The organism is Nocardiopsis oceani (assembly GCF_054777395.1).
On the sequence record NZ_BAAHAR010000017.1, the window covers coordinates 57,041 to 114,711 of the forward strand.

A 57,671-nucleotide genomic window follows, 5' to 3' on the forward strand; every position below is an offset into this window, starting at 1 on the left:
TGTCCGCCTGCTCCGTTCTGGACGGCGAGGACGAGGTCCAGCCCCCGGACCCGTCGGCGATCAGCCCCGACACCGTGATCAGCTGCGAGGACGCCGGCGACTGCGGTGAGGAAGGCACGGTGCGCTGGTCAATGCCGATGGAGGGGGACTACTACGTCGAGCGGTTCGAGGGGGATCCGCCGCTGATGCGTCCCGTCGGGCAGTGGCTGGACTACAGTCACCCGTCTCCAGGGGTCGTTGAGGCCGACGGGGTCCTGTACGTCCACATGGGTGATGTGATCACCGCTCTGGACACCGCCGACGGCCAACCGCTGTGGACTGAGTCCCTCGATACCGACGTCGTCGATCTGCGGGTGGTGGGTTCCACCCTGCTGGTGAACGGGCTGGAGCTGCGGGAGGAAGCGATGGAACAGCGCCTCCTGCACGTGGACCGCGAGGGGGTGCGGACGACGGAACCGGACCAGCCCGACGAAGTGGAGCAGTGGGCCGTAGTGGCCTCCGACGACACCCATCTCGTGTTCCGGGAGACGTTGGACTTCAACGAGGAAGACGATCCTCGCTACTACTTGGTGGACGCGGCCACCGGCGAGGTGGAGTGGTCGACCCGGATGGAGTCCGCGAGGTCCCACTCCCTCACCGAGGGCACCCTGTACCTGCAGTACTCCGGCGACGACGAACCAGGTCACGTCGTCGCGGTCAGCGACGGGGAGGAAACCGCGGAGTTCGAGGTCCCCGAGGAGGCCGGGGACCGCAGCAGTGTGGAGGCCGAAGCAGACAGCCCGCTCCTGTTCGACACCCACGGATGCGCCCCGGGAGGGGACAGATGCGGGGACCCGCGGATCACCGCCGTCGAACCCGATGACGGCGAGGTCCTGTGGACCCACTCAGCTCCCGGGGCGGTAGTTGCCCAGGACGCGGGTTTCGACGGAGGCGGACCCCGCGTGCACGTCCATGACGAGGACGGCTACCGGACACTGGACGCCCGCACCGGTGAGGTCCTCGCCGAGGACGACGAGGTCGCCCCCGCCGCCCTGCTGACGGAGTTCGGCATCGAGGAGTGGGACCTGGAAGATGAGTTCGAGGAGGGGGAGTTGACCGAGGAGGAGTACGACCTTCTCCCCGTCCGCCCCACCGGCCCAGGCGTGGACGTCGAACCGCTCGACGGCCTAGCCGCGGGGGCGGCACACCTGACCACCTATGAGGGGCCAGCGGGGGAGCTCGTCGGTGTTTACTCCGGCTGCGCCCCGGACGGCCTGCAAGAGCCCGCCATGGACGAGCCCACCGGGGAGAGCCCGTGCGTCGAACCCCGCCTGTTCGCCGTGGACTACTGACCCCGGCGGCCAGAGTGCTGGTGGACCAGCTCTCGGCGTAGATCCCCAGCATGCTGCCCTCGGGACCGATGTTGCCCCGGGGTGGCCCGGTAGCGAGGTTGCCCCGGGGCGAGGAAAAACGCCGTCCGCTGCCGCCAGCCGGGCGAGTCCGCCGACCCGCTGAGGGTGGTTGGCCCCGCGGCGAGGACTTCGTCGTGGCACATATCTACCGCGAGGAGGACCGTGGTGGGCGAGAGGAAGCCAGACCGGTGCGGGTTTCCCCGTTTCCTGCCGCCCGATGGTGGCCGTCTCCGCTGCGCGCCTCAAGGTCGTCGCCATCGAGCGCTTCGCGCGTCAACGGCGCTCCACCTTGACCCGCTTCGCTGCGACGGCGGGTTGGCGGCTGTCAGGAACGGGGGACGTGTGGTCGGGGAGGCGACGGGCCCTTCGGGCCCGAAGGACCCAACGGCACAAGCACGGCCTGGCGGCCGTCAACGGCCACTCCGCCGGAGCGTTGACGGGTCCGGTGTCGCGGCCGGTCAATGTGTGCGGCGAACCCCTCGGCCTCCGGCCGGGTGCGCCACCCCGCCGGCGCTGAACGGTTACGGGTGTCGCGGCCGGTCAATGCGCGCGGCGAACACCTCTCGGGCGGCCTTTTTCCCCGATGATCTTGCCCCCAGCTCCACCCTCGGCCGTCGAGAGTGGAGACAGGGGCAAGATCATCCCCTATGAGCGACCTGGAATTCCAGGTGGACATAAATACCACACCAGGCGGCCTGAATAAGGAGACCTGAAGAAAGTCAGGGGGAACCCCTGACGAAAGTCATGCATTCAGCACGAACCAGCGATAATACTTCCTTTGTTCGACCCTTTCGATTACAATAGAAGAATGACGATCTCTCCCGAAGCACCCACCCCCACCGGGCCCACCCCGGTGGATACCGCGGTGGTCGCTGCTCGGGACGAGACCACAGCGTTCTTCGACCGCGACGTGCCCCCGGGAGCGGCGGGCGAGGTGCTGGACCAGGCCACCCGCGTGTGGGAACACCTCGACCAGATCAAAGTCTCCATGGCCGCACGGCTGGCCCAACTCGAAGCCACCGGGCAGCTGTTGGAACAGGGCGGACAGAGGAACCTGGAGGCGTGGCTGCGCCACGCCTTCGGGATCGCGGCCGCCCAGGCCAACGACCTGGCCCTGATCGGGCGGGCCCAGTTCCGCCAAGACATGACCCCCACCCGGGAAGCACTGGCCGAAGGGGCCCTGTCGGTGGGTGAAGCCGCAGCGGTGATCAAGGGCGCCGATGCCGGTGTGGAGAAAAGGCAGAAGGGCGACCACCCCGACCCGGAACTGTTCCGCGCGAAAATGGAATGCGGAATCCTGGACTTCAAGGAATCACGCCCGAACATGTCGGTGGGCCAGATCACCCACTTCGCCCACCAGCTGTGCCTGCGCATGAACCCCAATCGGGTGGAAAAGGACCACGCCGCCGCCCACGCCGCCCGGGGCGCCCAACTGGTCACCACCTTCGACAAAACCTTCCTCCTCCAGATGTGGGGCTCACCCGCTGACGCCCTGCGGATCCAGGTGGCCTTGGACAACTACCAGGTGCCCTTCCACCCCGAGGACGGGCTGTCCAAGTACGAGCGCACCTACGACGCCCTGATGGCCGCCCTGGGCTTCGCCCAGTCCCACCAGGGGTGCGAGACCCCCACCACGGCCACGGCGTTGATCAACATCACCGTGCCCGCCACGTCCCTGGCCGGGGACGAGGAAGCCGAGGACGCTGGTCCGGCCACCACGGAGACCGGGCAGGTCGTGCCCATCTCGGTGGTGCGCGAGTTGATCGGCCAGAGCTGGATCCGCCGCCTGGTGGTGGAGCAGAAGAACGGTCAGGTCCTGGATGTGGGCCGGTCCTGCCGACTGGCGCCGCCCAAGATCCGGGCGGCCGCCTTCCACGGCCACACCAGCTGCGCCTGGCAGTACGGGTGCGACGTACCGTTGCCCTGGACCCAGGCTGATCACATCGTGGAGTTCTGGCAGGGCGGCACCACCAGCGCCGCCAACATCCAGCCGCTGTGCGCGACCCACAACCAGATCAAGCACCGGTGGTCGGTACGCCAGGACCGCCGGATGTGGTCCGGGCGCACCCGAGGCCGCACCGGAAACCAGGGTGGGGACCCGGGTGCGGATGGGGATCCAGCCCCAGCACCGCACCCGTAACCGGCCACCCCCATCAAGAGCTCCCACCCGCCTGCGCCGGGTCTCTACCCCCGCATGGCCAGACCCCACCCCGCCCTCGGGGAGCCGGTCCCGGCCCCGAGCCCTCGCCACCCCGGGGGCCGGGGGGTGAGACCTGGCCCTAGAAGCACGCTCACCCCTGTTCTTGCCTCCAACAGGGGGGTTCACCCACGCCCAGGTGCCGACCGGCCCTCAGACACCGGCCCCCACCCGCCGACCGAGGTTCGCCGCACACCATGACCAGCCGCGACACCCCCAACCGTCAACGCTCCGGCGCAGGGGCAGGCATCGGCCCCCAGGCCGAGGGGTTCGCAGCAGAGATTGACCGGCCGCGACACCGTCAAGCGTCAACGCTCCGGCGAAGTGGCCATTGACGGCCGCCAGGCCGTGCTTGTGCCGTTGGGGTTCGGCCGAAGGCCGGGGTGTTCGCCTCCCCGACCACACGTCCCCCGTTCCTGACAGCCGCCAACCCGCCGTCGTAGCGAAGCGGGTCAAGGTGGAGCGCCGTTGACGCGCGAAGCGCTCGATGGCGACGACCTTGAGGCGCGCAGCGGAGACGGCCACCATCGGGCGGCAGGAAACGGGGAAACCCGCACCTAACAGGAAACTCTCACCCAACTCCGAGCCGACTTACACAGCCGACCTGCACAGCCGACCTGCACAGCCGACCGACACACAGACAAGCGAGGCGGATAGGCGAGGCAGACAAGCGAGGGAACCTGAGATCTCAGCAGACAAGCGCGACAGACGAGAACCCCAACCCGCTAAGGACTCCCAACCCGCTAAGGACCCCCAGCCCGCTAAGTGACCGGAGCGCCGCAGAGGGGTTCGTCGCAGCGCAGGTACTCCGCCTCTGACTCGAAGTCGGTGCCGCCCATGAAGCGTGTACGTGCCTCCCCATGACCCCAGACCATGTGCGGGCGGTCCTGGTCGTCCAGGACCAGGGCGGTCTGAGACGGCTCCGAGCCGGTGAGTTCGACCAGCGCGGTACTTTCCGTCTCCGAACACTCGCGGTCCAGGCAGGTGAGCAGAGCCAGCCGTTCCTCGGTGAAGTCCGGGGTGAGCAGGTGGGCGCGGTCCTGGGAGTCGATCGCCAGTCCCGGCGCTGGTCGGGCCCAGCCGGGGCCGGTGACAGCGGTATCGGTGAACTCCGTGCACAGCGCGTCGTGGCAGTCCACCAGGTGGGCCCGCCCGCCCTGCGGGTTCCGGTAGGCGATGGCCGGGGTGCCGTCTTCCCGGTATTCGATGCGTGCCCCGAAGCGGCCCCGCAATCGGCTTTCGTGCTCGGAGCGGAACTGGGACGCACGGATCTCGGCGACCTCGGGGTCGGTGCACGCTTCCTCTTCGCAGGCCACTACGGACAGGGTCCCTCGGACCGTGTCCGTCACGGCGACAGCGTACCCACCACCGGGGGAGGCGGCGGGGGTCAGGAAGTCGCCGTCGGTGAGGAACCCGCCTGCGGTCATCTCCGGTGGGAACAGGACCACCTCCTGCTCGGAGCAGGACGCGTCCTCGCACACGTGCAGCCGCAGCCCGCCGCGATCCTCCTCCAGGGTGCTCTCGAGTTCGGGCGGATCGTAGCGGCGCACGTAGGTGGCGATCAGCAGTCGGCCGTCGGCGAGAGGTGTGACCGCCGACGAGGAATCGTGCTGGCTGTCCATGTACTGGCGGACCTGAACCTCCTCATCGGGTTCCGCGCAGTCCTTGGCGTCCGCACAGGAGCGCAGGTAGAGACCGGATTCCGGATGGGGGTCGTACCGCTCCTCCTCGGGGCCGTCCACGTGCTCGAGTTCCCGCCACACGGTCCACATCACGCCGCCGTCTCCGGTCCACACGCCGCTGCCCTTCCAGGTGTGATCGCCTTCGTGGACGTTACGGCACTCGGGATCGCACAACTCCACGTCCACGCTGGTCGACGCGATACCGACCACCGCCTCGTCCGCGGGGTCGATGTCCACCGAGAGCTCGTCCCCGCTGAGGCTGCGCACCGGGTGAGCGGCCATCTCGGGCAGGCCGAACGGGTTGGCGGCCAGCAGGCCCGGACCCAGCAGCGGGGGGCCGAACACGGCCAGGACCAGGGCGGGGACCACCAGCACTCGGGGACCGCCGAACACCGAGTCGGAGTCGCGGCCGGACGGGGAGGTCGGCGGCTCGGGCAGCTGCGCACCGACCCGCACCAGGTCCAGGTCGCGCGCGGGGCCGCGATCCGGGAAACCGGCCTCCTCCTGCGATACCGGGACCAGCTTGCCCCGCTCGTCGTAGCGCGAGGCCACGGGTTCGACGAACGGGTTGCCCACACCCGAGTAGACCACGGGCGCGCACGCCAGCAGCAGTGACAACGGAGCCACCAGCACTCCGGCCGCCAAGGTGATGGCTGAGAGCGCGGGTGCGCCCTCGGCCAGGTCGGTCCAGCTGATCAGGGCCCGCTCGAGGCCCGTCCCGGCCAGCGCCGACACACCGTAGGAGAGGCCGACCAGGAGCAGGTGGGTTCCGAACCGCTGACGCGCCAGCCGCCAGGCCTCCACGAAGGCGCGGAACGGGCCGTGCCCCTCCAACAGGGCCAGCGGGAGGGACACCGTCAACGGCACCAGCGGCACCGCCAGGATCAGGAGCAGGACGATGCCGGTAAACACCGGTGGCCACTCCGAGAACAGCGCCCACAGGAACAGTGCCAGGTAGCCCACCAGCAGCGTGATCAGAAGCAGGAGCCAGGTCAGCACCGTGAAGTACCGGCGTAGCGCCTCTCGCCAGGCCTGGCGAGGTGAGATCCGGCGGCCCAGCAGCGCGGCGGCGCCCAGCAGGGTGGCTCCGCCGAGAGTGATCGGCGCGACGCCCAAGCCGAGTACCAAGAGGATCCCGGCGGTGATCAGCGTCGGCGCGGTCAGCGGCTCGGTGGCCGACTCCAGGATCCCGTTGAGGTAGACCCCGTCGCGGGCGGGCGCCACCAGCAGCACCTGGCTCAGCAGCACCACCGGGGCCGCGGGCAGCGCTGCCACCACCAGAAGGGCCCACAGCCGCCGGGCGTAGGTCGCCAACACTCGGACGAGCAGGGGACGCCGCTCGAACCGCAGGACCAGGTCGCCCGGGGCCTGCTCCGAAGGGGTCTCCGTTTCTGAGCCCTCCGGGGTTTCCGCCGGCAGCGACTCGGACCGGCTCTCGTCCCGTCCGTTCTCCTGTGGCCCGTTCCCGTCCCGCTCGGTGCCGTCCGCATCCGTGCCGTCACCATTCGCCGCCGTACCGTCGCAGTCCGGCCTGTCCATCGAGTGCCCCGTTTCCGTCAATTGTGCGACGGAAGACTACTGGGCGTCACATTCCCGCCCACGCCCGGGGTGGGGACTCAGGAGGTGACGATCCCGGCGACGAGGTTGATGGTGGCGGCGAGGATGACCGTCCCGAAGACGAAGGACAGCAGCGAGTGGCGTAGCACGACCGCTCGGATCCGCGCGTGGGAGACATTGGTGTCGGACACCGCGTACGTCATGCCGATGTTGAAGCTGAAGAAGTCCTGGTAGGACGGCGGCAGCTGGGTGTTGAAGTCGATCCCGCCCGCGGGTTCGCCGAAGTACAGGTGGGCGTAGCGGGCCGTGTACATCATGTGCAGCACCGCCCAGTTTATGAAGACCCCGGCCAGTCCGAACACCGCCGCGGGGTGCTGGTGGTCCCCGGAGTGGCTCAGCATGAGCAGAAGCACGATGCCGACCAGGCTGCCCAGGGTCGCCGCCACCACGGACAGCTCCTCGACCACCGGCCGGTAGTCCTCACGGCGGGCGTTGCGCCGCGTGTCCTCGGGGCTCATCGGCCAGAGCGCGATCACTCCGATGAGGACGAAGCACAGGGCGGCCGCGGTGATCCCCGCCAGCACGCCCAGGGCGGCGTTCCACAACCAGCCGAGGCCCAGCCCAACCAGTACGCCGAGGGCGATCGCCAGCCAGAGCCGGACGGTCGCGTTGGCCGGAACCCCGCGGACCATCCCCCTCACCTGCCGGTCCCGCCGTTCCCACCGGCCCCGCCGTTCCCGTTCGTGGTGCGGGCAGCGGACGGGTCTTCGAGGAAGTCCGCGGTGGGTACGTGGAACAGGCCGCCGGTGACCGCCGTCGAGAAATCCAGGATCCGGTCGTGGTTGCCGGGCGGGTCGCCGAGGAACATGTTCCGCAGCATCCGCTCGATCACCTCGGGGTCCGCGGCGTAACCGATGAAGTACGTGCCGAACTCCTTGGCGCCCACCGAGCCGAACGGCATGTTCTCCCGCACGATCTTGAGCTCGTTGCCGTCGGCGTCGGTGACCGTGTTCGCCGTGACGTGGGAGTTCGAGGGCTTGTCCTCGTCCGGCAGCTCGATGTCGCTGAGTTTGTGGCGGCCGATCACCTTCTCCTGCTCCTCGACCGGCAGCGCGTCCCAGGCCTTCAGGTCGTGCAGGTACTTCTGCACGATGACGTAACTGCCGCCCGCGAAGGCCGGATCCTCCTCGGCGACGCGTGTGGCCGCCACCGCTTTCGCGCCCTCGGGGTTTTCAGTGCCGTCGACGAACCCCAGCAGGTCCCGTTCGTCGAAGTACCGGAACCCGTGGACCTCGTCGACGACGTCGGCGCGCCCTTCCAACCGGTGAGTGATCTGGCGGGCCAGCTCGAAGCACAGGTCCGTCCGCTCTGCTCTCACGTGGAACAGCAGGTCGCCCGGGGTGGCCACCGCTGTGTGCTCGCCGCCTACCAGCTCCCGGAACGGGTGGAGCCCGGCCGGGCGCGGCCCGTCGTAGAGCCGGTCCCACAGCTGGGAGCCGATGCCGACGGCGCAGTTCAGCAGGGCATCCGGGAGGCGGAACCCCACGGCGCGCTTGAGTCCGGCGATGTCGGCCAGGAGGTCCAGGATCGCGGCCTCCGCTCCAGGGCGCACCGTCACGACCAGGAAGAGCGCCGCCTTTGCGGGCCGTACCGGAATCTCCTGTGGTGTGGCTTCGCGGGCCATGCGCGTTCCTCCGCCCGTTTTCGGATCTCCTGTTCGGCACCGACCGCAGCAACCGACGGATCGGCGGGCTCAGATTAACAGTTTCCCCGCCATTGTCCTCTGACCACCAACGCTGCTTCTTTCGGTCGGACACGACCATTATTCGCTGCGCCGGTGTGTCGATGATCGATCGCATGTTCGCTGGTAAACAGCGGTGCTGATCCTATGCTGGCGGGGTCAGTGCCAGCCAACCCTGAGTCGGTCTGGTGCTATCGGGGAAATTCAGGGAAACGATGGGGTCAAGCGCGGGCATAGTGATCCCGGTTTTCAGTCCGGGTGAATTTGTATCGCGGCGAATGCGTCGAATCGGGCGAGTGGCGCCGTCATGTCGGACGGGAGGAAGTGGTCTCAGCGCGTCGACCGGGACGTCTTCGCCGAGCACACGGTCACCGAGCTGCGCGACCGGAGCGAGCCTCGGGTGCGGTGTACCTCTTGCGGAGCTGGTGTTTGAGAAGCTTGCCGCTGGGGGTGCGGGGAAGTTCGTCGACGAAGTCGAAGGAGCGGGGCACTTTGTAGCCGGCGATGCGTTCGCGCAGGTGGGAGCTGAGCTCGGCGGCGAGTTCTGGGTCGCCCGCCACACCGGGCGGCGTCTGGACGACCGCCTTGACCGACTCGCCCATCTCCGGGTCGGGCACGCCGATCACCGCCACGTCCAGTACCCGGGGGTGCAGCGCCAGAGATCCTTCAATCTCCTGGGGGTAGATGTTCACCCCGCCGGAGATGATCATGAAGTCCGTGCGGTCGGTGAGGAACAGGTAGCCGTCCCCGTCCAGGTAGCCCATGTCGCCGGTGGTGGTCCAGTCCGGATGGTCGGGGTGCTGGGCCCGCGCGGTCTTCTCGGGCGCGTTGTGGTAACTGAACGCGGGTTCGTCCCGGGCGAAGTAGACGACGCCGACCTCGCCGACGGGCAGCTCGGCACCCAGCTCGTCGCACACGTGCACGTCGCCGAGCAGGCTCCGCCCCACCGAACCCGGCCGCTCCAGCCACTCCTCGGAGGCGATGAAGGTCAGCCCGTTGCCCTCGGTCGAGGAGTAGTACTCGTTGACGATCGGCCCCCACCAGTCGATCATCGCCCGCTTGACGTCGACTGGGCAGGGCGCGGCGGCGTGGATGGCGACCCGCTGGCTGGACAGGTCGTAGGACTCGCGTACGCGTCGGTCGAGCTTGAGCATCCGCACGAACATGGTGGGCACCCACTGGCTGTGGGTGACACGGTGGCCCTCGATCGCGGCCAACGCCCCCTCGGCGTCGAAGCGCTCCATCAGCACGACGGTGCCGCCCAAGGAATGGACCGCCTCGCTGAAGCGCAGCGGCGCCGCGTGGTAGATCGGCGCGGGGGACAGGTAGACGGTGTCGTGGTCGAAACCCATGAGGGCGGTGATGCTCTCCGCGGTCACGGGGAGTTCGTCGACCGGTCCGCCGGGGAGCGGTTTGCGGATCCCCTTGGGGAGGCCGGTGGTCCCGGAGGAGTACAGCATGTCGGTGCCGCGGGGCAGGTCGGGCAGGGGTTCGGTGGAGGCCTCGGACAGGGCCTTGTCGTAGGGGGTGTACCCCTCGGGTACGGCGTCCTCGGGTGCGGCTCCGTAGACGAGGCGGATGCCGACCGCGGGGACGTCGAGCCGCCGGACCAGGTCGTCCAGCCGAGCAGAGACGATGAGGGCCTTGGCGCCGCAGTCGTTGACGATGTAGCTGACCTCGGCCGGGGTCAGGTGCCGGTTGACGGCGGTGATGTGCAGGCCCGAGCTGAGGGCGGCCCAGTGGACCTCGAAGGCGCGCAGGGTGTTGTCCGTCAGCAGGGCGATGTGGTCGTCGGGGCGCAGGCCCCGGTCGTACAGGTAGCGCGCCAGGCGCAGGGAGTTCTCGGCCAGAGCGCCGTAGGTGAGGACCTCTCCGGTCTCAGCCTGGACGGCTGCGGGCTTGTCGGGGGAGTGTTCGGCATGGGCGCTTGGGTGCACGTGGGCTCCTCGCGGGTGCCTTCGGGTCCGCAGCCGACCCGATGCTGATACGGACAGGAGTCTGTGTATCTATCGATCGCTAGGCACGGACTGTATGACGCGCGCCACAGGGCGTCAAGAGGCGCTGACATGGGCCGGGCGTGGTCGTGGCGTGGCTGGAAGGAACGACGGGATCGCGCTGCGGGCCGACCGGGGGCGGGCACAACGAGCGATCGATAGGCGGCCAGGTGCGGGAGGTGCTCAGTCCGCGGGGCCGCTCTCGACCAGCTGCCGGGCCTTCCTGCGGCCGCGGCCCGTGGGGCGGTGGCCCACCATGCCCAGGGCCAGCGCCACGTACCGTCGGGCCACCTCTGACGAGTCCAGCTCGCCCTCCGGGTCGAACCAGCGCGGCAGTGCTTGGCACATGGCCAGTACGGCCCGGCCCGCCTCACGCGTGTAGGGCGTGGTGAACACCCCTCGGGCCACCCCCTCGTCGATGACCCGGTTGAGCTCCTCCTCCAGCTGGTCGCGCAGGGCGACGTACTTGGCGCGGTTCTCTGGCTCCAGGCCCCGCATCTCCGCGTCGAGCGTGCCCGGGCGCCCCGGTTCGGCCAGGGACAGGACCAGGCACCGGACCAGCGCCGCGAACCGGTCGACCGGGTCCCGGCCCGCCTCGGCCAACGCGACCCTGCAGCGCGCCAGGATGACCTCCATCAGCGAGGTGAGCAGCTCGACCAGGATCGCCTGCTTGTTCTCGAAGTGGTAGTAGAGCGTCGGCACTGTCACACCCACCCGCCGGGCGATGTCGCGCACGGAGGTGCCGTGGTAGCCGTTCTCCTCGAAAGCCGCTCGGGAGCTGTTCAGAATGGCCTGGGGGAGGGAGCTCGGGCGGTCCTGCCCCTCCGTCGAGGGGTGGTCCGAGGGCTCGCGCCGCCTCGTCACCATGTCGCCAGCCTTTCCGCAGGGTGAGCGGGGGTGTGCATCCTGCCAGGTTAGCACCGAAGGGGTCGGAGCCGTATAGCGATCGTTTAAGGGGGAGCGCGCAATGGCCGTGTTCGCGGCAGGGAAAGTGGGCGAAGGAGCCTTGATAACCTATCGATCGTTAGATAGCTTCTGGCCCAGGCGTCGACTCCGGTTGACGACGGTACGAACCCGCGACGACGACAGGGCGGACGCGATGGGCGGCGGACCAGCGGCAGCGCAGACACCGGAGGCCTTCCAGGCCCGGGCCCGGGAGTGGCTCGCCGAGAACCTCCCGGAGGACGCGGCCCCCGCCGTTCCCCGGACCCCCGAGGAGGAGCTCGCGCTCTCCCGCGACTTCCAAGCGGCCCTTCACGACGCCGGTTTCGCGGGGATCACCTGGCCCACCGAGTACGGCGGGCAGGGGCTGGGCCAGGCCTACCAACAGGTCTTCAACGACGCACTCCGAGATTTCTCCCCGCCGGTCGTCCCGTTCATCGTGGGCCTGGGCATGTGCGGACCGACCCTCGCGGACCTGGGTACCGAAGAGCAGAAACACCGCTACCTGCGCCCTCTGCTCCGCGGCGAGGAGATCTGGTGCCAGCTCTTCTCCGAACCCGGAGCGGGCTCGGACGTGGCCAGCCTCCAGAGCCGGGCGGTCCGGAACTCGGACGGCTGGATCCTGGACGGCCAGAAGGTGTGGACCACCGGAGCCCAGATCGCCGACTTCGGCGCGGTCCTGGTCCGCACCGACCCCGACGTGCCCAAACACCGGGGGCTCACCATGTTCGTCGTGGACATGCGCGCCCCGGGGGTGACCGTGCGCCCGCTGCGCGACATGACCGGGCGGTCCGTGTTCAACGAGGTCTTCTTCGACTCGGTGCGCCTGCCGAGCGACAGCGTCATCGGTGAGGTGGACCAGGGGTGGACCGCCGCCGTGACGATGCTCGGCCACGAACGGGTCTTCATCGGCGGCATGGCCACCCGCCGCGCCGACGCGCTCGCCTTTCCTGCGCTCGCCGAACTCGCCCGCGAACGCGGCGTCGACCGGAACCCGGCGGTGCGCGAACGCCTGGCCCGCCTGTACGCGCAGCAGCGCGGGCTGAACCTGTTCACCCAGCGGCTGCGCCAGGAGGCCGACGCGGGACGGCCGCCCGGCGCACGCGGTTCGGTGGCCAAACTGGTCGGGGCGCTCAACGACGCCCTGGCGGTCGAGACCGCCGGTGACGTGGCGGGCCCCGCCGCGCTCGCGTGGAACGGTGACGACGAGGGCGCGGCCGAACGTGCACTCGCGGTCAACGCCGCCCCCTCCGGCTCGATCGCCGGGGGCACCAACGAAATCCAGCGCAACATCATCGGTGAGCGCGTCCTCGGGCTGCCCAAGGAGCCCTCCGTCGACCGGGACGTGCCCTTCCGCGCACTTCGGGTCGGCACCCAGACCGAAACCGAGTAATCCGGACGGCCTTCCGCCCCGACCAGCCCAGACACCGGGAGCCCCCATGCAGTTGGTCCTCGAACAGGAACAGGAAGACCTCCGCGCCGCTGTGCGAGCCTTCCTCCGGGAGGCGGCGCCCGCCGACGCGCTCCACGCGGTGGCGGACGGAGACCACGGACCCGTGGCCGAGCTGTGGCGCCGCACGGCCGAAGGGCTCGACCTGGTGGGGCTGACCGTGCCCGAGGACTACGGGGGATCAGGTGCCGGACACGTGGAACGCGCCGTGGTCCTGGAGGAGCTCGGCCGGTCCCTGGCCCCCGTCCCCTACCTGTCCTCCGCGGTGCTGGCGGTCGACACCCTCACTGGCCTGGCGGACGAGCGGGCCCGAGCCGACCTCCTGCCCGGCATCGCCTCCGGAACGCTGCGCGCCGCCGTCGCCGTCACCGAGGACGGCCGGTGGGACACCGAAGGGCTCCGCACCCGCGCCGTACCCACCGCCGACTCCGCCGCGGACGGGTCGGGGTGGACGCTCACCGGACGCAAGGAGACCGTCCTGGACGGTGCCGGGGCCGACGTCCTCCTGGTCTTCGCCCACACCCCCGACGGCCCGGGTGTCTTCCTGGTGGACTCGGGAGCCGAGGGGCTGACCCGCACCGGACTCGAACCCCTGGATCCCACCCGCGCCTTCGCCCGGATCGGGTTCGACGCCGCACCGGCACGGCGCCTGACCACCCCCGACGCCCGCGCCGTCCTGTCCCGGGTCCGGGACCTGGCCTCTGTGGCGGTAGCCGCCGAAGCCCTGGGTGTGCTGGCCCGCGCGTTGGAGACCGCGGTCGAGTACGCCAAGGTCCGGGTGCAGTTCGGCCGCTACATCGGCTCCTACCAAGCGGTCAAGCACCTGTGCGTCGACTCCCGCGTGGATATGGAACTGTCCGAGTCCACGGTCCGGTACGCCGCGTGGGCCGCCGACCACGCACCCGACGAACTCCCCGTGGCCGCCGCCCACGCCCGGTTCTCGGTGCCCAGCGCCGCGTTCCGCACCGCCGCCCGCACCATCGAGGTGCTGGGCGGCGTCGGTTTCACCTGGGAGCACGACGCCCACCTCTACTACAAGAGGGCCAAGACCCTGGAACTACTCCTCGGGGACCCCGCCGACGCCGCCCGCGTCCTCGCGGACCGGCTCCTGCCCCCGCCCACCGATCCCCAGAGCACCGAGGCCGCGGGGGCGGCCGGATGAGCTATCGAGAGATCCGCTACGAGGTGGCCGACGGCATCGCCACCGTCACCCTGAACCGGCCCGAGAAACTGAACGCGCTCACCGCCACGATGGCGGCCGAACTCATCGCGGCCTTCGACGCCACCGACACCGACGACGCCGTCCGGGTGGTCGTGCTGACCGGTTCCGGGCGCGGGTTCTGCGCCGGCGCCGACCTCGGCCGGGGCGCCAGCACCTTCGACACGGCCGACGAGGAGCACCCGGGTTCGGCGGTGGACGCCGAGACCGTGGACGGGGTGCCCCGCGACGGCGGCGGGGTGCTCGCGCTACGCGTGGCGGCCTCGCTCAAACCGGTGATCGTGGCGGTCAACGGCGCCGCCGCTGGGGTGGGCGCCACGATGATCCTGCCCGCCGACATCCGGATCGCGGCGGACGGAGCCCGGTTCGGGTTCGTGTTCACCCGCCGGGGCCTGGCCCCCGAGGCCGCCTCCAGCTGGTTCCTGCCCCGGGTCGTCGGGATCTCGCAGGCGATGGAGTGGGTGGCCACCGGGCGGGTCTTCGACGCGGAGGAGGCCCTGGCCGGAGGGCTGGTCTCCCGGATCGAACCCGCCGACGGGCTTCTCGCCGCGGCCCGCGGGATCGCTCGCGAGATCGTCGAGAACACCTCGGCGGTGTCGGTGGCGCTCTCCCGCCGGATGCTGTGGTCGATGCTGGGCGCGGACGGCCCTTGGGACGCGCACCGGATGGACTCCCGGGTGATCCACCGCCTCGGCGGCGGCGCCGAGGCCGCCGAGGGAGTGGTGTCCTTCTTGGAGAAGCGTCCGCCCCGGTTCCCCGGCCGGATCGACGAGTACCAAGACGTCCTCCCCGACTGGCCCGAACGCCCCGAGGACTGCTGACCGCCTTCAGCGCACACAGCCTGCTCCGGACTGGTGTCACTCCTTCTTGTCCAGGAGTTCGATCAGACTGGAGAAACCCTGGTCGCCGTGGCCGTCGGCGACGCGCTGGTCCATGAGCTCCCGTACCTCGCGCATCCGCGCCGTGTCCACGCCGAGGGCGTTTCGGTGGTCGATGAGGTCGCCCATCAGCGCGGCCTGTACCGACAGGGGTCCCAGGTCCGGCGGGTACTCCCCGTCCCGGACGGCCTCGCCGATCGCCTTCAGCACGGGCGGGTACATGGCGACGGTTTCGGCGGCGCGGGCGGCGAACTCCGCCGGGTCCACCCCTTCCTTCCGCACCAGGCGGAGAGTGTGCAGGAAGCCGATGAGGAGTTCGTACGCGATGGACACCTGCGCCATGAACTCCACGGACGCCAGCCCGGCGTCGGAGCCGTAGTACGTGGGGGCGCCGAGTCCGCGCAGAGTCTCCTCGTGGGCCTCGAAGGCCGCACGGGAGCCGCTGAAGGGGAACAGCGCTTCGCCCGTGCCGATATCCGGCGGGTCTCCCATCACGCCGCCGTCCAGGTACTCGGCGCCGTGCTCTTCCGCCCAGCGCTGGACCGCGCGTGCCTGCTCGGGAGAGCCGCTGGTGACGTTCACCAGGGCCCGTCCAGAGGCGGCGCCGCCGACCGCGGCCAGCACTTCCTCCACCGCTTGGTAGTCGAGGACGCACAGCACCACCAGCGGACTGGCCCGCACCGCGTCCGCGGCCGAGTCCGCCTCCGAGGCCCCGGCCTCCACCAAGGGCGCGCTCCGGCTTGCGGTGCGGTTCCACACCGTCGTGGGATGGCCCCGGTCCACCAGGGCACGGGCGATCGCGGATCCCATGTCACCCAGACCGAGCACGGTGACCGGGGTGGGGCCGGGCTTTGTGTTGGTCATGCTTCTCTCCCGTCGGTACGCACACATCTCGATGCTTCTTGAAGTCCACGCTGCGGGAGGTGCCCACAGCCCGAACCTCATGCCGACGAACGCTAATACCTCAACTTAAGTCAAGGTCAAGGTGCTGGGGTTGTCCGGAGAGAAGTTGCGGGAGTATTGACGGCCAATTTCATATCACATATTCTCCCCGTGAGCTGAATCACAGGTTGTGTTGGACACACTTGAGGCAGGCGTGGTCTCCCCAGGGGAGCTCTGAAGTCCAGCGCTGCCAGAGATCCGAACCCCCGGAGGTCAAGTCATGAGACCGCGAATCCCCATCGCTCCGATAGCAGCCGTCGTCCTCCTTCTCTCCGCTTGCGGAGGCCAGGACGGTGGTGACACGAACGTAGGTCCCGAAACAGTGGACGACGACCAGGATCTCCAGGAGTTGGTGGAAGCCGCCGAGTCGGAAGGCGAGGTCACCTGGTACACATCGGTGCCGAGTGAGCGCGCCGAGCAGATCGGGTCGATGTTCGAGGAGGAGTACGGCATCCCGGTCATGGTCCAGAGGTCGGGTGGCGAGGACATGCTGCAGCGGTACCTCCTGGAAGCCGATGCCGGACAGATACAGAACGACGTCCTCACGGTCTCCGACCCCGCCGCGTTCACGACCCTCCGCGATGAGGGCGACCTCCTGCGGTTCGAGCCGCGTCACTTCGACGACCTACCCGAGTCAGCACGCGACCCGGAAGGGCACTGGACGGCCACCCGCGTCAACGCGATGGTGATGGCCTACCGCACCGACCGTGTGGACGATCCACCCGAGGGCTGGGACGACCTGCTCGACGACCGCTTCAGCGGTATCACCGGCCACGTCAACCCCAACTTCAGTTCCGGGGTCATGACCGTGGCCGCGGGGATCTCCCAGGACATGGGCTGGGAGTGGTACGAGGACTTCGCCGACCTCAGCCCGTTCATCGCCCGGGGCAACAACCAGCTCATGGAGTCGCTCACCGTGGGCGAGGTCGATGTCGCGGCTTTCCTGAACAGCACCTATGTCAGTGACGCCAAGGACGCAGGCGAACCGGTCGAGTGGGTCTTCCCCGAGGACGGCGTCTACATGGTCGCGGCGCCGAGTGCCGTGGTGGCCGAGGCGCCCAACCCCAACGCGGGCAAGCTGCTGGCCGACTACCTGCTCACCGACGACGTGCAGGAACTGATGATCGACGAAGGCAACTACGCGGCGAGGGAGGACATGCCGGCCCCGGAGGGCCAGCCCGACCGCGACGACATCAACGAACTGGAGATCGACTACGACTGGCTGTCCGCCGAGGTGGAGGACGTCCGCGACCAGTGGAACCAGATCATCGACGCGGAGACCGAAGACGACTCCGAGGACGCGGAAAGCTAGTAAGCGCCCCCGACGGACCATCGGTACGTAGAGGAGGCGTATGTCTGTCGACACACGACTAACCACTGGACCGCCCGACGACCCCGCCGACGTTACTCCCCCAAAACCGCCCAAGCGCGGCCCGAGCTTCTCCAGCGTCCTCATGTTGTTTGCCAGCGGGGTCCTGGTGATCCTGGTGGTGCTGCCGCTCGGATGGTTGTTGCTGGGCAGTTTCCTCTCCGACGACGACCAGCTCACGCTCGCCAACTATCTGCGGGTCCTCCAGGAACCCGGGCTGTACCAGGCGCTCATCAACACCCTGCTGATCGGGTTCGGCGCCTGCGTGCTCAGCCTCGTCATGGGTGTACCGCTGGCGTGGTTCATCAGCCGCACCAACCTGCCCGGCCGGGCCCTGCTGCTGGTGATGGTGGCGGTCGCCTACATGACCCCCGCCTACATCGGGGCCATCGCCTACACGATGCTGGCCGGACCCCGCGCGGGGTGGCTCAACCAGCTGGTAGTGGCCGTGACGGGGATGGAGTCGGGCCCGTTCAACATCTTCAGCCTGGGCGGCATCACCCTGGTGACGACGTTCAACGTGTTCCCCTACGTGGTCTATCTGACGGCCACGGCGCTCGATTCCGTCGACAGCAGCCTCGAGCAGTCGGCGCGCATACTCGGCGCCAAACGGTGGCGCATCCTGGCCACCGTCACCTGGCCCCTGGTGACGCCGGCGCTGCTCGGGTCGACGCTGCTGGTCTTCATCCACAGCATCTCGCTGTTCGGCTCGCACGCCTTGTTGGGCCTACCGGTGCAGGTCTACACCCTGCCCACCCGTATCTACTCGATGTTCAGTTTCCCGCCGGACTACGGGGGCGCTTCAGCGCTGGCCATGGCCCTTGTGCTGCTCACGGTCCTCGCGTTGGCGCTCCAGCGGTGGCTGGTCAACCGCAAGTCCTACGTCACGGTCGGCGGAAAGGGCTCCCGGCCTGAGCTGGTGGATCTGGGCAAGTGGAAATGGCCCTCGTTCCTTGCCTGCCACAGCCTCCTCTTCTTCGCCGTGTACCTGCCCATGGGCGTGCTCGCGTGGGTTTCAGTGAGTCGAGCTTGGGCGCACGGGTTCGGGTTGGACAACCTGACGCTCTCGAACTACAGCTATGTGCTCTTCGACCTCGGGCTGACCCAACGCGCCTTCACGAACAGCATCGTCCTGGGACTGGTCGCGGCCACCATCTGCTGTTTCCTCGGGGCGGTGATCGCCTACATCACCCGGCGCGCGCGTCCCCCAGGCGCCGCGTCCTTGGACTACCTCGGGATGATCCCCCTCGGGCTGCCCGGGATCGTGCTCGCCGTCGGCCTCGTTATGGCGTGGATCACCCTCCCGTTCCCCGTGTACGGGACGATGCTCATCCTGTTGATCGCCTACCTCACCCGCTTTATCCCCCTCGCGGTGCGTTCGGCCGACAGCGCCATCCAGCAGCAGGACCCAGCACTGGAAGAGGCGGCCTGGATCAGCGGGGCTTCAAAGGCCCGAAGTCTGGCCGACATCACCGTTCCGCTGATGAAGGGAGGCCTCCTGGCCGGGTGGTCACTGGTGTTCATCCAGTCCGTCCAAGAACTCAGCGCCACGATTCTGCTGTTCAGCGCGGGAACGGAGACCGTGGCGGTGGCTATCTACCAACGGGCCGAAGAAGGCCATTTCGAACACGTCGCCGCGCTTTCGATGCTGATGGTCGTGGTCTCACTTGGCCTGCTCGCGATCGCACGCCGACTCGCCGGCGGAAAGGTGGGGAAGATCGTGTGAACCGTCACCTGAATCCCAATCGGCGACTCCGACCGGAAGTCCGTGGAAAGGTGAGCCACTAATGGCAGGAATCGAGCTCGACCGCGTGACAAAGCGTTTCGCGGACCACACCGCGGTACGTGAGGTCTCACTGTCCGTGCGCGACGGAGAATTCGTCACGCTGCTGGGACCGAGCGGCTGCGGAAAGACCACGACACTCAGAATGATCGCCGGGTTCCAGGAGCCCGACGAGGGGACGATCTCGGTAGACGGTCAGACACTCTCCGGGCCGGGGTGGGCCGTGGGCCCTCAGGACCGCGGCATGGGAATGGTGTTCCAGAACTACGCCCTCTGGCCGCACAAGAGCGTCTTCAACAACGTCAGCTACGGGTTGAAGATGAAAGGCGTCCCCAAGAAGGAGCGGAACGAACGGGTGTCCCATGTACTGGAGACGGTCGGTCTCACCGGGATGGAGGAACGCTTTCCCAACGAGTTGAGCGGTGGCCAGCAACAGCGCGTGGCTCTGGCGCGGTCATTGGTCACCTCTCCCAACATCCTCCTGCTCGACGAGCCGCTCTCCAACCTCGACGCCAAACTCCGCGACCACATGCGCACCGAGCTCCAGGAGATCCAGCGCAAGACCGGGGTGACCTTCGTCTACGTCACCCACGACCAGAGCGAGGCCTTGAGCATGTCGGACCGGATCGCCGTGCTCGAGCTGGGAAACGTGGAGCAGTTCGCTCCTCCGTGGCAGATCTACTACCGGCCGGCCAGTGTGACAGTCGCCAACTTCATGGGCCTGGCCAACTTCGTGGATGCTCAAGTGACCGGCGTCGGCGAAGGTTTCGTGACGGTCGAGGCCGAGGCCCTGGGCGAGTTCCGGGTGCCCGACGAGGGCGCGGTCCCGGACATCGACGCGGGAGAGCTGGTCACCGTGGCGATCCGGCCGGAGTCCTTCCACGTCGTCACCGGCGCGCACGCGCCGGCACCGGAGGGCGCCACCCCGTTCCACGCCGCGGTGACCCACGCCAGCCTGTTGGGAAGCATCACCCTGGCGACCGTCGACGTAGCCGGGCAGGAGCTGCAGATCCAGGTCTCTGGCTACACCGACCTGACGGTCGGGGACGAGGTGTGGGTGGTGCTGAGCCCCGAACAGACCAACCTCTACCGCTCACTCAAGTCGGGCGCCGCCGTACCCTCGCAGCGCGCGGCCAGACAGAGTTCGAGCGTGACCTCATGAAGGACGCAGCGATGCCCCAGGTGAAGAATGTGCCCGCGGTTGACGGGCGAGCACGCGACATCGTCGCGGAATCGGTGGTCGTCGAAGGGCACCGTGACTGCTACGAACAGATCCACCACCTCAACTTGGGCGAGGTCAACCCCGTGAAGGAGCGGTTGTACAACCGGCTCCGCGGAGCCGCAGTCGACCTGACCTTCTACGCCATCGGTGGCGACACCATCGCCCATTCCAACGGCACCGACCGCCCTTTGTTCGCGACGTTGCAGAACATCGATGCGCTGACCCGGGCGCTGGAGGACGCCGATGTCGAGGCGGAGATCCTGCGCACGGCCTCGGAACTGCCGGAACAGCCGGACGGGACCGTGCGGTTCGTCCTCCACCTCGAAGGGGGCGCCCCGCTGGAAGGCGACCTCGCGTCGTTGCGGACCCTGCACCGTCTGGGCGTGCGCTCCGCCCAACTGACCTGGAACGTCCGCAACGACCTGGCCGACGGGGTCCTGGAACGGCGGACGGGGGGCGGACTCACCCGCTTCGGCGCCGACGTGGTGCGTGAGATGAACCGGCTGCGGATGCTCGTGGACCTGGCCCACATCGCGGAGCCGGGCTTCTGGCACGCGGTGGAGCTGTCCGAGGCGCCGGTCGCGGTGACGCACGCCAATGCCAGAGCCGTGTACGACCACCCCCGGAACCTGAGCGATGCCCAGTTGCGCGCCGTCGCCGGCTGCGGGGGCGTGGTGGGGGTCCACTGCCTGCCGGCCTATGTCGACCCGGAACATCCGACCATCGACCGGCTGGTTGACCATATCTCGCACATGGTGGACGTCATGGGTGTCGAGCACGTCGGCCTCGGGGCCGACTTCCCCACCAATGACGGCCCTCGACCAGCGAGGGAACAGCGGTTTCCGCGCAAACGCGAACAACTCGACGGGTTCAACGAGATCGACGAACTACCCGCACTGGCAAGTCGGATGCTGGAGCGAGGGTACGGGATACCCGAAGTGGCCGCGATTCTCGGGGGTAACTTCGCGCGACTGCTCCGCGAGGTACTCGACTAGAACCAGCGGAACCACCATTGGCGAACGAGATGGGAAAGCACGGATGTCAGGACTGAAGTCACAGAGTATCTACCGGTCTCTGAGGGAGCGGATTCTCAGCAACGATATCGCCCCGGGGGCACGGCTGGTCCTGCGTGAGATCTCGAACCACTACGAGACCAGTGACATCCCCGTACGTGAAGCCCTGCGCATGCTCGAACGCGACGGGCTGGTCGAGATCGCGGCCTTCCGCGGTGCGCGTGTGACGACACTGACCGACAGGGAGATCCGGGAGACCTACTTCGTCCGCGGGCATTTGGAGAGTATCGCCACCGGCCTGGCGGCCGAGAACATCACCGATGAACGCCTGGAGGACCTGGAGGAGCTCATGGTCCAGATGCGCGCGGCAGTCGTGAACCAGGACGGCGCGAAGTTCTCAGAGATCAACCATCGATTCCACGAGACCATCGTCGAGGCCAGTGGGAACGAACTCCTCTACCAATTGACCATGGATATATGGCAGCGCCACTCAGGGTTCCAGCGGGTTTTCCGGATGGTCCCTGAGAGGCTCGCGCAGTCCCAGGACGAACACGAGGAGATCATGGACGCCCTGAAGGCCAGGGACGCCTCGCGAGCAGCTGATCTTGCTATGGCACACAAGCGTTCAGTCGGCCAATCGGTCGAGAAACTCCTGGACGATTCCTACGATGGATAGGGGGCCCTGAACCCGATCGGGAACGTCAGACATCAACCTTATTGCGTCAAGTCCGATCGCCGGAAGTATGCGGACGGGTGCGTGTGGCGCGCCCAAAAAGAAGTTGAGGAGAAGAAGTTGAAGATCATCAGATACCGATCGGGAAATGCGGCTGAGTGGGGCATTCTGGATGGCGACAACGTCGTGGCGGCCTCGGGCGAGCCGTTCGTGGACCTGACCCCGACACACACGGTCGGAAGTGTCGGTGACGTGAGCTTGCTACCGCCGGTCAAACCCTCGTCTATCGTCTGCATCGGGCGAAACTACAAAGCGCACGCCGAGGAGTTCGGCAACGATGTGCCGGAGGCGCCGCTGCTGTTCCTCAAACCGCCCTCGTCCGTGATCGGCCCCAACGCCGAGATCGCCTACCCGGCGGAGTCCAACCGGGTCGATCCCGAAGCGGAACTGGTCCTCGTGATCGGCCGGTCCGCCTTCCAGGTACCGGCCGCCGAGGCCTACTCCGTCATCGGCGGTTACACCTGCGGCAGCGACGTGACCGCACGCGACATCCAGAAGTCGGACCCCGGGGGCCAGTGGACGCGCGGCAAGGGGTTCGACACGTTCTGCCCGATCGGTCCCTGGGTCGAAACGGACTACGATCCCCGCGACGTGGAGGTGAGCTGCCGGGTCGACGGCGAGGTGCGGCAGCTCGGCCGTACCAAGAATTTCATCTTCGACATCCCTTACCTCATCGAGTACATCACCCGCTTCACCCGTCTGGAACCAGGTGACCTGGTCATGACCGGTACCCCCGAGGGCGTGGCTCCGGTCGAGCCCGGGGCCAAGATCACCGTGGCCGTGGAAGGGCTCGGTGAACTGACCAATACGGTCGTGCGGGCGGATGAGCGGTCCAGGGCCTGAGACGGTCGGCCCCGCGGTCGCCGTCGAACGACTCCACCTGAAAGGGCGGGTCGGCCGCCTCCACTCCCAACGGCCGACCCGCCCAGGTGAATTCCCCAACGTCTCCCCAGGGCCCCGGGGCGGACTACGGGGGATCCGCGGTGCTGGTGTGTGCCGTGCCCTCAGGCGGTGAACAGTGCCGAGGCGTCGATCGCTGTCTGGACGACGCCGTAGAGCAGGGCCGCGGCGACGAGCACCCAGAGCAGGATCGAGGCGATGACGTTGAGGTTCGTGGTCACGCTGTTGGCCATGGTGGTCTCCCTGGGTTCTCCTGTCGCGGGGCCGCAGCGCGGCTCCGCCCCGGTCGGCGGGTCCGGCCTCTCACTGCTTGGCCTCCTCTGGGGCAGGATCCTCCTGGAAGTCTTCGGCTGGCAACGGGCGCACCATCATGTTGGCGAGGAATCCGACGGCCATCACCGCGACCATGACGTAGAGCGAGAGCTCGTAGAGTGCGGGGCCTTCGCGTCCGGCCGCGATCTGGAAATCGGCGATGCCGTTGATGAGCAGCGGACCGGCGACCCCGGCCAGCGACCACGCAGTGAGGAGCCTGCCGTGGATGGCCCCGACGTTGTAGGTGCCGAACAGGTCCTTCAGGTAGGCCGGTACTGTGGCGAACCCGCCGCCGTAGAAGCTCAGGATGATGCCGGTCACGGCGACGAACATGACGATCGAACTCGTACCGGCGACGGCGATCAGCAGGTAGAGCAGGCCGCCCAGCCCGAGGTAGCCCATGTAGGTGCGCCTGCGGCCGATCGAGTCGGATGCGGAGGACCACACGATCCGCCCCAGCATGTTGCACAGGGAGAGGAACCCGACGAATCCGGCCGCCTCCGCGGGGCCCACATCGTCGAAGAACTCCTGGACCATGGGCGAGGCCTGCTCCAGGATCCCGATCCCGGCGGTGACATTGCAGAAGAGCACGACCCACAGAAGCCAGAACTGCCACCTGCGGACCGCGGTCTCCACCGGCACGCTCTTTGCACCGGCCGTGTCCTGGCTGTCCTCTTCGGGTGTGTAGTTCTTGGGCCTCCAGCCCTCAGGGGGCACCCGCACCGTGAACGCCCCCAGCATCATCAAGACGAAGTAGAACGCGCCCAACACCAGGAAGGTCTGCGCGATCGCGTCCTCGGGGGCCTCGGCGAAGCGGTCGAGTAGTTCAGAGGTCAGGGGTGAGGCGATCAGCGCACCGCCGCCGAAGCCCATGATGGCGATTCCCGTAGCCATTCCGGGGCGGTCGGGGAACCACTTGATGAGGGTGGAGACAGGGGAGATGTAGCCGATTCCCAGGCCGAGCCCGCCCAAGAACCCGTACCCGAAGTAGACCACCCACAGCTGCCCCGTGGCGACGCCGAGCGCGCCGACCGCGAACCCGCTGCACCAGAACACCCCGGAGACGAACATCGCTTTCCGGGGGCCGTTGCGCTCCACCCATTTGCCGCCGAACGCGGCTGAGAGCCCAAGCATCACGATGGAGATACTGAAGATGACACCGACCGCTGTCAGTGACGTATCGAACCTGTCGACCAAGGGGTTGCGAAAGACACTGAAGGCGTACACCTGCCCGATCGACAAGTGCACCGCCAGGGCCGACGGGGGTATGAGCCACCGGTTGTAATCCGCGGGTGCAACGGTTTTCTCGCGGTTGAGAATGGTCATCATGCAGTGCTCCCGATTTCTCGGAGGGCTGCTCGGTATCGGCTGTGCCAACACTTTTCCGAGGAGGCGGCAAGTGCGGGATATTACCTGGTGTGAACTGTTATTCCCGTACCGCTACCCCTTGGTGGTGGATGCGAAACAGCGGGCTTGAGCAGGGCAGAGATCAGGATCCTTGGGTGCTCGGTGCGGATGGAAATGTCCTATTATGTACTGCTGGCATCCCGGGTTGGTAAAATCTATTCGATTCACCGTTTAGGTTCTTTCGTTCCCGTGCAGGGGGCAACCAGGATCAAACACCGGCCGGCTCTCTTTGGCAGCGAGTCACTCATCTCTGCTGAGCCCTGCCGGAGAAGTCGGCCTGCTCGGAACGGAGACGCCATGGCGAAGATTGTGTGTGTCCTGTACGACGACCCCGTCGACGGATTTCCGCCCGCCTACGCACGCGACGACATCCCGACGATCGACCGCTACCCGGACGGCCAGTCCGCCCCGAGCCCGCGCGACATCGACTTCACCCCGGGTGAGCTGCTCGGCAGTGTCTCCGGTGAGCTCGGACTACGGCGTTACCTGGAGTCCAAGGGGCACACCCTCGTGGTGACCACCTCGAAGGAATCACCCGACTCCGTGCTCGACCGCGAGCTGCCCGACACCGACGTCGTCATCTCCCAGCCCTTCTGGCCCGCCTACATGACCAGGGAGCGCTTCGAGGCGGCTCCCAACCTCAAACTGGTCGTCACCGCCGGGATCGGGTCGGACCACACCGACCTGTCGGCCGCCATCGACCACGGTGCCACGGTCGCGGAGGTCACTTACTCCAACAGCATCAGCGTCGCCGAGCACGTGGTGATGATGATCCTGTCCCTGGTGCGCAACTACCTGCCCTCCCACCAGTGGGTCCTGGACGGGGGCTGGAACATCGCCGACTGCGTGTCGCGCTCCTACGACCTCGAAGGTATGCACGTGGGCACAGTCGGCGCGGGCCGGATCGGAATCGGAGTACTGCGCAGGCTCGCACCCTTCGACGTGCACCTGCACTACACCGACAAGCACCGGCTACCGAAGGAAGTGGAGCAGGAACTGGGGCTGACCTTCCACGACAGCCCTCAGGAGATGGTTCCCGACCTCGACGTGGTGACCGTCAACGCGCCGCTGCACCCGGAGACGGAGCACCTGTTCGACGACGCGCTCCTGAGCACGATGAAGCGCGGGGCCTACCTGATCAACACCGCACGCGGCAGGATCTGTGACCGGGACGCGATCGTGCGCGCACTCGAGAGCGGCGACCTGGCCGGTTACGCGGGCGACGTCTGGTATCCGCAGCCCGCACCCTCCGACCACCCGTGGCGCACCATGCCCCACCACGGCATGACTCCGCACATCTCCGGATCCTCCCTGTCGGCCCAGGCCCGCTACGCCGCCGGTACCAGGGAGATTCTGGAGTGCTGGCTGGAGGGGCGCCCGATCAGGGACGAGTACCTGATCGTGGAGGGCGGTGCGCTCGCCGGTGCGGGTGCCCATTCCTACACGGCCGACAAGAAGTAGCGCGCCAAAGAGACCGCCGACCACCCGCCCGCCCCGCCCGTCCGTCCCGGGCTTCCCGCTGGGGCGGGCGGCGTGTGCCTCCAGGGAAGGCAACCGTGACAGTGCGGCCCCGTGAACCCGGGGCAGGCGGCCGGGTCGCGGGTGCCGTGTGCCGGGTAGGCCGCCCGCGGGGCGTCGGGATCGAGATCCCTACATGAAGAGCCCTACTCGGAGGGCTCCGGCACGGACGGGCACTCGATGGCCGGGTTGACGCCGATGTAGTTCAGGGGGCCGACGAAAATGGTCGTCGCGGTGCTGCCCAAATCGGAGCAGGAAGCCTCGGAGGTACTGAAGTAACCGCGCTGCACGGCCGCGGCGGCTCCGATCAGCAGCCAGATGACGACAAGAACCGAGAGCGTGATGCTGGTACGCACTTCTGCCTCCTGGGGGTGGGGCGGTATGCGGTTGTCGGGGGTCCACGGGGCCTGCCAGCTCTACGGAGACCTACCCGGGAACCCCCTCGCTCACCCGGCTCCGGGAGCGAACCGCCACCGCGTGGCGCCGTGGCCGACGTCGTCGGCGGGGAAGGCGAAGACCGTGTCGGGGACGATCCCGTACACCGCATAGGGCGGGGGACCGGCGGTCGGGGCGCCGTCCGGGCCCGTTAGCACGCCGCCTTCGGCGATGGGAGGCCAGCCGTAGACGAGGGGGTAGACGCCGGCGACGGCCCTCACCCGCTCCTCGTCGCGCACCCGTTCGACGCGCCCCTCCACCACCACGTCCAGTCGGCCGGTGGTCACCGCCAGGCTCACCGCGGGGGAGCCGACGAGCAGCCGTGCCTTCCGGCTGCCGTCCCCGCAGGCGAAGTACGGCCGTCCGGCAGTCCACACCGCCAGCAGAGGCCGCGTGTGCGGGACCCCGCCCCCGTCGGAAACGGTCAGCCAGTACGTCCGGTCCACCGTCGCCAGATGGGCGCTCACCTCCTTCCAAGAGCCGGGGGCCTCGTCGGTCAGGGCTTCGGCCCTGGGGCTGTGCGGCACCATGGCGCACCTTTCCGTGGGTTTGTGGTGCCGCTCACCCTAAGCGGGGCCCACGACAGTTTCCGGGGCCGCTCCAGGTCGGCGCGTCCTGGAGCACGAACCCGGCGTAGCTCCGGAGCCCGCGCAACGGTGCCGGGCGTCAACCGAAACATGCTTTTCATGGCTGGATGTCTTGTTGATGGCCCTTGGGGGCGGTAAGAACGTCGAAGACCCCCAGGAGGTGCCCCCGTGCCCTGTCCCCCGCCACACTCCGCACGTCCCCCCGCCCTGCGGCCGAGCTACCCCCGCCCGGCCACCCTCGCCGGAACCGCCGCCGCCTTCTTCGCCGCAGGACTCGTCGCTTTCCCCGCACCCGCCCTCGCCGAACCGCGCGATGGCGCCAACGGGACCGAACGCCAGGAGACCGCCGCCGGTTCTGAGGCCCTGGCCGCCGAACCCCGCTCCGCATCCCTTGACGCGGCCGGGATCGAACCCGGCGCCGCCTACCCCCGGCAGACCGAACTCCCCGAGCCGCCCGAGGACCCCGACGATGCTTCCATCAAACTCGGGCTGGTCCCGTTCCACGACATCGCGCCCGCGCTCAACGGCCTCCAAGAGGACTCCGACCGGGTCAGCGTGGAGGTCGTCGGCGACTCCGTCGAAGGTCGCGACCTCTACCTTGTCACCCTCACCGAACCCGAGACCCGCGGCGAGGCCCGCCACCAGCAGCGCATGCGCGAACTCATCGCCGAGGACCCCGAGCGCGCGGCCCGCGACCACACCCTGACCGACCGCTACAAGACACCGGTCCACGTCAACGCCAACATCCACGGCGACGAATGGGAGGGCACCGACGCCTCCCTGCGGATCATCGAGGAGCTGGCCACAACGGAAGACGAGGAGGCCCTCGAACTCCTGGAGTCCTCACGCCTGTACTTCACTGTCTCCGCCAACCCCGACGGGCGGGTCGAGGGCACCCGGGCCAACAGCGCCGGGTTCGACCTCAACCGGGACTTCGTCACCGTCTCCCAGCCAGAGACGGCCGCGATCCGCCAGGTCATGGTCGACACCCAGCCGCTGGTCATGATCGACCAGCACGGCTACGTCAACGGCACCCTGATCGAGCCGGCCACCCCGCCGCACGGGCAGAACTACGAGTACGACCTCTTCATCAAGAACTCCTACGCCAACGGCCTGGCGATGGAGGAGGCCGTCCTCGACCTGGGCTACACACCGGAGGAGGACGGGGTGGAACCCCCGCAGATCCCCTTCCGGGACTGGGAGGACGGCTGGGACGACTGGCCGCCCATCTTTACCCCCATGTACGCCCCCTACCAGGGCGCGGTCGCCTCGGCCACCATCGAGTTCCCGCTCCGCGTCAACCGGGACGACTACGACCTGCCCGAGGAGGAGCTGCACCGGCGCACCGCCATCAACACCGACATCTCCGCGGCGACCATCGAGGCCACACTCGACTACGCGCACGAGAACCGCGAGGAGCTGGTCGGGGACCAGATCGAGGTGTTCCGACGCGGAGCCGCAGGCGAGGAACAGGTCGTCCCGCCCGAGGACTGGGTGCCCGGCTTCGGCGAGGAGGACGTGTGGACCACCGACTTCCCCCGCGCCTACGTCATCCCGGCGGGTGAGGGCCAGCGGTCCGCACCGGCCGCCGCCCGCCTGGTGGACTTCCTCATCGCCAACGACGTGCGCGTGGACCAGGCCACCAGCGCGTTCGAACTCGACGGCACCGCCTACCCCGCCGGGTCCTACGTGGTGGACATGCACCAGCCCAAACGGGGGATGGCCAACGTCCTGCTGGAGGACGGCCGCGACATCACCGACGACATCGAGGCGATGTACGACATCTCCGGATGGAGCCACGGGCGCTTGTGGGGCGCCACGGTCGAGTCCACCGAGTCAGAACTGCCCGAAGACACCGGTCCCGTGACCGGCGCCGCACCCACCGGCGCGGTCGAGGGCGAGGGTGACTGGACGCTGCGCCTCGACGACGCCGCGGACATCGCCGCGCTCGGAGACCTGGTCGCCGCCGGGTACGGGGTCACCTGGGCCGGGGACGGTTCGGTGCGCGTGCCCGCCGAGGCGGCCGACGCCGTGGCGGAAGCGGCTGACGCGCACGGCGCGGTCTTCCACGGTGCGTCCGCGGAGGACAACGCCGCCCCCGCTGACTCAGCGGGTCCGGTCCTGGACACGGTGAAGCTCGCCGTGGCCGGTGCCGCCGATGAGGTCCACACCTTCGGCGAACTGGGTTTCGACGTGGAGACGGTGTCCACGAGCGTCCTCGATGACGGGTTCGACTGGTCCGGAATCGACGTGCTGTACGTGTCCAGCGGCCTGGTCTACTCCGACCTCACCGAGGACGCCCGCACCGACCTGGACGCCTTCCTGGAGACCGGCGGCGTGGTCGCCCGGGGTGAGACCGGGGCACGCTTCAACGACGAGGCCGGGCTGTTGGAAGCCGAGCGGAAGGACGGGCGATCGGACGCCAACGGCCTGGTGGCCGTGGACGACGGCGACGGCGCCCTCGCGGGTACCGGCGGCTACGGTTTCGTGTACGGGCCCGGCTGGTTCACCGGTCTGGGGACGGAGGTCACCGTCGAGCAGTCCTACGGGGCCGAAGGGCCGCTGGTGGCCGGGCACTGGCGCGCCGATGACGACGGTACGGGCGGCCAGGACTCGGCGGTTGGGCAGGCGTCCGTGGTCAGCGGGGTCGCCGACACGGGCACGGCGGTGGTGCTCTTCGGTACCGAGCCCCTGTTCCGCAACCATCCCAAGGGTTCCTTCGGCCAAGTGGCCCAGGCCCTGTACTGGACCTCGGCGTCGTCCAGGATGGGTTAACCCCAGAAACAGAAAACACAGAAGAATGCAGGGATAACGCGAATCCGTCTCGGTTCCTTTCCGGGGCGGTTTCCGCTGTCGTCTCCGTTTCTCCGTTCTGTTCCACGTGCACCTGTGGTCGGCCCGGTGGCGGTGCTCTCCTGCGGATCATGTGATCAGCCCATCAACCCTTTTTTCGCCCACGTATTCCCCGCGGGTCAGGGATTCCGGCGCTGTCCGAGAGTGGATTGCAGCGGTATCCGGAAACAGCGGGAAACGCGTCGCTGACAGGCCAATGGCGCGGACGGGTCGGGGCTTGGGTGGGGAGGAGCGCGGTGGTAGTGGTTCGACGTTCGCGGCGGATAGGCCGCGCCGGGGCGGGTGCGGTCCTGAGAACGCTGGCACTCGTGGCCGCCCTGCCACTCGTGTTGGCGGACCCGCTCACCGCGGCACACCCCCACGGGCTGCCCGGGCAGGCGGCCCCCGACAACGGCCCCGCCATGGAGGACGAGGTGCCGCTGGACGTGGTGATCCTGGCCGACGAGTCCGGGAGCCTGACGGAAGCCGACGTCGCGGCCGAAGCTGAGGCCGCCGCCATGATCGGCCAGGGCATCCTCAACCCCGGCTCCAGGCTCGCGGTGGTGGGTTTCGGCAGTGACAACGGCGAGGAGGGCCAGATCGCGGCCCGGGAGGCCTGCCCGCCCACCTTCCTGGAAGAGGGCCGGGGGCGGGACGCCGTCATCGACTGCGTGGACGACCTCCGCGCGCGCACGGAGGAGGAGGGTTTCGACACCGACCACGTCGCCGCGCTGCAGAAGGCGCAGGAGTACTTCGCAGATGACGAGGCGCCTGAGGGCGCCGCCAAGGTCGTCTTCCTGCTCACCGACGGCGTCCTCGATGTCGGCAACAGTCCCCAGTACGGCGAGACCCCTCAGGTGCGCCAGCGCACCGCCCTGGCTGCTCTGGAAGGGGAGTTGGAGCGGGCCGAGAACGAGGAGGTCCAGATCTGGCCGCTGGGTTTCGGCGACGAGATCGACGAAAACCAGCTCGACGATTTCGCTGAGGACGGCTACCAGGGCGGCTGCAACGCCATGCCGGGCGCAGTGCCGCAGGCACGGACCGTCGAGGATTCCACCGAGATCCTGCTCTCGCTGGTGGACGCCCTGGCCAGCGCCTCTTGCCTGGGGCACGAGCAGGTCCCTGACATCGAGATCGGTTCGGGGGAGACCGTCGAGATCCCCGTCGACATCCCCCCGGTCGCCACGGAAGGCGCGATCCTGGTCGCGAAGAACAACCCGGACATCGCGGTCGAGTACGAGGACCCCGAGGGGGAGGTGGTGCCCCTGGAGGGGGAGCAGGACGGTTCCGAGTTCAGTCACAGCGGGACCAACGCGACCGTAGAGGTGCTGCGGATCGGTAACCCCAGGGCCGGGGATTGGACGGTCCGGCTCACCGCCCCGGAGGGCGCGGAGGACGAGCTGGTCGCGATCAGCACCCTGTGGCAGGGGAGCATCCGCAGCCACCTCACCGTGGAGGGCGACCAGGCCCCCGGTGCGCAGGAACTGGTGGTCCGCCTCCAACTGCACACCCGCCAAGGCAACCTGGACGACGTCGACGTGGACGAGGTTCTCGACATCCTGGTCGAGCTGGTCGACGAGGAAGCGGACGGCGATCCACTGCGGATCGACCTCGCTGATGACGGTGCGGACCCGGACCGGGAGGCCGGGGACGGCGAGCTGGCCGGGACGGTCGAGGTGGCCGGGGAGGACGGCGACTGCGTGGAAGTGCGCAGCCGTGTCGAGGGCGAAGGGATCTCCTCGGAGGAGTCCGCCTTCAACTGGTGTATCGGGGAGCAGGAGGACGCGGTGTGGGCCGCCGCCCGCTTCGACGACCCGCCGGAAGTGGTCGAGCCGGGGGAGGCGATCGAGGGGGTTCTCGACGTCGAGAACAGCACCGCGCAGGACGCGGAGGTCCAGCTGGTGGTGGAGGCGTCCGAGGGCCTGCAGTACGACGTGGAGCAGGACAGAACGGCCTTCGAACCGGGCAGTACTTCGGTGCCGGTATGGCTCCGCGTCGATACGGACACGGATCCTGGTGACGTCTCCTTCCACGGCATCCACGCCGCGGACGAGCACGACGAGGCCTTGGGCGGGATCGCCTCGCCGATCAACTTCGAGGTCCGTCCGCCGCCGGGCCCCTTCGAACGCTTCTGGTGGGCCTGGGCGCTGGTGCTGCTGTTGGTCACGGCCGTGCTCCTCTACGCCGCCCACCGCCGTTCCGTCGCCCAGCGCCTGGCCGACGTGCGCGGACTGGTCGTCCAGCTCCGCCGCGACGGCCGCCCGGTCGGCCCGGAGCTGAAGGCGCTCAGCCGCCGCTCGGACACCTTCGCCTTCACGGTCCTGGACGGCCCTGAGCCGCGCCTGGACTATGCCGCCGACCCGCGCCAGCCGCACCACACGGTGCGTCGGCACCCGCCTTACGAGGTGCTGCTGCGCGATCCCGAGGGGCGCGAACAGCGGGTACGCCTCAATACCACGAGCGAGCCCCCGGTCCGGGCGCTCTGAGCCTGTACGTGCGAGACGAACGCCGCTCGGCCCGGACCGAACCGTTTTCGGCCGACCCGGTGGCCGGCGGACGGCCGGGCCCACACCCCCGTCCCCCTTGGGGCGGCCATGACCACGGGTCCGGTGGGCGGCACCCATGGGAGTGACCGTCCCGGCCGTCCCGCGCACCTTCCCCCCGATCCTTGAAGGGCCGATGCCATGACGATGAAGCTCTACCAGCCGATGCTCCACGTCGGACTCGGCGGCACGGGGTGCCTCATCGGCGCCGAACTCGAGCGCCGCCTGCGCGAGGAGCTGTGCGGGCCCGACGGGACCGAGTTCCAGCAGCTGCGCCCTGGCGGGAACCTGCTGCCGTACCAACTGCCGTCCTGTGTCCAGTTCGTCTACGCGGACGTCAACCGGTCCGAGCTGGACCGCCTGCCAGAACGCGTGGTGCCCGGCCGCCAACACCTGTCCGCAGTGGAACAGACCGCCCACTACGTCCGCGACCTCGTCCCCAGCGTCCCCACCTACCCCGAGGTCGCCCGCAGTCTGCGGCTGAGCGCCGAGGCGACCGTCGCCCCCTGGCTGCCGCCGGTCAGCGGCGAACCCCGGGTGGCCCCGCTGGACCGCGGCGCGGGCCAGTTCCCCACCGTGGGCCGGGCCGCCCTCTTCGAGACCTTCCGGGGCGGTGTCGCCCCGGCGGTCGGCCCGCTCAGCGAGGCCATCAACCGGCTGGCCACCTCGGCCGGCGACCTGAGCATCCTGGGCGGCGGCCTACCCAAGTCCTGCGACGTGTTCGTGTCGTTCTCGGTGGCGGGCGGTACCGGGGCCGGCATCTTCTACGACTACCTGCACCTGATCGCCAACACGTTCCGCCGCTCGGACCTGAACGTCAAGATCTACCCCTTGGTGCTGATGCCGTCCGCCTTCGACGAGGGACTGGGTGGCGGGCGCAACGCCAAACTCAATGCGGGCCGGGCCCTGCTCGACATGTTCCGCCTGGTCGACGACCAGAACGGCGGGGACCTTGGCCCGCTCCTGACCGACCACAGCGTCAGGCCCAACCAGGCGCGCCCGGACGAGGTGGCCGTCCACTACCCGGTCGAGGGCCGGATCAGGATCCAACCCTCCACCGTGCAGACGGCCTTCCTGTTCAGCCGACCCATCGGCGCCGACCGCGAGGACCTGCACCGCTCGGTGGTCTCCCTGGTGCTCTCCCTCGCAGGAACCGACGTCCAGCAGCGCACCGAGGGCGGCGACCTGGTCGGCGCGGACAACTTCCAGTCCTTCGCCGACAGCTTCATCAACACCCAGGCCGAACGCGAGATCCCCGCCGAGTCCGGCATCGGCAACCGCGGGGTGTCCACCGCCCTGGTCGCCTCCATGACCGTCCCCGTGGACGAACTCGCCGACCTCATCGGGGCCCGCATGCTGCGCGCCGCGGTGGAGGACATGGACGGTTCCCTGACCGACAGCTCCGACCAGAACCACCGTTTCATCGAGGAGTTCTTCACCCACGCGGACCTGTACCCGGTGCTGGCCCGGCCCGGCGACGACTTCGCCGACCCCCTTCCGGTGGAGGGGGCCCGCAACATCGCCACCGCACTCCACGACCGCGGCGACGCCATGAAGCGGAGCCTGACCGCCCTGCGCGGCCGCCTGTCCCACGAGGTCCCCGAGATCGCCCAGGCCTTCGACTACCGGACCGGGACCCGCCGTCTGCTCTCCCTGACCGACCCCTTCCACGCGCAGCGGGTGATGATCGGCAACGCGGCCGCGGGCAGCGAGATCGAGAAGATGGGGGTCCTGGGGATCCTCCAGTCCCGCCGCACCAGCCCGCCGCCACCGGAGGGGTGCACGCAGCTGCCCCCGCCCATCCCCAAACTGAACGACCGGATCGGCGGCCTGGTCAAGGCCAAGTACACCGATGCCAAGCCCACCCGGGCCCGCGCGGACCAGGACGTCTGGTACGAGTGGCAGACCAAGCTGGCGTGGAACGAGGCCTGGGCCCAGAGCACCCCGCGCTGGCAGCGGGCGACCACCCTGATGCGGGCCGATCTGGGCGCGCTCACCGACGCGCTCAGCCAGCACGCCCGCTACGACGGCGAACGCTTCGAACGCCTCTCCCAACAGCTCTACCGGCCGCGCACCGGCGTGTCCTACCTGCTGCCTCCGGTCGGCGGCGACCTCGAACCCTTCTACCACCGGGTCAAGGACCACCTGTCCACCTTCCACCAGGAGAGCGGCCGGCTGCGCCCCAACGCGGGCGAGGCCGCGCTGGTCCAGGTCATCATCGGCCCCGACGGGTGGCGGCACGCCTACGACATCTCCGTCGACCGGACGCCCGCGGACGCTGTCACCTATCTGCGCGAGATCCTCAAGACCGAGATCAAACGCTTCCTCCGGTCACCGGGCCCGGCCCAGCGGCCGCTCCTGCCGCGCCTGAGCGACCTGCTGGCCCACGCCACCGACCAGGGCGACGGGGCCATCGCCCCCGAGAACGTCTCCCAGTTCCGCGCCCAGCTGGCCGGACTGCTGCCGGTCGGCTACACGCCCCAGGGCAGCGGTCCGCTCAAGATCCTGATCACCTACCACTCTCCCGGCCCCAACCTCCGAGTCGAGCAGTATCTGCGCGAATCGGTCAACCTTCCCGCGGCCGCCGGAGCCACCTACGAGTTCCGGCCGGTCAGCACCGAGACCGTCAGCGTGGTGCTGTTCCGCAGCTCGATGAGTGTCACAGAGGTGCGCGAGGTCCGCGACGTCATGCGGCTGTGGGCCGACGCCTCACAGCACCACCAGCCCCAGGACTACCTGCGGTGGCGCCAGCGCCTGGGCTACGACTTCGGCTACCTGGCCACCACCACCGAGCACCGCGTCTACATCCTGCACCGGCTGCTCAACGCCCTCTGGAACGGCCGGGCCCGGGTGGTCGGCGACCCGCGCTCACCCCAAGAGGTGCGGTTCACCATGGGCGGCGGGGTGACCATGGCGCTGGAGCTCGTACCCCTGGAGGAGTCCTCGTCCTGGGGCAGCCTGATTCGCGCCTACGAACACTGGGCCTTCAACGGGGAGGACGCCATCACCCGCCAGTTCTGCGCCCAACTCATGAGCGAACTGCCCAGCGGGCTCGAGGGGAGACCGGCCCCTCCGGCCAAGCTCTACCAGACCCTGCGGAGTATCGCCGACGCCGAGGTCACCCGGCTGGACGAGCTGCTGCGCGAACCGGAGACCGGCAACCTCAGCCGCGTCCACCAGTACCGGGACTTCTGGGCCGCGATCCTGCCGGAGGCCGTCGGCATGGAGTTCCAGGGCGCCTCCGCGCCGGTCCGGGCCAACCTCCAAGCGCTGGAGAGAGCGATCGAGCGCTCTCGGGGCACGGTGGAGGAGGGCGGGGGCGGGCACCCGTGAGCGTTCACCTCGTCGACCTGCGCGGCGCTTCCGCCGCCGAAGCGCAGGCGTGTATCCAGTACGAGTTCGGCCGCGGGCGGCCGATGACCGACTCCGCGCGCCTGCTGGTCCTGGACGACACGTGGCGGCTGGTCGAACACGCCGACAGCTACGGGGACGTCTTCATCAGCCAGCGGGTGCGGGCCATGGTGTGCGTGGCCGTGGGGCCGCCCAACCCCGGTGGGGGCGGCGGCCCCACACTCGACCGCCCCGGCCAGATCGGCCCCGAACGCGACGTCACCACGCTCTGGGTGGACGACACCACCGGGTTCTCCTGGAGCCTCAACCCCTCCGGCCCGGACGATCACCGCCCCGGGGCCGCTGTGGGACCGGGTGTGGGCCTGGCGCGCTTGGTGGAACTGCTGGGCGACCCCGAGATCTTCGACCGGGTCGTCGCCATGGGCCGGAGTCTGCCCGAGGCCACGGCCTCCCCGGGGCTGTCTTGGCTCGGGGACGAGGAGGGCGGGGACACGGTCACTGCCGCCCTGTCCCGGGCCGCCGAAGCACTGGTCGCCGAGGGCCGCAATGCCGGGGGGCGGGGTGTCGGGAGACGCGGTGCCGAGGGCTGGAGTTTCGAGGGTCGTGGTGCCGACTCCGGGAGGGGCCCGCGGCCACCCGCGGGGGAGGGGCCGTCCCTGGTGGACCTGGTGCGGGGGGACCGGCTCAGCCCTCAGGGGGAGGAACGGGTCGGCTGGGGTGGGACCGCGGCCCGCGAACGCGACCTGCGCGCCTGGCTCGCCCACGTCGAGGCGGATCTGGAGAGCCAGTCCGCCTGGACCGGGCCCCTCCACGACGTCACCCCGCATGAGCTGCGCACAGAGCACCTGCCGGCCGTGGGGGAGGCTTTGGGTGCCCTCCGGGACCACATCGGGTCGCTGTTCGAACGGCTCAGCTCCCTGCCCCCCGACCGGTTGCGGGCCCAACTCCGGGCCGAAGGCCTGATCGGCGCTTCACACGACCCGGAGGAACTGGCCGAGGCCGCGGCGGCCCTGGCCGGGGAGACCCGCCGGGCCCTGGCGCGAGGGGACACCATCCCGAAGGTCGCCGGGGACCTGGAGGACCTCGCCACCCGCCTCTCGCCCCAGGGCAGCGCGGCCGCGGCCCCGCGCCTGCGCAGCCTCCTGCCCGACCGGGTCGTCGCCCGGTTCCGCGCTGACGAGGGGCCGCCGCTGCCCGGTCCGGTGTCGTGGCTGCTGGTCCCGGCCTTCGCCGCGCCCCTGTTTCCGGCCCTGGCCGGCGGGGCCCTCGGCGTGCTGGGCGGTCTGGTGCTCGCGGCCGCGTGGGTCGGGGCGGTCGCCGCGGGGCTGTGGCGGGCCGGCCAGGGGAGGGGGAACACGGGGAGGTCTGGCGGGGAGAATCCGAGCTGGGAGAACCGGGTCCGGGCGAGCGAGGGCCGGGCGACACGGCACACCCTGGCGTTGCACGCGGGTGCGGCCGTGGCCGGTGCGCTCACCGGTCTGGCGGCCTCCACCTCCGTGCTCCCCGAGCAGCTCCTCGGCCACCCGGGACCGGTAGTGGCCGGTGTGTTCCTCGGGGTCGGAGCGGGGGCCGCGGCACTGGTCGCGGCGTGGGTCCGTGCGATGGCCCGGTGGCGGGAGACGCTCGGCCTCGAACAGGTCGGGGCGTCGGCGTCGGCACTGACCCGCCTGCTCGGAGAGGTGGCCCGTGCGGAGTGGGTTCTGGGCGGCGCCCGCCGTCAGCTGGCCGATACCGCCCGAGCGGCGGCCAGCGCCACCCGCGCCACCGCCGACGTCGTGGCCGAGCTGGTCGACCACGAGCCCGACGCCAACCCGCGCAGCCGCTCCTTCGAGCTGGAGGACGTGCTGCGCCAGGACCTGATCGCGCTGGCCACTGGCGTACTCGACGCCGTATGGGAGGCCCCGGGCGAAGGCCGGGTCTCCGACCTGTACGACCCGGCCCAGCGCCACGCCGAACGGTTGCTCGAGGACTACCGGGCCCACTTGGGCCTCGTGGGCCCCTACGTGGCGCCGTCTTTCGCCGATCCCGCACTGCCGCGGCGCCCGCGCACCGGGGTCAGCCCCGACCGCGCGTTCCGCGCACTGGGGGAGGACCCGGCCGGACGGATGCTCCAGCTCTGCGACCCCAGCCACCTGCGACTGCTCTCCCAGAGTTCCGGTGTTCCCCGAACGATCCGCTTCGCCCCTGCCGCGCTCCGCCCCCACCGCTCCCAGCACCCTGCACAGGCTCCCGCAGACGTGCAGTGGATCGGTGGCCACCTCGTCGGCCAGCTGAGACTGGTGCCGCTGCGCTCCGGTGTGGTGCGCACCGAGTGGCGGCACGAACCGGACGGGGGACAGGCCGAAGCGCACGGGAACCACTCCGAGCTGGAAGGGGACCGGCCCGAACACCAAGAGCCCATACCGGACGGGATCGAACCGGACGGGCCCGAACCTCCCCGAGAGACCTTCACCTGGAAGGACGGCAGCCCTTGAACGGCGACGACGTGTACGAGACCGCAGTGCGCGACGCCGTCTACCGTGCCCCGGAAACGGCGGCGAACAGCCGGGCGGACCTGGAGGTGGAGTGTCGCCTGACCCCCCTGCGCGACCTGTCCTCTAGCACGGTCCCCTTCCTCGGCCGCCGCCTGGTACGCGTCGAGGCCCGAGGGCGCGAGTCGACCCTGCTCCAACTCTGGGTCGGGGGCACCGAGGACGACGGTTACGAGCGCGCGGAGGCCTTCGACCGGCTCGACAACGCGATCCTCGCCGGGGTCAGGCTGGCCCGTGCCTCGGCGGGCGATACCTACCCGCCCGAACTCACCCGCCTGGTCGGATACCACGACGACCCCGTCGCGCCCTTCGCCCTCCTCACCCCCTACCAAGGGCAACCGGTCCGCACCCTGTTGGGGCGCAGGCAGCTCTTCGACGAGGAACGCGAGGCCTTCCGGCACGGACTGCTCCTGGCCCTGGAACGGCTCCAGGCCGCCGAGGTCGTACACCGGGGGCTGAGCCCGTCGACCGTGTGCTGGAACCCCGACCGAGGGACCGTCCACGTGTACGACTTCACCCTGGCCACGGTGCGTGGAGCCCTCCGTGCCCGGACGGGTACCGAACCGTGGAGCTCCCCCGAGCAGCGCGACGGGGTAGGGCGCTGCGACCCGCGCGACGACGTGTGGTCGGCGGGCCTGATCCTCTTCCAGACCCTCACCGGGCACCGGGTGGCACGGGGCGAACAGCTGCCCGTCGACCGGTTCCCCGGTGTGAGCGCTGACCTGCGAGGTGTGTTCGAGACCGAGGCGGACCGCCGCCCGGACGCCGCCGAGCTCTTGGAGCGGCTGACCGGGGCCGCCACGAGCCCGCGCGGCATCGACGACCACCTCAGCCCGGAGTTTCGCCTCTTCTACCGGCGCCTGGCCCAGAAACGCGGGGAGGACGCCGACTCGGGAGGGGAGGCCCCGACGACACCCGACCCCGGGCCGGCCCCGGTCCCCGGCCACCCGCTGTGGGAGTGGGCGCGCCGGAACTGGCCGCTGCTGACGGTGGCCGCCCTGCTGGCCCTGGTCACCGCGGTGGCCCTGAGCAACATCCTTGGAGGGTGAACGGTGATCACTGTGGACACACCCCAGGTACCCTGCCCCGTCTGTCTGAGCCGTGTCGTCCTGAACCTGGGCGAACTGTGGGTGCGGGAGGACGGAACACACCGGCCCCTGCGGATCCCGTCGGGACTCAACGCTGTGCAGCAGAGCCGGATCATGCGCGACGCCCAGGTCCGCTGCCCCAACCGCACGGACGAGGTGCCCGAGCACTACCTGCCCTACGGGTACGTGACGCGCGAACCCCTGGTGATCGCCCTGGTGGGCGCACCGCGCTCGGGCAAGACACACTTCCTCACCTCCCTGATCAGGACCGTCGACAACGAGCCGCTGCACGACTTCGGGCTGTACACCACCCCCTTGGACAACAGCCGTTACGACCAGTTCATCGCCACGAAGATCCGACGCGTCTTCGAGGACGGCGAGCTCCTGGACCGCACGGGGGAGAACGTGTGGGACTTCGAGGTCGGCCTCCTGGTCGACCAAGCCCGCGGCGGCCGGTCCCGCGGACGGGCGGTCGCCTTCTTCGACGTGGCGGGTGACGACCTGTCCGGGATGAACAGGGCACAGAAGCGGGTCTTCTTGGAGGGTGCCGACGGCTACGTCTTCGTCATCGACGGGGACCAGCTGGCCAGGGGTGTGCCAGACTCCTCGTTCACCACGGTCCTCGGCCTGCTCGACGGCGACCGCAAGCGTGCTTCGGCCGCCACCCTGGTCCTCAGCAAGGCGGACCGGTTCCGCTTCGACCACCCGGTGGACCGCTGGCTGCGCGCAGGGCCTCCCACGGCGTCCCCGGAGGAGATCGAACGGGAGAGCCGCGATCTCTTCGCCCACATCCGCAGGTACCGGCACGCCGACCTCTGGCTGCGCCCCTGGTTCGAGTTCGACCGCAGCAGCATCCACGCGGTCTCGGCCACCGGCGCCCCGGAACGCCCGCCCGACCCCTCCGGTGCCGAACAGTCCCCTGCGCGCTACGCCCGACCGGTCCGGCCCCAGCGGGTCCTCCAACCCTTCGTGTCGCTCCTGGCGATGACCGGGGTGATCGATACCGACGGTGCCGGGAGGGTGGGACGGTGACCGGACGCGAGCGGCTTGAGCCGATGCACCAGATCCACTACAGCTTCCGGGAACGCAACCTCCTCGGCCAGGGCGTCGGGCCCAGCGCCACCTCCCTACCGAGGTCGGGTGAGGCCTACCAGCAGTTGACCAGGTGGGACGGACACCTAGCCGGTGTGGTCGTCCCGGAGTTCGCCTCGGGGCAGGAGGGGCCGGGCCACTGGTACCGGTGGTTCGACGGCCAGGGCGTCCTGGTCTACCGGGCCCCCGAAGCGGTGCGCCGGGACCGCCGCGGCGGTACCGCCCGCGCCCTCGTCGGCCCCGCCCTGACCCCCGAACTGGCACTCGTGGCCGCCCACCGAGGGGCGGTGGCCAAACGGAGGGAGGCCGCACCGGGCTGGGCCACCCTGGAACCGATCCCGGCCCCCAGCCGGGAAGAGTTCGACCACGGGGTCCGTGCCCTGGAGGAAGGGCTCATGGGTGACGCGCGCCTGGTCGACCTGGTCCGGGAGGTCCTTGCCGCACGACGGGAACCGGTCGACGTCCTGGTCCCGGACACCGTAGGCCAGCTGACCGAGGAACACCGGATCCTGTTGCTGTGGGGGGTGCGCCGTGCCCTGACGGAGGTGTTCGACCAGGTCCACGGCGTCCGTCCAGCCCGGGAACGTTGGTCGTTCGCCACCTACGACCCCTGGCCCGCCGACACCCGGTTCACCAGCGAACGCCCGATGGTCGCCTTCCGGCCCCGCCCCCGCGGCGCCGACCTGCCCCGGGGCCGCCGCCCCCTGGACCTGTTCTCCCCCTCGGCCGTCCAGGACCGCTACCGCGACGTGGCACAGTGGCTGGTCAACCGCGATCGCGACCGTCCGCTGGGCGACCTCGCCGCCTCGGACTACGAGGAACTGATGGACCGGCTCCACGAACGCGCCGACCAGGACGGGTGGGCGTTCAGCGGTATCCGGAAGCCGAAGAAGCCAGATACCGCCCCGGTTCGCGACCCGGAACCCGAGCCGGGCCCCACGTCCCGGGGACGGATCGAAACTCCACCCGGACCCGAGCCCGAACCCGAGCCCGAACCCGAGCCCGCGCCGCCGCGAAGACGCGAGGACCCGGTGGAGGGCCTTCTCCACGACCTCGCAGCGGCCGCCACCCCGGACGAGGTCGAGACGGCCGCCAACGGCCTGGTCGCCCACCTCAGCCCGGCCTTCCACCGGCTCCGTGCGGAACGGACCGCCGCAGCGGCAGGGGATACGGGGGAGAGCGGGGCGACCGGAAAGGTCGGCACCGCCGAAGAGGGGCGCACCCGCCGATCGCGCTGGGTCGAGCTGAACAACACCACCGTCGCCTTCCTCGCCGGGGCCGGGACCGCCGCGTGCCTGCTGCTGTTCTCCCTGGTCCTGAGCATGGCCGTGGCCCTGGTGGTGGTCACCTGACACCGGCGGCCCCAGCGGCCCCGGCAAGCCCGCCCGAGGGCTCGCCGGGGCGCGGTGACCGCGTCAGGTGAGGCTTTGCAGCGCCGGAGCGATTCCGCCGTCCACGGGCAGCTCGGCGCCGGTGGTGAAGGTCGCCTCGAAGCCCAGGAACAGCACCGCCCGCGCCACCTCGGCCACCGTCCCGTGGCGGCCCATGGGCGTGCTCTGGTCACCGGCCTCCGCGATCGCCGCCCGTTCGGCCTCCGAGGCGTCGGCGAACCCGCCGGAGCGCGTGTGCACGAACCCGGGAGCCACACAGTTGACCCGGATCCGGCGCGGCAGCAGCTCGGCCGCGAAGGTCCGGGAGAAGCCGGCCACCGCCGCCTTGGTCCCGGTGTACACGCTCAGCCCGGCCGACCCGGTCGCGTTGGTCACCGACGTGGTGAACACGATCGACCCGCCCTCGGCGATCAGCGGTGCCAGCCGCTGCACGGTGAAGAACGCGCCCCGGGCGTTGATCCCGAACATCCGCTCGTAGGTCTCCCGGGTCACCTCCGTGAACGGTGCCGCCGCGGCTACCCCCACGTTGACGTGCAGGAAGTCGACCCCGCCCAAGGTCTCGCGCACCGTCTCCGCCAGCACGTCGGCGTCGGCGACCCGTCCCGCGTCCGCGCGCACCGCGTGCACCCGGGGACCGAACCTGCCGCGCACCTCCTCCAGGTTCTTCTCGTTGTTCCCAGTCAACAGCACGTCCGCCCCGCCGGCCAGCAGCTCTTCGACCACACCCAGGCCCATGCCGTGCGTACCGCCGACCACCACGGCCCGCTTGCCCTCGTAGACACCCATGAGAAACCTCCTCGCGTTTCGCGGGGGCGGCCCGGTGGCCGCCCCGACACGTCACACGGTGTCCGGCACCGCCACGGGTCGCCCACGGATCCGCTACGGGACCGCCACGGGCGGGGGAGACCCACCACGGGCGGGGGAGACCCACCGCGGGCGGGGCAGGCCCGCCGCGGAGCGCTACCGTGAGGGCATGCGTTTCGGGGTGCTGGGGCCACTGTCGGTGCGGACCGACCACGGGGAGCCCGTCCGGGTCGGTGACACCAAGGTCCGCGCCCTGCTGGCCGCCCTGCTCCTGGCGCGGGGGCGCCCCGTCCCCGCCGACCGGCTCGTCGACCACCTCTGGGGCGACACCCCGCCGGCCCGGCCCACCGCCGTCCTCCAAGCCCGGGTCTCCCAGCTGCGCGGGGTCCTGGACGCCGCCGAACCGGGAGCCCGATCCCTGGTCCGCCACCGCCACTCGGCCTACCTACTGGAGACCGACCACCTCGACGCCACCCGCTTCGAAGACCTCCTCGACCGTGCCTCCCGAACCGCCGATCCCCGCTCCCGCGCCGACTTGCTCACCCAAGCCCTGGACCTGTGGCGGGGACCCGCGCTGGCCGAGTTCGCGGACACCGGGCCCCACGCGGACCCGGGCCGGTGGGCGGAGCTGACCCGCTGGACCGAACGGCGGCTGTCCGCCGTGGAGGACCTCGCGGAATGCCGCCTGGAACTGGGCGAACACACCGCCTTGGCGGCCGAACTCGCCGAACCAGCCGCCCAGCACCCCTACCGGGAACGCCTGCACGCGGCTCACCTGCGCGCACTCTACGGCGCCGGTCGCCAGGCCGAAGCCCTGGCCGGATACGCGCGCCTGCGGTCCCGCCTCGCCGACGAGCTCGGGGTCGACCCCGGGCCGGCCCTGCTCGAACTGCACCGGGCCATGCTCGCCCGCGACCCCGCCCTGGACCCCGCGCCCGACTCCGCACCGCCGCCGAGCAGCCTGCCCGCACCCGTCGGAGCACTGGTGGGCCGCGACCGCCAACTCCGCGACCTGCATGCCCTGCTCACCGAACACCGGCTCGTCACCCTCACCGGTCCGGGCGGGGTCGGCAAGACCCGCCTCGCGCTGGCGGCCGGAACACATCAGTCGGCCCCGGACGGCGCCTGGCTGGTCGAACTGGCCGGACTCGCGCCCGACGGCGACCCCGTGCCCCTCCTGGCCGCGGCCCTCGGCGCCCGCGACGACCGGACGGCCGGATCCCCCGAAGGGACGGCCGGAGCCCGCGGGGAGATGGCCCGGATCGTCGCGCTGCTCCGCGGGCGCCACACCCTGCTCGTGCTGGACAACCACGAACACGTCGTCGCGCCGGTCGCCGCCCTCGTCTCCCGCCTCCTGGCCGCCCTGCCGCACCTGCGCGTCCTCGCCACCGGCCGGGTCCCCCTCGACGTGGGAGGGGAACACCTCTACGCGGTACCCCCGCTCGACCTGCCCGCACCCGGAGTGACCGACCCCGACCAACTCGCCGCCTCGGGTGCCGTCCAGCTCTTCACCGAACGCGCCCGCGCCGTCCGCGGCACCTTCACGCTCACCCCCGAAACCGCCCCCGCCGTCACCTCGGTCTGCCGCCGCCTGGACGGCATACCCCTGGCCCTGGAACTGGCCGCCACCCGCCTGCGCCATCTCGGAATCGGTGATATCGCCGCCCGCCTGGACGACCGGTTCGCCCTGCTCGGCACCGGCCGCCGCGACGTCCCGGCCCGGCAGCGCACCCTGCGCGCCGTCATCGACTGGAGCTGGGAACCGCTCGACGCCGCCGAACGCGCCGTTCTGGCCCGCCTCGCCGTGACCGCGGACGGCTGCGAACCCGACACCGCAGAGGTGGTCTGCTCGGGACCTGACCGGGCGGACCCCGACACGGAAGGGGCGGAGCCCGGGGAAGGGCCGGTGCACGTACCGCCTACGGAGGTCCTGGACCTGATCAGCAGCCTGGCCGACCGCTCCCTCGTCGCGGTCGAGGACCACCCCACCCGGACCCGCTACCGGCTCCTGGAATCCGTGTCCGCCTACGCTCTGGAACACCTGGCCGCCTCCGGCGACCGCCACCGCGTCCGCACCCGGCACGCCCGCCACTTCGCCGACCTCGCCGCCACGGCCGATACCCGTCTGCGCGGACCCGGACAGCACCGCTGGCTGGAACGCCTGGACCGGGAGGCCGCCAACCTCCACGCCGCCCTCGACCACGCGGGCCAGAAAGGCGACACCGACCTCGCCCTGCGCCTGGCCATCGCTCCCAGCTGGCACCGGTACCTCAGGGGCCGTGCCGGGCAGGCCCGGCTGGCCCTGGACCGCGCGCTCGCCCTGCCCGGCGGGGACCCCGCCGCCCGTGCCGAGGCCGAGCTGTGGCGGACCGCCCTCGCACTGCCCGCCACCGACGGCGAGCTTGCCCGACGATCACGTGCTCCCGAACACCTGGCGGCGGTCACCGACCCGGTCAACCGCGCACGCCTGGCCTGGCTGGTCGAACACACCCGGTGGGGCCTGGGCGAACGTGACCAGGCCATCGGCCGCGTCGAGGCCGCCCACGAGGCCGCGGTCGCGGCCGGTGACCCCTGGGCTACCGAGGTCTCCCGGGTGACCCTGGCCGACGCCGCCCTCGGCCGCGGCGACATCTCCGGGGCGGTGGAAGCGGCTGACCGGGCCGCGGGGGCGCTTCGGGAACTGGGCGACGGCTGGGGTGTCCTCCACGCCACCGACGTCCTCGCCCAGGCCATGGAAGCACTCGGCGATCTCGACGGCGTCGCCGACCACCACGAACGCGGCCTGCGCCTGGCCGAGGACCTGCGGCTGTGGGGCAACGTCACCCGCGCCCTGTCCGGACTGGGCAGGGTGGCGCTGCTCCGCGGCGACCTGGACCGGGCCGACGTCCTGCACGGCCGGGCCGCCGCCCTGGCAGCCGAGCACTCCGATGCCGGGGCCGAGCAGTTCGCCGACGCCGGAACCGCGCTGGCCGCCAGACGGCGCGGCGACCCCGAACGGGCCGAACGCGTCCTGGGCCGCTGGCTGGACTGGAACGTGCGGGCGGCCAGCCATGTCGGAACGGCGTTCATCCGCACCCAGCTCGGCTACGCCGCCGAGCAGCGAGGCGACGCCCCGACCGCCCTGGACCTGCACACCCTGGCCCGAGCCGACGCCGAGGCCAGCGGCGACCCGCGCGCGGTCGCCTCCGCCCTCGAAGGGCTGGCCGGCGCCCATACGCTCACCGGGGACCGGACCCGCGCCGCCGACCTCCTGGCCGAGGCCACCCGCCTCCGCGAGCGGTCCGGTGCACCCCTCACCCGGGCCGAGCGCTTCGACGTCGACCGCGTCCTCGCCCGGCTCCGGGCCTGACCGCGCCGAAAACCGATGGTGTGGCCCGGCACGCTGACGTAATGTGCCGCCCATGACTGACACCCCGGACCTGCGCTTAGTCGAGATCACCCAGGACAACTTCGACACGGCCATCGCGGTCAAAGTCCGCGAGGACCAGAACCGCTTCGTCGCCACGGTGGAACGCTCCCTCGCCCAGGCGTACACGGCCCGTGACACCGCTTGGCCCCGCCTGCTCATGGACGGAGACCAGGCGGTCGGTTTCGTCATGGTTGAGTTCGACCCCGGCGCGAAGGACCCCGACGACCGCGCCGCGATCTGGCGGCTGAACGTCGCCGCCGACCTCCAAGGCAGGGGATACGGCCGCTTCGCCGTGCTGGGAGCCCTCGCCGAGGCCCGCCGCCGGGGGAACAGCCGGGTCACGGTGTCCTGGGTCCCAGGCGAGGGCGGACCCGAGGACTTCTACCTCGCACTGGGTTTCCGCAAGACCGGCCGCGTGGACGAGGACGGCGAGGTCATCGCCGAGATCGACCTCGGCTGAGCGGGCGCGGGCAGGGATCCGCGAGCACGGCTACCCGTTCACCGCCTGCCCCGCAAGGCACGTCAACGTCCATAGGCGGCCAAAACCGGAAACATTTTCCAGGAATACCGAGAAAGTTGCCGACCCCGGTTTTTCGTGCCGATAAATTTGCCGGTGCAGAGTCTGTTCAGTGGAAAAACATAGACCGCACATGGCCTTCTTTTCCAGAAAACGGGGCGACCCTGGAAGCAGGGGTTCCCCGAACCCCCGAGGGGTTGTTTTCAGGAAGGCGTGTGCCATGAGCAGTATGCAGGACGGGCCGTCGCAGTACGGTCCCCAACACAGCGGCCCCCCGTACAGCGGTCCTCAGGGGTACGGCCAGCAGCCGTACGGACCGCCGCAGTACGGCCAACAGCAGTACGGCCAACCCCCGTACGGCCAACCCCCGTACGGGTACCCGCCGTACGGCCCGCCCCAGGCTGCGCCGGTGCGTAAACGCAAGAAGTGGCCGTGGTTCCTGCTGGCCGCGTTCGTACTCGTCCTGGGGATGTTCGCCTGCACCGCAGGGGGCGGGGAGGAAGCCGAGACCGCGTCCGGCAGTGCGGAGGGCGATTCCGAAGCGGCCGAGGAGACCACGGAGGAGGCCCCCGAGGACGCCGCCGAGAGCGTCGGGATCGGTGGCACCGGTGAGGTCGGCGACTGGATGGTCACCGTGCACGGCACCGAGACCGCGGCCACGTTCAGCGACGAGTTCTTCGAAGAGCACGCCCAAGGGGAGTTCGTCATCGTTGAAATGACGGTGGAAAACAGCGGAAGCGAAGCCACCTATTTCGACGAGACCGCGCTTTCCCTGGTCGACGCCGACGGGAACAGCCACTCCACCAGCACGACGCTGATCGACCAAACGTTCTTCATCGAACAGATCAACCCGGGAAACCAGGTCACGGGACAGGCCGCCTTCGACGTTCCGGAGGGCACCGACGCGGTGGCCCTCGAGGTGACGGACAACTGGGGCTTCGGCGACCCGGTGGAGATCCGGCTCGACTGAGCAGAACGGCCGGGGCGGACCAGTGTCCCTGGCCCGCCCCGGCCGCCCCCGCATCCCCTGGCCGGCACCGGCTACGCCGGGATGTTGGGTGCCTCCGCGCCGATGCTCGTGGAGTCGCCGTGCCCGGTGTTGACCACCGTCTCCGCGGGCAGCGTCAGCAGTCTGCGCCGGATCGAGTCCACGATGGTCGGGAAGTCCGAGTAGGACCGCCCCGTCGCCCCCGGGCCGCCTTGGAAAAGGGTGTCGCCGCTGAACAGCACGCCCAGCTCCGGCGCGTACAGGCACACCGCCCCCGGCGCGTGGCCCGGCGTGTGGATCACGGTCAGTTCGGTACCCCCGACCCGCACGGACTGCCCGTCAGCCAGCTCCCCGTCCGGGGCCCGGTCAGGGTGGGTCATGTCCCACAGCACCCGGTCCTCGGGATGCAGCAGGATCTGCGCGCCCGTCGCGTCGGCCACCGCCGGGGCGGCGTTCACGTGGTCGTTGTGCCCGTGCGTGCACAGCACCGCCACGACCCTGCGCCCGTCCACCGCCGCCACGATCGCCTCGGCGTCGTGCGGGGCGTCGACGACCACGACCTCCTCGTCGTCGCCCACCAGCCAGACGTTGTTGTCCACGTCCCAGGAACCGCCGTCCAGGGTGAAGACCCCGGACGTGGTCAGGTGTTCCACTCGCGCGTCACTCACAGTCGCACCACCGATCGCAGTACATCGCCCCGCTCCATGCGGGCGAAGGCCTCTTCGACGTCACCGATGCCGATTTCCTCGGTGACGAACCCGTCCAAGTCCAGCCTGCCCTGCGTGTACAAATCTATGAGCATCGGGAAGTCCCGCGAGGGCAGGCAGTCCCCGTACCAGCTCGACTTCAGGGCTCCGCCTCGGCCGAACACGTCCAGCAGCGGCAGCTCCAGCCGCATCTCCGGGGTGGGCACACCCACCAGCACGACGGTGCCCGCCAGGTCGCGGGCGTAGAACGCCTGCTCGTAGGTCTGGGGGAGACCGACCGCGTCGATCACCACGTCCGCGCCGAACCCGCCGGTGAGTTCGCGGATCGCCTCGACCGGGTCGGTCCGGCCCGCGTTGACGGTGTGTGTGGCGCCGAACCCGCGAGCCCACTCCAGCTTGCGGTCCTCCAGATCCACGGCGATGATCCGGTCGGCCCCGGCCAGCCGGGACCCCGCCACCGCGGCACTGCCCACACCGCCGCAGCCGATCACCGCCACCGAGTCGCCTCGGCCCACCCCTCCGGTGTTGATGGCGGCGCCGATCCCGGCCATGATCCCGCAGCCGAGCAGCCCCGCCGCGGCGGGGGAGGCGGCCGGGTCGACCTTGGTGCACTGGCCGGCGGCGACCAGCGTCTTCTCGGCGAAAGCGCCGATGCCCAGCGCGGGGGACAGTTCGGTGCCGTCCTCCAAGGTCATCGGCTGCTCGGCGTTGTGGGTGTCGAAGCAGTACTGGGGCCGTCCCCGCTTACAGGCGCGGCATTCACCGCACACCGCACGCCAGTTGAGGACGACGTAGTCGCCGGGGGCCACGTGGGTGACGCCCGAGCCGACGGACTCCACCACGCCTGCGGCCTCGTGGCCGAGCAGGAAGGGGTAGTCGTCGTTGATCCCGCCTTCCCGGTAGTGGAGGTCGGTGTGGCAGACACCGCACGCCTGGATTCTGACCACGGCCTCGCCCGGTCCCGGGTCGGGGACGACGATGGTGGTCAGTTCGACCGGTGCTCCCTTCGCGCGTGAGATCACACCCTGGACCTGTTGGGACATGAGGACTCTCCCTGCAACTCGTGGCCGGTGCGCGGCGCCGGAGGGCACCCCGCCAGTGGCATTCCTCCCCGCTCACCCCACGAGCGATACCGGTCACCGGCAACCTCTCCGGATCGGATCACCCGTCGAGGAACTCCCTGAGGGCGGCGGTCAGCTGGGCCGGGGCGTCCAGTTGGACGAGGTGGCCCGCACCCGCGACGGGATGCGCGCTCACGCCGGGGATCAGCGCGGCGAGTTCGCGGTCCCGCTCCGGCGGGATCCAGGTGTCCTCCTCGCCCCAGGCCAGGAGGACGGGCAGGTCGATCCCGGTGTACAGCCGTTGGACCTCGTCGGTGTGCGCCTGGTCGGCCTGCTTGATCTGCCGGTAGAAGGCGGGCTGTCCCTCCGGGCCGGTCCACGGCTCCACCAGGCGCTCCAGGGTCTCGGGCAACAGTCCCTTGGCGCTGGCCGAGCTCACGTACTCGGCCACCATCGCCCGGTGCAGGGCGGGCGGCAGCTGCTCGAATACCTCGGTGTGCTCGCCCACCAGCCGGAAGAACGGCGAGCCCCACGGGGCCAGGGCGACCGGTGAGACCAGTGCGAGGCGCGCGTAGGCGGCCCCGTGCAGAAGGTGCGCGCGCAGCGCCACCGCCCCGCCGAAGTCGTGGGCGACCACGCGGGGCCGGTCCAGCCCCCAGTGCGCGAGCAGCTCAGCGAACACCTTCCCCTGCGCGGCCAGGGAGACCCTCTGCCCCGAACGCTTTTCCGAGGTGCCGTATCCGGGCATGTCCCAGAAGTAGACCCGGTACCGGGAGGACAGCGCGGTGGCCACGTCCCGCCACACGAATGAGGAGAACGGCGTCCCGTGCAGTAGGACCACGGGTTCCCCGGAGCCGACGGAGCCCCAGCGCACCGCTCCCTGGCTGGACGCGAACACCTCGGTCGGTCCCTGCGCAGCCATAGTTTTCCTTCCGCAGCGGTTGTCGAGGCCGCCCCGATCGTAACCAGGGGCTGTGACAGTGCGGGGGAGGGACGCATCCGGGAGCGGAGGGACGGGCCTCCAAAGCAGGGAGATGAAGGCACAAGGCGGGGCGGTGCCGGACCCGGCACCGCCCCTGAACCGCTCTAGACGGATCGCTGAAACGAGTGACGCTGAACGGGGAAGCGTCCTCGCCGGATCAGCGGGTGAAGTCGTCCGGTCCCCGTGCGGGGCCGTGGTAGAACTCGCGCTGGGGCTCGTCCTCGGGAACGGGCGGGTAGGTGGGCCGGTCCGCGGCGGCGACCGACGGCGTGCCGATCTCCAGGCCTCGTGCCTGCATCACGCTGGAGACGCTGCTGCGCAGGTCCGGCAGCATCGCGTAGAGCACGTCGCCCGGGCATTCGGTGGCGTTGAAGTCCCGGTGGCCCAGGATGGCGTCCTGGGGGTCGAGACCGTAGGCGCCGCACAGCCAGGACAGGGTGTCCACCAGCGAGTCGATGAGCGACTGGGTGGGCTCCACGTCCGTGTAGGTGCCCTCGTTCTCGATGCCGACGCACGTGCTGTTGTTGTCGGCCACGTGGGTTCCCACGCAGTGGCTGCCCTCGCGCACGGCGGGGACGGCGCGGTCGCGGCCCTCCATGATGTGGCCGCCGCGGCTGATGGTGAACTGCTGGCCCGCGTCGATCCAGCCGTTGTCGTCCATGTGGAAGTTCTGGATGGATCTGGACAGTGCCAGGGCGTGGGCTTCGGAGTAGTCGGTGCTGTTGGCGGTGGCGGTGTGGTGCACCACGACGAAGCTGGGCGGGGTGTCCAGGACCTGGACGGGGCTCGACGGCGGCCGGGCGTTCCAGTCGTCGCGGAAGTACAGCGACGGTTCGGCCGCGGCTGCGCCGGTGTTGGCGTGTGCCGTGGAGATGCCGAACGTGCTGCCCACGAGTGCGGCGCCGGAGGCAACGGCCGCGCCCTGCAGGAGTGTTCGCCGGTTGGGTCCGTGTGGATGGGACATGGGGGGAGCCCTTCTCACTGAGGCGGTTACTTGCCAGTGCACAACAGAACATGGATCGCTCGCCGTGCGCAAAGGGTTACCGGTAAAAACCTTTGTCCGCTACCGGTCATCATGTAAACCCTTTACCCCCCTGTTCAGATTCGCCTCTCTGGGGTAGCGGGAAAGCCTTTTTTCCTCACGTTTCTCAGGGGTTTCACGTGTCTTCATCGGAAACGCGGAACGGGCCACGGAATGGTTCCGCGGCCCGTTGGGTATTGGATGCCCCTGAAGTTACTCCGGGTGTTTTTTCCTCGTGCGTTAGGAGACGGGTTCGGGCTCCTCCGCGGCCTTCGGCGTGCGCTCTTCGGGCGGGGTCAGGCGCCCGGTGCGGTGCAGCCACCAGTCAGCGGGCAGGGTGGCCAGGGGAGGGATCGACGCGGCCAGTGCGACCAGCGTCGGCCACACGCCCCAGCGCAGTTGGTAGGCGGCGCCCAGGGCCACCAGTACGTAAACGATGAACGCGCCGCCGTGCAGCGCGCCGAAGATCTGCACACCCACTTCACTGCCGTTGCCGAGGTATTTGAAGTACATGCCGACGAGGAGCCCGGCCCAGGTGAAGGCCTCGAAGGCGGCCACCACACGGAAAGCCAGGGCGGTCGTACGGGGGTTGATGCTCAACGCGGTTCCTCGGGCTGGTCGTCACGGTTCGGGGGAGGTCCCGGCTCTCCGCTCCGGGCCGCATCCAGGCTAGATGAACCTTCTCGGTGCCTGATTCCGGGTGGCACTGAATCCCCCCGATACCCGGCCGGGGTGTGTCTGAGGGTGACAACTGCCTCACCCGGGACAGGCTTCGGGGGTGCGTGCGCCGGGTGGCCAGGAAGCTTCCGGGGTGGGTGAGTTGGCGGCTTCGCTGCTCATGAATCCGTCGTGACCTGGAAAAACGTCATTGCTCTCGGTGGTCTGCGGCTGGCTGTGTGTGAGGTTTCCTCCCGGTTGGGTGAGTGTGCGCGTGACCCAGGTCACTTCGACCCTCCGGTTGACATCGGGCTGTGACCGGTCGGAGACTTGCCGAGAATTAGGTAAGGATTGCCTAATCAAGGCGAGCCTTGCCTTGGTAGGTCCAGCCAGCCACAGCACCACCAGCCACAGCACCACCAGCCACAGCACCACCAGGGGGAGACGTTGAGCGTGAACGGGATCGACGGTGCCGTCGCCGTGGTCACCGGAGCGGCGAGCGGGGTCGGCCGAGCGGTCGCCGCGGACCTCGCGGCCCAGGGGGCCCGGGTCGCCGCAGTCGACGTCGCCCCGGACGGACTCGCCGAGACCGTCCGCATGCTGGAAGCCGAAGGCCACAAGGCCCGCGCCCTCACCGCGGACGTCACCGAAGCAGCACGCGTCGAGGGCCTCTTCGACGAGGCCGAGGCGCTCCTCGGCCCGGTCACCACGGTCGTCAGCGCCGCCGGAACCCTCACCACCGGACCGGTCGCCGACTGCGCCGACCACGACTGGCACCGGATGATGGCGGTCAACGCCACCGGGGTCTTCAACGTCGGCCGCGCCGCCGCCCGCCGCATGGGCCCGCGCGGCCACGGCCACCTGGTCACCGTCGCCTCCAACGCGGCCGGGGTCCCCCGCTCCGGCATGGCCGCCTACGCCGCCTCCAAAGCCGCGGCCGTGGCGTTCACCAAGTCACTCGGCCTCGAACTGGCGCCCTTGGGTGTGCGCTGCAACGTCGTCTCACCCGGCTCCACCGACACCCCGATGCTCCGCGCCATGGCGCCCGACCCTGAAGCCCTAATCAACGGCGACCCCGAACACTTCAAGGTCGGCATCCCCGTGGGGCGGCTCGGCCAGGCCGAGGACGTGGCCGCGGCAGTGCGCTTCCTCGTCTCCGACGCGGCCCGCCACATCACCATGCACGAGCTCTACGTGGACGGCGGAGCGACATTGCGCTGACACCCCGCACCGTCGCCACCGCCCCAGACCTGCCGGCCACCCCGCCCACGTGCCACCGCCGGCCCGCAAGCCGCCCGGCCGACCCGGCGGCCACACCACGGCCGCCCACCCGCCTGCCTGACACAGAAAGGCCACACCCATGTCCCAGCGCACCGCCGCCCCCGCGGCCACGGCGGGCGAGCTCCTGAAGGCCTACCGGCCAGGGGACTCGTTCTTCTCCAGCGCGTCGAGAGCCCTCCACGGCGCCGGTGCCCTGACCACCCTGGACCGGGTCGACGCCCTGCCCGCCGTCCTCGCCGACGCGGGCAAGGACGCGGTCGCCATGGGAGCCGTCCCCTTCGACGCCGCCCAGCCCGCCCACCTGGTCGTACCCGAGACCGTGCGATGGTCGCCCTCACCGGCCCGCGCCGCCAAGGACGAACACCAGTGGAGCCCGCTCGCCGGACAGTGGACACTCACCCCCGTCCCCGAACCCGAGGCCCACATCGCCGCCGTCGAGCGCGCGGTCAAGCTCATGGCGGACGACGCCGAGCTGCGCAAGGTCGTCCTCGCCCGCTGCCTGCACGTGGAGAGCACCGAGGACGTCGACGTCGCGACCGTCCTGGCCAACCTGATCTGGCGCGACCCCACCGCGTTCGTTTTCGCCGTAGACCTGCCCGATCGCGACGCCGGGGTCCGCACCCTCATCGGGGCCAGCCCCGAACTCCTCGTGGCCAAGCGAGGCCGCCACGTCCTGTCCAACCCCCTGGCCGGGTCCGCGCCGCGCAGCGCCGACCCCACCAAGGACCAGCGCCGCGCCGTCGCCCTCCTCAACTCTGCCAAGGACCGCCACGAGCACGCGGTGGTCGTGGAGGCGGTCGCCGACGCCCTGCGCCCCCACTGCCGGAGCCTCTCGGTGCCCACCGAACCGGAGCTCATCAAGACCGCCACTATGTGGCACCTGTCCACCCGGGTGACCGGGGAAGTCACCGACCCCGACGTGCCCGCGCACCGGCTCGCCGCCGACCTGCACCCCACCCCCGCCGTCTGCGGCACGCCCACCGGCCGGGCCTTCGACACCATCGGCAGACTCGAACCCTTCGACCGCGGCTTCTACACCGGGGCGGTCGGCTACACCGACGCCGCGGGGGACGGCGAGTGGGTCGTCACCATCCGCTGCGCCGACGTGGCCGGGCGCGCCCTGGAGCTGTACGCGGGCGGCGGGGTCATGCCCGAGTCCGACCCGGAGGCCGAACTCGCCGAAACCTCGGCCAAGCTGCGCACCCTCCTGCTCGCACTCGGCGTGGACGGAGCCGCCTGACCATGACCCGCACCGCCCCGACCCCCAGCCCGAACCCCCGCGCCATCGCGGACACCGACTGGACCCCTTGGCCCAAGGACCTCGCCGACACCTACCGTGAAGCCGGGTACTGGATCGGCGAGACCTTCCCCGCCTTCCTGCGCGACCGGGCCGCCCGCTTCGCCACCCGCACCGCCGTCGTCGACGGCGACACCCGCTGGACCTACGCCGACCTGGACCGGCGAGCCGACTCCCTGGCCACCGGCCTGGCCCGGCTGGGTGTGGCCGAGGGTGACCGGGTCGTCCTGCACCTGCCCAACACCGCCGCGCTCTTCGAGGTGGTCTTCGCGCTGTTCCGGCTGGGCGCCCTGCCGGTGTACGCGCTGCCCGCCCACCGCCGCAGCGAGCTCCACCACCTGGCCGCCACCTCCGAGGCGGTGGCCCTGGTCACCTCCGACACCCACGCCGGGTTCGACTGCCGACCCATGGCCGCCGAGGTGCGCACGGAAGCCGCCAGCCTCGCGCACGTGATCGTGGCGGGCGACCCGGGGGAGCCGTCGGAAGGGTTCACCGCCCTGGACGAGCTGCGTGCCGAGCCCGACCCCGCGGTCCTGGCCGACCCCGACCCCGGCAGCGTCGCCTTCTTCCAGCTCTCCGGCGGCACCACCGGCCTGCCCAAGCTCATCCCGCGGACCCACGACGACTACCTGTACTCGGTCCGGGCCAGCGCGGACATCTGCGCCCTTGGAGTCGACACCGTCTACCTGGGCGTCCTGCCGGTCACGCACAACTTCCCGATGAGCTCGCCCGGGTTCCTCGGCGTCCTGCACGCGGGCGGCAGCGTCGTCCTGTCGCCCGACCCCAGCCCGGCCACCGCCCTGGCCCTGATCGAGCGCGAACGCGTCACCCTCACCTCGGTCGTGCCGCCCGTGGCCATGCTCTGGCTGGACGCCGTCGAGCACGGATCCCAGTCCGAACGCGACCTGTCCTCACTGCGCATGATCCAGGTCGGCGGCGCCACCTTCCCCGAGCAGGCGGCCCGCCGGATCACCCCGGTCCTGGGCTGCGCCCTGCAGCAGGTCTTCGGCATGGCCGAGGGCCTGGTCAACTACACGCGCGACGGCGACCCCGCCGAGGTGGTCACCGCCACCCAGGGCCGCCCGATCAGCGACCACGACGAGATCCTCATCGTCGACGAGCACGACCGCCCGGTCCCCGAAGGCGAGGCCGGACATCTGCTGACCCGCGGTCCCTACACGATCCGCGGCTACTACAAGGCGCCCGAGCACAACGCCGCCGCCTTCACCGCCGACGGCTTCTACCGCACCGGCGACATCGTGCGCCGCCACCCCTCCGGCAGCCTCGTCGTCTCCGGCCGCGCCAAAGACCAGATCAACCGGGGCGGGGAGAAGATCGGCGCCGAAGAGGTCGAGAACCACATCCTCGCCCACCCGGCCGTCCACGACGCCTCCGTCGTCGCCGTTCCCGACCCCTACCTGGGCGAACGCACCTGCGCCTACGTCATCACGCGCGGCGAGGCGCCCACCCGCGGTGAACTCCTCGCCTTCCTGCGCGGCCGCGGGCTCGCCGCCTACAAGATCCCCGACCGCGTCAGCTTCGTGGACTCCTTCCCGGCCACCGCGGTCGGCAAGACCTCCAAGCGCGACCAGCGCGACACACCCGACCCGTCCGGAGACCGCTGATGGCACTGCCCACCATCGACCCCTACCCGCTGCCCACCGCCGACGAGCTGCCCGAGAACCGGGCTCCCTGGACCGTGGACGCCGACCGCGCCGTGCTGCTCGTGCACGACATGCAGCGCTACTTCCTGCGCCCCTACGACCAGGAAAACCAGCCGGTGGCCGGGGCGACGGCCAACATCGCCGCCCTGCGCGCCGCCTGCCGGACCGCCGGCGTACCGGTCGTGTACACGGCCAAGCCCGGAGACATGAGCCCTGAACAGCGCGGACTGGAGCGCGACTTCTGGGGCGGCGGCATGAAGGCGGTCGCCGAACACACCGACATCACCGCCGGACTCGCCCCCGAGGGCGAGGACGTGCTGCTCACCAAGTGGCGCTACAGCGCCTTCGCCCAGACCGACCTGGCCGAGCGCATGGCCGCCAAGGGACGCGACCAGATCATCGTCACCGGCGTGTACGCCCACATCGGCTGCCAGCTCACCGCCGCCGACGCGTTCATGCGCGACATCCAACCGTTCCTGGTCGCCGACGCCGTGGCCGACTTCAGCGCCGACCACCACCGCTCCGCCCTGCTCTACGCCGCCGGGCGCTGCGCCGCCGTGATCCCCACCGAACAGGCCCTGGGCGCCCTGCGGGACGTTCCGGCCCCCACCGGGGCCTGACGTGCCCCAACCGAACGCCAACGCGCCCGCGACCCGGCCCCTGAACGACCACCACCGCGAAGGAACATCTGTGGCCCCCAACGACCACTCACCCGAGATCCACGACCTGGTCGGGGTGGGTTTCGGCCCCTCGAACCTCGGCCTGGCCATCGCCCTGGCCGAACGCCGCGAACAGGGCACGACCCCACCGCTGTCCGCGGTCTTCCTGGAGAAGCAGGCCGCCTTCGGCTGGCACCGGGGGATGCTCATCGACGACGCCACCATGCAGGTGTCGTTCCTCAAGGACCTGGTCACCACCCGCAACCCGGCCAGCGACTTCAGCTTCCTGTCGTTCCTGCACCACGTGGGACGGCTGCACGACTTCATCAACCACAAGACCCTGTTCCCGCTGCGCCAGGAGTTCCACGACTACCTCACCTGGTGCGCCGAGCGGGTCAGCGACCAGGTCCGCTACGGCCACGAAGTCGTCGAGGTCCGCCCCGTCCGCACGGGTGAGCGCGTCACACACTTGGACGTGGTCTCCGAGAGCGCCAAGGGGGAGCGCACCGTGCTGCGCGCCCGCA

Annotated in this window: 43 protein-coding genes (2 of these 43 running past the window's edge); 27 read left to right on the forward strand and 16 right to left on the reverse strand. The window is 70.1% G+C overall.

Going from position 1 to position 57,671, the window contains the following annotated elements; all coding sequences use genetic code 11:
• Together ACYVDG_RS11885 and ACYVDG_RS11890 are read left to right on the forward strand one after the other, a co-directional pair.
• On the forward strand, positions 1-1,331 hold the 3' portion of the coding sequence (locus ACYVDG_RS11885; protein ID WP_460749636.1) for a PQQ-binding-like beta-propeller repeat protein. 61 nt of this gene lie to the left of the window's left edge; the window shows 1,331 of its 1,392 coding nt (coding positions 62-1,392); its start codon lies beyond the left edge, outside the window; its stop codon occupies positions 1,329-1,331.
• A gap of 868 nt (positions 1,332-2,199) precedes the next feature.
• The gene (locus ACYVDG_RS11890; protein ID WP_460749639.1) at positions 2,200-3,531 is read left to right on the forward strand and encodes an HNH endonuclease signature motif containing protein; all 1,332 of its coding nucleotides are present in this window, start codon (positions 2,200-2,202) and stop codon (positions 3,529-3,531) included.
• An 818-nt stretch (positions 3,532-4,349) separates the two neighbouring features.
• On the opposite strand, the gene ACYVDG_RS11895 is transcribed toward ACYVDG_RS11890, so the two are convergent.
• From ACYVDG_RS11895 to ACYVDG_RS11915, 5 genes are all read right to left on the reverse strand, one after another.
• A complete protein-coding gene (locus ACYVDG_RS11895; protein WP_460749642.1) occupies positions 4,350-6,809 on the reverse strand; it encodes a hypothetical protein in 2,460 nt (819 codons plus the stop codon).
• A 77-nt stretch (positions 6,810-6,886) separates the two neighbouring features.
• Positions 6,887-7,519: a DUF1345 domain-containing protein gene (locus ACYVDG_RS11900; protein WP_460749645.1), complete on the reverse strand. Its 633-nt coding sequence runs from the start codon at positions 7,517-7,519 to the stop codon at positions 6,887-6,889.
• A gap of 5 nt (positions 7,520-7,524) precedes the next feature.
• Positions 7,525-8,511 carry a Dyp-type peroxidase gene (locus tag ACYVDG_RS11905; RefSeq protein WP_460749650.1) on the reverse strand — a complete coding sequence of 329 codons (987 nt, stop codon included), beginning with the start codon at positions 8,509-8,511 and terminating at the stop codon, positions 7,525-7,527.
• Positions 8,512-8,936: 425 nt separating this feature from the next.
• On the reverse strand, positions 8,937-10,505 hold the full coding sequence (locus ACYVDG_RS11910) for an acyl-CoA synthetase (protein ID WP_460749653.1): 1,569 nt from the start codon (positions 10,503-10,505) through the stop codon (positions 8,937-8,939).
• Between the two features lie 240 nt (positions 10,506-10,745).
• Positions 10,746-11,429, reverse strand: coding sequence for a TetR/AcrR family transcriptional regulator (locus ACYVDG_RS11915; protein ID WP_460749655.1), 684 nt, complete (start codon positions 11,427-11,429; stop codon positions 10,746-10,748).
• 190 nt (positions 11,430-11,619) lie between these two features.
• Between ACYVDG_RS11915 and ACYVDG_RS11920 the strand changes: the two genes are divergently transcribed.
• The 3 genes from ACYVDG_RS11920 to ACYVDG_RS11930 are packed head-to-tail and all read left to right on the forward strand — an operon-like array spanning position 11,620 to position 14,994.
• Positions 11,620-12,897, forward strand: coding sequence for an acyl-CoA dehydrogenase family protein (locus ACYVDG_RS11920; protein WP_460749658.1), 1,278 nt, complete (start codon positions 11,620-11,622; stop codon positions 12,895-12,897).
• Between the two features lie 46 nt (positions 12,898-12,943).
• Positions 12,944-14,116: an acyl-CoA dehydrogenase family protein gene (locus ACYVDG_RS11925; protein ID WP_460749661.1), complete on the forward strand. Its 1,173-nt coding sequence runs from the start codon at positions 12,944-12,946 to the stop codon at positions 14,114-14,116.
• Positions 14,113-14,994, forward strand: coding sequence for a crotonase/enoyl-CoA hydratase family protein (locus ACYVDG_RS11930; RefSeq protein WP_460749664.1), 882 nt, complete (start codon positions 14,113-14,115; stop codon positions 14,992-14,994). Before ACYVDG_RS11925 ends, ACYVDG_RS11930 begins: the two co-directional genes overlap by 4 nt.
• A 36-nt stretch (positions 14,995-15,030) precedes the next feature.
• On the opposite strand, the gene ACYVDG_RS11935 is transcribed toward ACYVDG_RS11930, so the two are convergent.
• Entirely contained in the window at positions 15,031-15,915 is an 885-nt protein-coding gene (locus tag ACYVDG_RS11935) for an NAD(P)-dependent oxidoreductase (protein WP_460749667.1), read from the reverse strand.
• A gap of 298 nt (positions 15,916-16,213) precedes the next feature.
• Here ACYVDG_RS11935 and ACYVDG_RS11940 point away from each other — a divergent pair, with 298 nt between their 5' ends.
• The 6 genes from ACYVDG_RS11940 (at position 16,214) to ACYVDG_RS11965 (ending at position 22,956) form a co-directional block, all read left to right on the forward strand.
• Complete coding sequence (locus tag ACYVDG_RS11940; protein WP_460749670.1) at positions 16,214-17,305, forward strand: ABC transporter substrate-binding protein; 1,092 nt, start codon at positions 16,214-16,216, stop codon at positions 17,303-17,305.
• A gap of 40 nt (positions 17,306-17,345) precedes the next feature.
• The gene (locus tag ACYVDG_RS11945) at positions 17,346-19,088 is read left to right on the forward strand and encodes an ABC transporter permease (RefSeq protein ID WP_460749673.1); all 1,743 of its coding nucleotides are present in this window, start codon (positions 17,346-17,348) and stop codon (positions 19,086-19,088) included.
• 61 nt (positions 19,089-19,149) lie between these two features.
• Positions 19,150-20,307: an ABC transporter ATP-binding protein gene (locus ACYVDG_RS11950; RefSeq protein WP_460749676.1), complete on the forward strand. Its 1,158-nt coding sequence runs from the start codon at positions 19,150-19,152 to the stop codon at positions 20,305-20,307.
• An 11-nt stretch (positions 20,308-20,318) separates the two neighbouring features.
• A complete protein-coding gene (locus ACYVDG_RS11955) occupies positions 20,319-21,362 on the forward strand; it encodes a dipeptidase (RefSeq protein ID WP_460749680.1) in 1,044 nt (347 codons plus the stop codon).
• A gap of 43 nt (positions 21,363-21,405) precedes the next feature.
• Complete coding sequence (locus ACYVDG_RS11960; RefSeq protein WP_460749683.1) at positions 21,406-22,056, forward strand: GntR family transcriptional regulator; 651 nt, start codon at positions 21,406-21,408, stop codon at positions 22,054-22,056.
• Between the two features lie 117 nt (positions 22,057-22,173).
• Positions 22,174-22,956 carry a fumarylacetoacetate hydrolase family protein gene (locus ACYVDG_RS11965; RefSeq protein WP_460749686.1) on the forward strand — a complete coding sequence of 261 codons (783 nt, stop codon included), beginning with the start codon at positions 22,174-22,176 and terminating at the stop codon, positions 22,954-22,956.
• Positions 22,957-23,117: 161 nt separating this feature from the next.
• Here the strand turns inward: ACYVDG_RS11965 and ACYVDG_RS11970 are convergent, their stop codons facing one another.
• A complete protein-coding gene (locus ACYVDG_RS11970; RefSeq protein WP_460749689.1) occupies positions 23,118-23,246 on the reverse strand; it encodes an MFS transporter small subunit in 129 nt (42 codons plus the stop codon).
• A gap of 70 nt (positions 23,247-23,316) precedes the next feature.
• Positions 23,317-24,654, reverse strand: coding sequence for an L-lactate MFS transporter (locus ACYVDG_RS11975; RefSeq protein ID WP_460749692.1), 1,338 nt, complete (start codon positions 24,652-24,654; stop codon positions 23,317-23,319).
• A 375-nt stretch (positions 24,655-25,029) separates the two neighbouring features.
• Here ACYVDG_RS11975 and ACYVDG_RS11980 point away from each other — a divergent pair, with 375 nt between their 5' ends.
• Complete coding sequence (locus ACYVDG_RS11980) at positions 25,030-26,193, forward strand: NAD-dependent formate dehydrogenase (RefSeq protein ID WP_460749695.1); 1,164 nt, start codon at positions 25,030-25,032, stop codon at positions 26,191-26,193.
• A 203-nt stretch (positions 26,194-26,396) separates the two neighbouring features.
• On the opposite strand, the gene ACYVDG_RS11985 is transcribed toward ACYVDG_RS11980, so the two are convergent.
• Together ACYVDG_RS11985 and ACYVDG_RS11990 are read right to left on the reverse strand one after the other, a co-directional pair.
• Positions 26,397-26,606: a hypothetical protein gene (locus ACYVDG_RS11985; protein ID WP_460749698.1), complete on the reverse strand. Its 210-nt coding sequence runs from the start codon at positions 26,604-26,606 to the stop codon at positions 26,397-26,399.
• 90 nt (positions 26,607-26,696) lie between these two features.
• Complete coding sequence (locus ACYVDG_RS11990; protein WP_460749702.1) at positions 26,697-27,215, reverse strand: pyridoxamine 5'-phosphate oxidase family protein; 519 nt, start codon at positions 27,213-27,215, stop codon at positions 26,697-26,699.
• 225 nt (positions 27,216-27,440) lie between these two features.
• Here ACYVDG_RS11990 and ACYVDG_RS11995 point away from each other — a divergent pair, with 225 nt between their 5' ends.
• From ACYVDG_RS11995 to ACYVDG_RS12025, 7 genes are all read left to right on the forward strand, one after another.
• Positions 27,441-30,047 (forward strand): M14 family zinc carboxypeptidase, encoded by a 2,607-nt coding sequence (locus ACYVDG_RS11995; RefSeq protein ID WP_460749705.1) that lies wholly within the window; start codon positions 27,441-27,443, stop codon positions 30,045-30,047.
• A gap of 386 nt (positions 30,048-30,433) precedes the next feature.
• A complete protein-coding gene (locus tag ACYVDG_RS12000) occupies positions 30,434-32,590 on the forward strand; it encodes a vWA domain-containing protein (RefSeq protein WP_460749708.1) in 2,157 nt (718 codons plus the stop codon).
• A 198-nt stretch (positions 32,591-32,788) separates the two neighbouring features.
• Positions 32,789-35,980: a tubulin-like doman-containing protein gene (locus ACYVDG_RS12005; protein ID WP_460749711.1), complete on the forward strand. Its 3,192-nt coding sequence runs from the start codon at positions 32,789-32,791 to the stop codon at positions 35,978-35,980.
• Complete coding sequence (locus tag ACYVDG_RS12010; protein WP_460749716.1) at positions 35,977-38,472, forward strand: hypothetical protein; 2,496 nt, start codon at positions 35,977-35,979, stop codon at positions 38,470-38,472. The genes ACYVDG_RS12005 and ACYVDG_RS12010 overlap by 4 nt, the downstream gene beginning before the upstream one ends.
• On the forward strand, positions 38,469-39,578 hold the full coding sequence (locus ACYVDG_RS12015; protein WP_460749721.1) for a protein kinase domain-containing protein: 1,110 nt from the start codon (positions 38,469-38,471) through the stop codon (positions 39,576-39,578). The genes ACYVDG_RS12010 and ACYVDG_RS12015 overlap by 4 nt, the downstream gene beginning before the upstream one ends.
• 3 nt (positions 39,579-39,581) lie before the next feature.
• Positions 39,582-40,649: an ATPase/DNA packaging protein gene (locus tag ACYVDG_RS12020; protein WP_460749726.1), complete on the forward strand. Its 1,068-nt coding sequence runs from the start codon at positions 39,582-39,584 to the stop codon at positions 40,647-40,649.
• A complete protein-coding gene (locus ACYVDG_RS12025; RefSeq protein WP_460749729.1) occupies positions 40,646-42,061 on the forward strand; it encodes a hypothetical protein in 1,416 nt (471 codons plus the stop codon). Before ACYVDG_RS12020 ends, ACYVDG_RS12025 begins: the two co-directional genes overlap by 4 nt.
• 63 nt (positions 42,062-42,124) lie before the next feature.
• On the opposite strand, the gene ACYVDG_RS12030 is transcribed toward ACYVDG_RS12025, so the two are convergent.
• Complete coding sequence (locus tag ACYVDG_RS12030; RefSeq protein ID WP_460749734.1) at positions 42,125-42,886, reverse strand: SDR family NAD(P)-dependent oxidoreductase; 762 nt, start codon at positions 42,884-42,886, stop codon at positions 42,125-42,127.
• Between the two features lie 187 nt (positions 42,887-43,073).
• On the opposite strand from ACYVDG_RS12030, the gene ACYVDG_RS12035 reads away from it, so the two are divergent.
• From ACYVDG_RS12035 to ACYVDG_RS12045, 3 genes are all read left to right on the forward strand, one after another.
• Positions 43,074-46,253: an ATP-binding protein gene (locus ACYVDG_RS12035; RefSeq protein WP_460749739.1), complete on the forward strand. Its 3,180-nt coding sequence runs from the start codon at positions 43,074-43,076 to the stop codon at positions 46,251-46,253.
• Positions 46,254-46,305: 52 nt separating this feature from the next.
• Complete coding sequence (locus ACYVDG_RS12040; protein WP_460749745.1) at positions 46,306-46,773, forward strand: GNAT family N-acetyltransferase; 468 nt, start codon at positions 46,306-46,308, stop codon at positions 46,771-46,773.
• A gap of 277 nt (positions 46,774-47,050) precedes the next feature.
• A complete protein-coding gene (locus ACYVDG_RS12045; protein ID WP_460749748.1) occupies positions 47,051-47,800 on the forward strand; it encodes a DUF4352 domain-containing protein in 750 nt (249 codons plus the stop codon).
• Between the two features lie 71 nt (positions 47,801-47,871).
• Here ACYVDG_RS12045 and ACYVDG_RS12050 read toward each other — a convergent pair whose 3' ends face one another.
• From ACYVDG_RS12050 to ACYVDG_RS12070, 5 genes are all read right to left on the reverse strand, one after another.
• Positions 47,872-48,486 (reverse strand): MBL fold metallo-hydrolase, encoded by a 615-nt coding sequence (locus tag ACYVDG_RS12050; RefSeq protein ID WP_460749752.1) that lies wholly within the window; start codon positions 48,484-48,486, stop codon positions 47,872-47,874.
• A complete protein-coding gene (locus tag ACYVDG_RS12055; RefSeq protein WP_460749756.1) occupies positions 48,483-49,568 on the reverse strand; it encodes an S-(hydroxymethyl)mycothiol dehydrogenase in 1,086 nt (361 codons plus the stop codon). The genes ACYVDG_RS12050 and ACYVDG_RS12055 overlap by 4 nt, the downstream gene beginning before the upstream one ends.
• A 118-nt stretch (positions 49,569-49,686) precedes the next feature.
• Positions 49,687-50,508 carry an alpha/beta fold hydrolase gene (locus tag ACYVDG_RS12060; RefSeq protein ID WP_460749761.1) on the reverse strand — a complete coding sequence of 274 codons (822 nt, stop codon included), beginning with the start codon at positions 50,506-50,508 and terminating at the stop codon, positions 49,687-49,689.
• A 217-nt stretch (positions 50,509-50,725) separates the two neighbouring features.
• Positions 50,726-51,532, reverse strand: coding sequence for a peptidoglycan recognition protein family protein (locus ACYVDG_RS12065; RefSeq protein ID WP_460749765.1), 807 nt, complete (start codon positions 51,530-51,532; stop codon positions 50,726-50,728).
• Positions 51,533-51,829: 297 nt separating this feature from the next.
• The gene (locus ACYVDG_RS12070) at positions 51,830-52,189 is read right to left on the reverse strand and encodes a DUF3817 domain-containing protein (RefSeq protein WP_460749768.1); all 360 of its coding nucleotides are present in this window, start codon (positions 52,187-52,189) and stop codon (positions 51,830-51,832) included.
• A 510-nt stretch (positions 52,190-52,699) separates the two neighbouring features.
• On the opposite strand from ACYVDG_RS12070, the gene ACYVDG_RS12075 reads away from it, so the two are divergent.
• The 5 genes from ACYVDG_RS12075 to ACYVDG_RS12095 form a co-directional block, all read left to right on the forward strand.
• A complete protein-coding gene (locus ACYVDG_RS12075; RefSeq protein WP_460749770.1) occupies positions 52,700-53,467 on the forward strand; it encodes an SDR family oxidoreductase in 768 nt (255 codons plus the stop codon).
• A gap of 139 nt (positions 53,468-53,606) precedes the next feature.
• On the forward strand, positions 53,607-54,767 hold the full coding sequence (locus ACYVDG_RS12080) for an isochorismate synthase (protein ID WP_460749773.1): 1,161 nt from the start codon (positions 53,607-53,609) through the stop codon (positions 54,765-54,767).
• Between the two features lie 2 nt (positions 54,768-54,769).
• A complete protein-coding gene (locus tag ACYVDG_RS12085) occupies positions 54,770-56,449 on the forward strand; it encodes a (2,3-dihydroxybenzoyl)adenylate synthase (RefSeq protein WP_460749777.1) in 1,680 nt (559 codons plus the stop codon).
• On the forward strand, positions 56,449-57,108 hold the full coding sequence (locus ACYVDG_RS12090; RefSeq protein WP_460749782.1) for an isochorismatase family protein: 660 nt from the start codon (positions 56,449-56,451) through the stop codon (positions 57,106-57,108). The genes ACYVDG_RS12085 and ACYVDG_RS12090 overlap by 1 nt, the downstream gene beginning before the upstream one ends.
• Positions 57,109-57,178: 70 nt before the next feature.
• Positions 57,179-57,671, forward strand: the 5' portion of a protein-coding gene (locus ACYVDG_RS12095; protein ID WP_460749785.1) for a lysine N(6)-hydroxylase/L-ornithine N(5)-oxygenase family protein. It continues 890 nt past the right edge of the window; only the first 493 of its 1,383 coding nucleotides appear in the window; its start codon is at positions 57,179-57,181; its stop codon lies off the right edge, out of view.

Coding starts and splice junctions, on each gene's coding strand:
- ACYVDG_RS11955 (WP_460749680.1), top strand. CDS start 20,319: ATGCCCCAGGTGAAGAATGTGCCCGCGGTTGACGGGCGAGCACGCGAC.
- ACYVDG_RS12030 (WP_460749734.1), bottom strand. CDS start 42,886: ATGGGTGTCTACGAGGGCAAGCGGGCCGTGGTGGTCGGCGGTACGCAC.
- ACYVDG_RS11900 (WP_460749645.1), bottom strand. CDS start 7,519: ATGGTCCGCGGGGTTCCGGCCAACGCGACCGTCCGGCTCTGGCTGGCG.
- ACYVDG_RS12040 (WP_460749745.1), top strand. CDS start 46,306: ATGACTGACACCCCGGACCTGCGCTTAGTCGAGATCACCCAGGACAAC.
- ACYVDG_RS12060 (WP_460749761.1), bottom strand. CDS start 50,508: ATGGCTGCGCAGGGACCGACCGAGGTGTTCGCGTCCAGCCAGGGAGCG.
- ACYVDG_RS11980 (WP_460749695.1), top strand. CDS start 25,030: ATGGCGAAGATTGTGTGTGTCCTGTACGACGACCCCGTCGACGGATTT.
- ACYVDG_RS12005 (WP_460749711.1), top strand. CDS start 32,789: ATGACGATGAAGCTCTACCAGCCGATGCTCCACGTCGGACTCGGCGGC.
- ACYVDG_RS12035 (WP_460749739.1), top strand. CDS start 43,074: ATGCGTTTCGGGGTGCTGGGGCCACTGTCGGTGCGGACCGACCACGGG.
- ACYVDG_RS12045 (WP_460749748.1), top strand. CDS start 47,051: ATGAGCAGTATGCAGGACGGGCCGTCGCAGTACGGTCCCCAACACAGC.
- ACYVDG_RS11945 (WP_460749673.1), top strand. CDS start 17,346: ATGTCTGTCGACACACGACTAACCACTGGACCGCCCGACGACCCCGCC.
- ACYVDG_RS11990 (WP_460749702.1), bottom strand. CDS start 27,215: ATGGTGCCGCACAGCCCCAGGGCCGAAGCCCTGACCGACGAGGCCCCC.
- ACYVDG_RS12055 (WP_460749756.1), bottom strand. CDS start 49,568: ATGTCCCAACAGGTCCAGGGTGTGATCTCACGCGCGAAGGGAGCACCG.
- ACYVDG_RS12080 (WP_460749773.1), top strand. CDS start 53,607: ATGTCCCAGCGCACCGCCGCCCCCGCGGCCACGGCGGGCGAGCTCCTG.
- ACYVDG_RS11925 (WP_460749661.1), top strand. CDS start 12,944: ATGCAGTTGGTCCTCGAACAGGAACAGGAAGACCTCCGCGCCGCTGTG.
- ACYVDG_RS11905 (WP_460749650.1), bottom strand. CDS start 8,511: ATGGCCCGCGAAGCCACACCACAGGAGATTCCGGTACGGCCCGCAAAG.
- ACYVDG_RS11975 (WP_460749692.1), bottom strand. CDS start 24,654: ATGATGACCATTCTCAACCGCGAGAAAACCGTTGCACCCGCGGATTAC.
- ACYVDG_RS11960 (WP_460749683.1), top strand. CDS start 21,406: ATGTCAGGACTGAAGTCACAGAGTATCTACCGGTCTCTGAGGGAGCGG.
- ACYVDG_RS11890 (WP_460749639.1), top strand. CDS start 2,200: ATGACGATCTCTCCCGAAGCACCCACCCCCACCGGGCCCACCCCGGTG.
- ACYVDG_RS11895 (WP_460749642.1), bottom strand. CDS start 6,809: ATGGACAGGCCGGACTGCGACGGTACGGCGGCGAATGGTGACGGCACG.
- ACYVDG_RS11940 (WP_460749670.1), top strand. CDS start 16,214: ATGAGACCGCGAATCCCCATCGCTCCGATAGCAGCCGTCGTCCTCCTT.
- ACYVDG_RS11915 (WP_460749655.1), bottom strand. CDS start 11,429: ATGGTGACGAGGCGGCGCGAGCCCTCGGACCACCCCTCGACGGAGGGG.
- ACYVDG_RS11930 (WP_460749664.1), top strand. CDS start 14,113: ATGAGCTATCGAGAGATCCGCTACGAGGTGGCCGACGGCATCGCCACC.
- ACYVDG_RS11935 (WP_460749667.1), bottom strand. CDS start 15,915: ATGACCAACACAAAGCCCGGCCCCACCCCGGTCACCGTGCTCGGTCTG.
- ACYVDG_RS12090 (WP_460749782.1), top strand. CDS start 56,449: ATGGCACTGCCCACCATCGACCCCTACCCGCTGCCCACCGCCGACGAG.
- ACYVDG_RS11970 (WP_460749689.1), bottom strand. CDS start 23,246: ATGGCCAACAGCGTGACCACGAACCTCAACGTCATCGCCTCGATCCTG.
- ACYVDG_RS11950 (WP_460749676.1), top strand. CDS start 19,150: ATGGCAGGAATCGAGCTCGACCGCGTGACAAAGCGTTTCGCGGACCAC.
- ACYVDG_RS12065 (WP_460749765.1), bottom strand. CDS start 51,532: ATGTCCCATCCACACGGACCCAACCGGCGAACACTCCTGCAGGGCGCG.
- ACYVDG_RS12085 (WP_460749777.1), top strand. CDS start 54,770: ATGACCCGCACCGCCCCGACCCCCAGCCCGAACCCCCGCGCCATCGCG.